Origin of the sequence: Marinifaba aquimaris, assembly GCF_013328345.1 — a bacterium.
Classification (GTDB): domain Bacteria; phylum Pseudomonadota; class Gammaproteobacteria; order Enterobacterales; family Alteromonadaceae; genus Marinifaba; species Marinifaba aquimaris.
This window is the reverse complement of sequence record NZ_JABULX010000020.1, coordinates 1-57,671: the sequence shown is the minus strand read 5'-3', so window position 1 is coordinate 57,671 and position 57,671 is coordinate 1. Positions and strand designations below refer to the sequence as shown.

Annotated in this window: 48 protein-coding genes and 4 tRNA genes (1 of these 52 running past the window's edge); 30 read left to right on the top strand and 22 right to left on the bottom strand. The window is 39.3% G+C overall.

What is annotated here, in order from left to right; translation table 11 throughout:
• Positions 1–34 carry the 5' end (the start) of a DUF2878 domain-containing protein gene (locus tag HR060_RS12900; protein ID WP_246283168.1) on the bottom strand. The gene continues 527 nt to the left of window position 1, outside the view, so 34 of the gene's 561 nt are visible here — the first part of the coding sequence; it begins with the start codon at positions 32–34; the stop codon falls past the left edge of the window.
• Between the two features lie 118 nt (positions 35–152).
• Here HR060_RS12900 and HR060_RS12895 point away from each other — a divergent pair, with 118 nt between their 5' ends.
• The 3 genes from HR060_RS12895 to HR060_RS12885 all read left to right on the top strand — a co-directional run bounded on the left by HR060_RS12895 (position 153) and on the right by HR060_RS12885 (position 5,776).
• A complete protein-coding gene (locus tag HR060_RS12895; RefSeq protein ID WP_174200707.1) occupies positions 153–794 on the top strand; it encodes a lytic transglycosylase domain-containing protein in 642 nt (213 codons plus the stop codon).
• A 444-nt stretch (positions 795–1,238) separates the two neighbouring features.
• The gene (locus HR060_RS12890; protein WP_174200706.1) at positions 1,239–3,323 is read left to right on the top strand and encodes a S8 family serine peptidase; all 2,085 of its coding nucleotides are present in this window, start codon (positions 1,239–1,241) and stop codon (positions 3,321–3,323) included.
• Between the two features lie 125 nt (positions 3,324–3,448).
• Positions 3,449–5,776 carry an extracellular solute-binding protein gene (locus HR060_RS12885; RefSeq protein WP_174200705.1) on the top strand — a complete coding sequence of 776 codons (2,328 nt, stop codon included), beginning with the start codon at positions 3,449–3,451 and terminating at the stop codon, positions 5,774–5,776.
• 18 nt (positions 5,777–5,794) lie between these two features.
• Here HR060_RS12885 and HR060_RS12880 read toward each other — a convergent pair whose 3' ends face one another.
• Together HR060_RS12880 and HR060_RS12875 are read right to left on the bottom strand one after the other, a co-directional pair.
• Entirely contained in the window at positions 5,795–6,100 is a 306-nt protein-coding gene (locus HR060_RS12880; RefSeq protein WP_217434928.1) for a DUF3301 domain-containing protein, read from the bottom strand.
• Positions 6,087–7,175 (bottom strand): DUF3549 family protein, encoded by a 1,089-nt coding sequence (locus tag HR060_RS12875; RefSeq protein WP_174200704.1) that lies wholly within the window; start codon positions 7,173–7,175, stop codon positions 6,087–6,089. The genes HR060_RS12880 and HR060_RS12875 overlap by 14 nt, the downstream gene beginning before the upstream one ends.
• Before the next feature lie 98 nt (positions 7,176–7,273).
• Here HR060_RS12875 and HR060_RS12870 point away from each other — a divergent pair, with 98 nt between their 5' ends.
• From HR060_RS12870 to prsT, 4 genes are all read left to right on the top strand, one after another.
• Positions 7,274–7,615 carry a YqcC family protein gene (locus HR060_RS12870; RefSeq protein WP_174200703.1) on the top strand — a complete coding sequence of 114 codons (342 nt, stop codon included), beginning with the start codon at positions 7,274–7,276 and terminating at the stop codon, positions 7,613–7,615.
• A gap of 2 nt (positions 7,616–7,617) precedes the next feature.
• Positions 7,618–8,361 carry a tRNA pseudouridine(65) synthase TruC gene (truC, locus tag HR060_RS12865; RefSeq protein ID WP_174200702.1) on the top strand — a complete coding sequence of 248 codons (744 nt, stop codon included), beginning with the start codon at positions 7,618–7,620 and terminating at the stop codon, positions 8,359–8,361.
• Positions 8,362–8,370: 9 nt separating this feature from the next.
• Entirely contained in the window at positions 8,371–8,820 is a 450-nt protein-coding gene (locus HR060_RS12860) for a flavodoxin (protein ID WP_174200701.1), read from the top strand.
• A 76-nt stretch (positions 8,821–8,896) separates the two neighbouring features.
• Positions 8,897–11,635: an XrtA/PEP-CTERM system TPR-repeat protein PrsT gene (prsT, locus tag HR060_RS12855; protein WP_174200700.1), complete on the top strand. Its 2,739-nt coding sequence runs from the start codon at positions 8,897–8,899 to the stop codon at positions 11,633–11,635.
• A gap of 376 nt (positions 11,636–12,011) precedes the next feature.
• On the opposite strand, the gene HR060_RS19785 is transcribed toward prsT, so the two are convergent.
• From HR060_RS19785 to HR060_RS12820, 7 genes are all read right to left on the bottom strand, one after another.
• Positions 12,012–12,878, bottom strand: a complete 867-nt coding sequence (locus HR060_RS19785; RefSeq protein WP_174200699.1) for a PEP-CTERM sorting domain-containing protein — start codon at positions 12,876–12,878, stop codon at positions 12,012–12,014.
• A 267-nt stretch (positions 12,879–13,145) separates the two neighbouring features.
• Entirely contained in the window at positions 13,146–14,012 is an 867-nt protein-coding gene (locus HR060_RS12845; protein WP_174200698.1) for a PEP-CTERM sorting domain-containing protein, read from the bottom strand.
• A gap of 498 nt (positions 14,013–14,510) precedes the next feature.
• Complete coding sequence (locus tag HR060_RS12840; RefSeq protein WP_174200696.1) at positions 14,511–15,380, bottom strand: PEP-CTERM sorting domain-containing protein; 870 nt, start codon at positions 15,378–15,380, stop codon at positions 14,511–14,513.
• Between the two features lie 226 nt (positions 15,381–15,606).
• Positions 15,607–16,506 carry a ThiF family adenylyltransferase gene (locus tag HR060_RS12835; RefSeq protein WP_174200695.1) on the bottom strand — a complete coding sequence of 300 codons (900 nt, stop codon included), beginning with the start codon at positions 16,504–16,506 and terminating at the stop codon, positions 15,607–15,609.
• A gap of 12 nt (positions 16,507–16,518) precedes the next feature.
• Positions 16,519–17,298: an ElyC/SanA/YdcF family protein gene (locus HR060_RS12830; protein WP_174200693.1), complete on the bottom strand. Its 780-nt coding sequence runs from the start codon at positions 17,296–17,298 to the stop codon at positions 16,519–16,521.
• Positions 17,299–17,304: 6 nt separating this feature from the next.
• Positions 17,305–18,201, bottom strand: a complete 897-nt coding sequence (locus HR060_RS12825; protein WP_246283163.1) for a PEP-CTERM/exosortase system-associated acyltransferase — start codon at positions 18,199–18,201, stop codon at positions 17,305–17,307.
• Positions 18,202–18,224: 23 nt separating this feature from the next.
• A complete protein-coding gene (locus tag HR060_RS12820) occupies positions 18,225–19,091 on the bottom strand; it encodes a patatin-like phospholipase family protein (protein ID WP_217434927.1) in 867 nt (288 codons plus the stop codon).
• 427 nt (positions 19,092–19,518) lie between these two features.
• On the opposite strand from HR060_RS12820, the gene HR060_RS12815 reads away from it, so the two are divergent.
• The 4 genes from HR060_RS12815 to HR060_RS12800 all read left to right on the top strand — a co-directional run bounded on the left by HR060_RS12815 (position 19,519) and on the right by HR060_RS12800 (position 19,885).
• Positions 19,519–19,595 (top strand) — tRNA-Asp (locus HR060_RS12815).
• Positions 19,596–19,612: 17 nt separating this feature from the next.
• Positions 19,613–19,689, top strand: a tRNA-Asp gene (locus HR060_RS12810).
• Positions 19,690–19,710: 21 nt separating this feature from the next.
• Positions 19,711–19,787, top strand: a tRNA-Asp gene (locus HR060_RS12805).
• Positions 19,788–19,808: 21 nt separating this feature from the next.
• A tRNA-Asp gene (locus HR060_RS12800) sits at positions 19,809–19,885 on the top strand.
• 60 nt (positions 19,886–19,945) lie between these two features.
• Here the strand turns inward: HR060_RS12800 and HR060_RS12795 are convergent.
• Positions 19,946–21,193 carry a hypothetical protein gene (locus HR060_RS12795; RefSeq protein WP_174200692.1) on the bottom strand — a complete coding sequence of 416 codons (1,248 nt, stop codon included), beginning with the start codon at positions 21,191–21,193 and terminating at the stop codon, positions 19,946–19,948.
• Complete coding sequence (locus tag HR060_RS12790) at positions 21,168–21,344, bottom strand: hypothetical protein (RefSeq protein ID WP_174200691.1); 177 nt, start codon at positions 21,342–21,344, stop codon at positions 21,168–21,170. The genes HR060_RS12795 and HR060_RS12790 overlap by 26 nt, the downstream gene beginning before the upstream one ends.
• 189 nt (positions 21,345–21,533) lie before the next feature.
• Here HR060_RS12790 and HR060_RS12785 point away from each other — a divergent pair, with 189 nt between their 5' ends.
• On the top strand, positions 21,534–21,941 hold the full coding sequence (locus tag HR060_RS12785; protein ID WP_174200689.1) for a hypothetical protein: 408 nt from the start codon (positions 21,534–21,536) through the stop codon (positions 21,939–21,941).
• Between the two features lie 44 nt (positions 21,942–21,985).
• On the opposite strand, the gene HR060_RS12780 is transcribed toward HR060_RS12785, so the two are convergent.
• The 3 genes from HR060_RS12780 to HR060_RS12770 form a co-directional block, all read right to left on the bottom strand.
• Positions 21,986–22,774 carry an ion transporter gene (locus HR060_RS12780; protein WP_174200688.1) on the bottom strand — a complete coding sequence of 263 codons (789 nt, stop codon included), beginning with the start codon at positions 22,772–22,774 and terminating at the stop codon, positions 21,986–21,988.
• Positions 22,775–22,928: 154 nt separating this feature from the next.
• Positions 22,929–23,237, bottom strand: coding sequence for a hypothetical protein (locus HR060_RS12775; protein WP_174200687.1), 309 nt, complete (start codon positions 23,235–23,237; stop codon positions 22,929–22,931).
• 45 nt (positions 23,238–23,282) lie between these two features.
• On the bottom strand, positions 23,283–23,522 hold the full coding sequence (locus HR060_RS12770; protein WP_174200686.1) for a hypothetical protein: 240 nt from the start codon (positions 23,520–23,522) through the stop codon (positions 23,283–23,285).
• A gap of 543 nt (positions 23,523–24,065) precedes the next feature.
• On the opposite strand from HR060_RS12770, the gene HR060_RS12765 reads away from it, so the two are divergent.
• The gene (locus HR060_RS12765) at positions 24,066–24,962 is read left to right on the top strand and encodes a hypothetical protein (protein ID WP_174200685.1); all 897 of its coding nucleotides are present in this window, start codon (positions 24,066–24,068) and stop codon (positions 24,960–24,962) included.
• A gap of 82 nt (positions 24,963–25,044) precedes the next feature.
• Positions 25,045–25,344 (top strand): DUF1244 domain-containing protein, encoded by a 300-nt coding sequence (locus tag HR060_RS12760; RefSeq protein ID WP_174200684.1) that lies wholly within the window; start codon positions 25,045–25,047, stop codon positions 25,342–25,344.
• Between the two features lie 36 nt (positions 25,345–25,380).
• On the opposite strand, the gene HR060_RS12755 is transcribed toward HR060_RS12760, so the two are convergent.
• The 3 genes from HR060_RS12755 to HR060_RS12745 form a co-directional block, all read right to left on the bottom strand.
• Entirely contained in the window at positions 25,381–27,159 is a 1,779-nt protein-coding gene (locus tag HR060_RS12755) for a putative bifunctional diguanylate cyclase/phosphodiesterase (RefSeq protein ID WP_174200683.1), read from the bottom strand.
• Between the two features lie 206 nt (positions 27,160–27,365).
• Positions 27,366–27,977 (bottom strand): trimeric intracellular cation channel family protein, encoded by a 612-nt coding sequence (locus HR060_RS12750; RefSeq protein ID WP_174200682.1) that lies wholly within the window; start codon positions 27,975–27,977, stop codon positions 27,366–27,368.
• Between the two features lie 123 nt (positions 27,978–28,100).
• On the bottom strand, positions 28,101–29,714 hold the full coding sequence (locus HR060_RS12745; RefSeq protein WP_174200681.1) for a lytic polysaccharide monooxygenase: 1,614 nt from the start codon (positions 29,712–29,714) through the stop codon (positions 28,101–28,103).
• A 302-nt stretch (positions 29,715–30,016) separates the two neighbouring features.
• Between HR060_RS12745 and HR060_RS12740 the strand changes: the two genes are divergently transcribed.
• From HR060_RS12740 to HR060_RS12710, 7 genes are all read left to right on the top strand, one after another.
• Entirely contained in the window at positions 30,017–31,108 is a 1,092-nt protein-coding gene (locus HR060_RS12740) for an AI-2E family transporter (protein ID WP_174200680.1), read from the top strand.
• Between the two features lie 196 nt (positions 31,109–31,304).
• Positions 31,305–32,390 (top strand): efflux RND transporter periplasmic adaptor subunit, encoded by a 1,086-nt coding sequence (locus tag HR060_RS12735; protein ID WP_174200679.1) that lies wholly within the window; start codon positions 31,305–31,307, stop codon positions 32,388–32,390.
• A 2-nt stretch (positions 32,391–32,392) separates the two neighbouring features.
• Positions 32,393–35,479, top strand: coding sequence for an efflux RND transporter permease subunit (locus HR060_RS12730; protein WP_174200678.1), 3,087 nt, complete (start codon positions 32,393–32,395; stop codon positions 35,477–35,479).
• Positions 35,480–35,541: 62 nt separating this feature from the next.
• Entirely contained in the window at positions 35,542–36,135 is a 594-nt protein-coding gene (locus HR060_RS12725) for a LemA family protein (RefSeq protein ID WP_174200677.1), read from the top strand.
• A 7-nt stretch (positions 36,136–36,142) separates the two neighbouring features.
• Positions 36,143–36,568 (top strand): hypothetical protein, encoded by a 426-nt coding sequence (locus HR060_RS12720; RefSeq protein WP_174200676.1) that lies wholly within the window; start codon positions 36,143–36,145, stop codon positions 36,566–36,568.
• 6 nt (positions 36,569–36,574) lie between these two features.
• On the top strand, positions 36,575–38,041 hold the full coding sequence (locus HR060_RS12715) for a M48 family metalloprotease (RefSeq protein ID WP_174200732.1): 1,467 nt from the start codon (positions 36,575–36,577) through the stop codon (positions 38,039–38,041).
• Positions 38,041–38,568, top strand: coding sequence for a DUF6942 family protein (locus tag HR060_RS12710; protein WP_174200675.1), 528 nt, complete (start codon positions 38,041–38,043; stop codon positions 38,566–38,568). Before HR060_RS12715 ends, HR060_RS12710 begins: the two co-directional genes overlap by 1 nt.
• 18 nt (positions 38,569–38,586) lie before the next feature.
• Here HR060_RS12710 and radD read toward each other — a convergent pair whose 3' ends face one another.
• Positions 38,587–40,380, bottom strand: a complete 1,794-nt coding sequence (gene radD, locus HR060_RS12705; protein WP_174200674.1) for a DNA repair helicase RadD — start codon at positions 40,378–40,380, stop codon at positions 38,587–38,589.
• Between the two features lie 151 nt (positions 40,381–40,531).
• On the opposite strand from radD, the gene HR060_RS12700 reads away from it, so the two are divergent.
• Entirely contained in the window at positions 40,532–42,424 is a 1,893-nt protein-coding gene (locus tag HR060_RS12700) for a hypothetical protein (RefSeq protein ID WP_174200673.1), read from the top strand.
• Between the two features lie 66 nt (positions 42,425–42,490).
• Here HR060_RS12700 and HR060_RS12695 read toward each other — a convergent pair whose 3' ends face one another.
• A complete protein-coding gene (locus HR060_RS12695) occupies positions 42,491–43,015 on the bottom strand; it encodes a DUF2062 domain-containing protein (RefSeq protein ID WP_174200672.1) in 525 nt (174 codons plus the stop codon).
• Here HR060_RS12695 and HR060_RS12690 point away from each other — a divergent pair.
• From HR060_RS12690 to HR060_RS12660, 7 genes are all read left to right on the top strand, one after another.
• Positions 42,926–45,472, top strand: coding sequence for a DNA internalization-related competence protein ComEC/Rec2 (locus HR060_RS12690; protein WP_281362615.1), 2,547 nt, complete (start codon positions 42,926–42,928; stop codon positions 45,470–45,472). The genes HR060_RS12695 and HR060_RS12690 overlap by 90 nt on opposite strands.
• Positions 45,473–45,547: 75 nt before the next feature.
• The gene (msbA, locus tag HR060_RS12685) at positions 45,548–47,344 is read left to right on the top strand and encodes a lipid A export permease/ATP-binding protein MsbA (protein ID WP_174200670.1); all 1,797 of its coding nucleotides are present in this window, start codon (positions 45,548–45,550) and stop codon (positions 47,342–47,344) included.
• Positions 47,345–47,362: 18 nt separating this feature from the next.
• Entirely contained in the window at positions 47,363–48,343 is a 981-nt protein-coding gene (lpxK, locus tag HR060_RS12680; protein ID WP_174200669.1) for a tetraacyldisaccharide 4'-kinase, read from the top strand.
• Entirely contained in the window at positions 48,333–48,521 is a 189-nt protein-coding gene (locus tag HR060_RS12675) for a Trm112 family protein (protein WP_174200668.1), read from the top strand. Before lpxK ends, HR060_RS12675 begins: the two co-directional genes overlap by 11 nt.
• A 6-nt stretch (positions 48,522–48,527) precedes the next feature.
• Positions 48,528–49,280 (top strand): 3-deoxy-manno-octulosonate cytidylyltransferase, encoded by a 753-nt coding sequence (gene kdsB / locus HR060_RS12670; protein ID WP_174200667.1) that lies wholly within the window; start codon positions 48,528–48,530, stop codon positions 49,278–49,280.
• A 167-nt stretch (positions 49,281–49,447) separates the two neighbouring features.
• On the top strand, positions 49,448–50,755 hold the full coding sequence (locus HR060_RS12665) for a carbohydrate porin (protein ID WP_174200666.1): 1,308 nt from the start codon (positions 49,448–49,450) through the stop codon (positions 50,753–50,755).
• A 153-nt stretch (positions 50,756–50,908) separates the two neighbouring features.
• Positions 50,909–51,466 (top strand): hypothetical protein, encoded by a 558-nt coding sequence (locus HR060_RS12660; protein ID WP_217434926.1) that lies wholly within the window; start codon positions 50,909–50,911, stop codon positions 51,464–51,466.
• A 243-nt stretch (positions 51,467–51,709) separates the two neighbouring features.
• Here the strand turns inward: HR060_RS12660 and HR060_RS12655 are convergent, their stop codons facing one another.
• Together HR060_RS12655 and HR060_RS12650 are read right to left on the bottom strand one after the other, a co-directional pair.
• Positions 51,710–52,120 carry a phosphate ABC transporter substrate-binding protein gene (locus tag HR060_RS12655; protein WP_174200665.1) on the bottom strand — a complete coding sequence of 137 codons (411 nt, stop codon included), beginning with the start codon at positions 52,118–52,120 and terminating at the stop codon, positions 51,710–51,712.
• Between the two features lie 14 nt (positions 52,121–52,134).
• Positions 52,135–53,334, bottom strand: coding sequence for a hypothetical protein (locus HR060_RS12650; protein ID WP_174200664.1), 1,200 nt, complete (start codon positions 53,332–53,334; stop codon positions 52,135–52,137).
• Between the two features lie 257 nt (positions 53,335–53,591).
• Between HR060_RS12650 and HR060_RS12645 the strand changes: the two genes are divergently transcribed.
• Positions 53,592–57,671 (top strand): FimV/HubP family polar landmark protein (locus HR060_RS12645; protein WP_281362614.1); only part of this gene is annotated, 4,080 nt, incomplete at its 3' end.

Below are 57,671 nucleotides of genomic sequence, written 5' to 3'. Positions count from 1 at the left end.
AGGGATTATTGTAGAAGGATATTAGCTTGAGCATTTTATAGCAGATCATTTTATTGCAACTGATTACTATTACGTTGTGCTTGGCGCTTTAGATTACAAAATCGCAGAAACTCAATTAAGATAAATAAGGTGTGTTTTGTTAGGTATTCGATATGAAAGTTAAATTGAATAGTCTTGGCTATGCTTTGAGGGCTATTTACTTAACGGTTTTATTACCAGCCTTAAATTGTGATGCGAGCAATTATAAGGTTTATCAATTTACCGAAAAAAACGGTGTCGTGTCTTTTAGCGACCGAGCACCAGAAGCCCGTCAATACACTGTGCTTCGTTTTGATTGTTATGCTTGCATCCCTGAATCTCAGATCAACTGGTACAAGATCCCACTTTTTCCCGATAAATATAACGAATACATTTTATCAGCCAGCAGAACTCACAGAGTAGAACCTGCTCTTATCAGGGCGGTCATCCATGCTGAATCTGCGTTTAGGCCAGGGGCTACGTCTAAAAAAGGTGCTGCTGGGCTAATGCAACTTATGCCGAAAACGGCAGACTCTCTAGGCGTTGATGACCCATACCATGTTGCAGAAAACATTAATGCGGGTACTGCTTATTTAGCTAAGTTATTGAAAAGGTTTAATAATAACACGGCTCTTGCAACTGCCGCTTACAATGCAGGGCCGACAGCTGTGAGCCGTTATGATGGTATTCCACCTTACAAAGAAACTAAAGCATATGTACGACGCGTCAATATTTTATTGAAACGTTATCGCAGACATGAGCTTATTCAGATATAAGACGATCTTATTGAATCTATAACAGATCTGACCAGTTGACTTTTTAGTAACTTGTTTCAATTGTTAATAATAAATTAACATAAGAAACATAGTTTAAAAAAAGCATCTTAGGCCTAGTTTTTTACCTACTGTTTATGATCGTAATAAATCTATTTTATTAAATTTATATTACTGTTTTTATTGGTAAATCTTATTAATATCCGATCTATTTTATGTGTGTAACATTTGGTTTACATAGACTTTTTTTTGAGCGATAAACCCCGCATTCATTACGTAGTTTCGTTTTTTTACATGGTTGATTTTAACCCTGACAAAGGTCTAAATTTCGACTGCTTGCTGTTGAGGTCCGTTAATTAAAAGCAACTTTGTTTAATTGAACTATGAACCCGTTGTAGCAATTTTGGACAAGCACTAAAAAAATAAAATGGCTAGAGGAACACACGAATGTCTACAATCACTAAATCAAAAATTGCCAAGCTGAATATTTTAGCATTGGCTATTGCTGGCATCACAAATAGCGCATGGGCTCAAGAGGAGACAACGCGTTATATTGTTAAAATGAAAGATTCAAACGTTTCACAATTTCAATTACAACAAGATGGCATGAACTTACTTGAAGCAAAATCGTTTATGCTTCAACAAACGGCTGATGCAGCAAACTTAGAAGTGGCAAGAGCACTACCACAAGTTAATGCAATGGCAGTAGAACTAACGCCAGCTCAACACGCAGAATTAAGTCAAAACGAAAACGTAGAATACATTGAAGTGGATCCAAAGCGTTATTTATACGCTGAATCGACGCCTTACGGGATCAACATGGTACAAGCGCTTCAGGTGCCTGATGCAGGTAGTGCAAATCGCAAAGTTTGTATTGTTGACTCGGGTTATAAACTAGACCACCCAGATTTATATTCATCAGGCGTAACGGGTTACGCAATGGCTGGTGCGGGTAATTGGTACGAAGATGGTAACAGTCACGGTACGCACGTAGCAGGTACCATTGCTGCAATCGGTGGTAATGGCCAAGGTGTTGTTGGTGTTAACCGCTCTGGTAACTTAGGCCTACACATTGTAAAAGTATTCAATGACCAAGGTACTTGGGCTTATGGTTCAGATTTAGCAGATGCGGTTAACCGCTGTGTTCAAGCTGGCAGTAACGTTATCAGTATGAGTTTAGGTGGTGGTGGTTCATCAACAACTGAACGCAACGCTTTCCAAAATGCACATAATGCTGGTGTTTTATCAATCGCTGCTGCGGGTAACGACGGTAACTCAAGTATTTCTTACCCTGCATCTTATGACATCGTTATGTCGGTAGCGGCAGTTGATTCAAGTGAAAATAAAGCGAGCTTCTCACAGTATAACCAGTACGTTGAAATTGCAGCACCAGGTGTAGGTGTTAACTCAACTTGGAATAACAATGGTTATAAATCAATTTCAGGTACGTCAATGGCAACACCACATGTTTCAGGTGTTGCGGCATTAGTTTGGGGTAACTTTCCAGAATGTTCTAACCAACAAATTCGTGATGCACTAAACAGCACTGCTAAAGATAAAGGCACGCCTGGTCGCGATAATTCATACGGCTACGGTATCGTACAAGCAAAAGCTGCGTACGATTATTTAGAAAACAGCAGCTGTGGTACAACGGGTAACATAGCACCTGTAGCTAAATTCAGCTATCAAGTGAATGGTAAGTCAGTATCGTTCAGTGACAGTTCAACTGATGATAAAGGTGTAGCAAGTCATGCATGGTCGTTTGGTGATGGTGCTTCATCTTCTAGTGCAAACCCAAGCCACACTTATTCGCAAGACGGTACTTACACAGTTAGCTTAACGGTTAAAGATGCTGAAGGTTTAGCGAACACATCTAGCCAGCAAGTTGTGATTTCAACAGATGTAATTGAACCGCCTAAAGGCTGTGACGGTTTAGAGCCTTGGTCTGTATCTACTTCTTACGGTTTTGGTGATCTAGTATCTTACAAAAACTACAAGTTTGAGGCGATTTGGTGGTCAACAGGCGCACAACCTGATGTATTCTCAAATGTTTGGAAACGCGTTTCTGAATGCACAGGCGGTGACAACGGTGGTGGTGACACTAACCAGGCACCTGTTTCTGATTTCAGCTACACAGCAAGTGATTTAACAGTTAGCTTCAACCAAAATGCGTCAGATGACAAAGGTGTAGTCGCTTACAGCTGGAACTTCGGTGACGGTGCAAGCTCAATTTCTGCTAACCCTTCACACACTTATGCTGCTGATGGTAGCTACAACGTGACACTAGTTGTTGAAGATGCTGAAGGTCTAACATCAAGTAAATCAATGCAAGTAACGGTATCTGCTGGTAACACTGGTGGCGGTGATTGCGGTGCTGTTGCGGCATGGTCTGCAAGCAGTACATACCTAAAAGGTGACCAAGCTCAGCAAAACGGTAAAGTTTATGAGGCAAACTGGTGGACACGTAACCAAAGCCCTGCTGAAAACTCAGGTCGTTGGTCAGTATGGACAGAAGTAAAAACTTGTCAGTAATATTTTTATAATACTGTTGTAGTGAAAGCCCTGATAAATCAATTTATCAGGGCTTTTTTATTTGTATAGCAAAGGTTTTTTGCCTATCTTATATCTCTATATGTGATAAAAATAACAGGCGGTATATGTCATCTAATCAAACGTCCTCACCAGCAGTACCTACCATGTTTATTCAATTAGCGTTGGGTAGTTTTGTAATTTCATTTATTTTCTTTTTAATCATTTATTTATCTACAGATATGATCACCAGTGGCTGGTATTTCTTTTTCTTTTCTGTGATAGCCTCTTTAGCCACAGCTTCAACATTTTTTATTATTCAAAAGCTGACTCAACCAGGTGTCAGTACATCTGCAGTATCTTCTGAAAATCAAATCGACTTGTATACTCGTTTGCCGAATGATTCATCTTTTTCCAGTGGCTTTAATAAGCTGATGGATAATGTTTTAGGCTCTTTGCGCAGAGTACAGCGAGAAATAGAATCTCAATGTAATGAAGAAAAAGAACTGGAGCAAATGACAGCCCAGTTAATCAGAGATGCTGATGAGCAAAATAAGCATACCTCGAACACGGTACGCTCTATAAAAGAGATCACTACTCAAATTCATCAGGTTGCAGAAGATGCCGCGAACGTAAATCAGCAGGTGGAAGAAGCGCATCAGATATCGATATCAAGTGCGGATGTGGTGCAAAAAGCTTCACAAGAAATTAATACCACGGCTGAAAATATGTCTGAGTTGGCAGCAACTATGTCCGGGTTAGAAAAAACAACCGAAAAAATTGCACATATTGCCACTGAGGTTAAGTCGATTGCCGATCAAACTAATTTACTCGCACTAAATGCTGCAATTGAGGCTGCCCGTGCAGGTGAGCAAGGCCGTGGCTTTTCAGTGGTTGCAGATGAGGTGAGAAGTTTGGCATCTCGTACAACGGATGCCACATTAGAAATTAGTGAACTGATTAATTTAGTTACCACACAAACGCATAAGGCGGTTTCATCGCTTGACCAAACCCATCACGAAGTCGTATCTGGTGCTGAACAAGCCCAGTTAGCGCGGGAAAAAATGCTTGCTGTTGGCGAGAAGATGCACACAGTTGTTGGTTTAGTTTCAGCTATTGCCGATGCAACAAGCCATCAAATGCAAGCCAGTGAAGGGATTGCTAAGTCTTCTGAGAAGCTAGATGTGATGAGTCTTGCGAATCGCAAAGCGCTTGAATTAAACATTCGTGAAATTCAAACCGTTCAGGTAAGAACGGCTCGGTTAAAAGAAATTACTCAAGACTTACCGTTATCTGATATTAATGTACTTCACGGTTGGACCTCTGGTGGTGATGCGAGGGCAATTGCTGAAATCAAAGCTAAGCTCATTGCCAAGGGGCATCATTGGTATGATGCTAAAGCCTGCAATGACATTATTGCTGAGACGAATAGGGCAATTAGAGCAAAGCAAGCACCCACTGCAGCGGCTATTGCTGGTATTAAAGTGAGAAACTGGGCAGGTAAAAATGTACTGGCAGATTTATCTCAATTAGCACAAAAGCAAGCTTGGAAAAAAGCACTACCTAAGCAACTTGCTGAAATGGCCACGGTTGATGGAAAGTTAAGCGCAGCGATTGTCAGTGTGGCACGATGCAATATTTGTTGGATAAATGCCGATCTAGTTAAATTAGTAGGCTTTAATGCTGCACCTAATACATGGGACGATTTCTTTAAATTATGTGATGCCTTAATGGATAGAGGCATCACACCTATCGCTCATAGTGAAGAGCCTTGGCAGATTGCCACTGTATTTGAATCAGTAGCATTAGCTGTTGGCGGAGCAACATGGTATCAAAAAGCCTTTAGTCAGCTCGATAGAAGTGCTTTGACTAGCAGTGAAATGATTAAAGTACTGAAGATTTTCAAACGGTTAAAAGACTATTGCTCTGTTGATACAGTTGGCCGTGATTTTACGCTTGTCAGTGCCGATATTGTTAATCGCAAAGCGGCGATTCAGATTATGGGGGACTGGGCTAAAGGTGAATTGGATGCTGGTGGTATGCAAATCGATAAAGATTACTATTACTGGCCACTACCTAACCAAAATAACGAATTTAGTTATGCTGCGGATACTTTCTTGATGTTTAAACAGCAAGAAGGTGATCGTATCAAAGCTCAATCAGCCCTCGCTGAAATACTCATGAGTAAAGATGGGCAAGCTGCTTATAACAAGCAAAAGGGCAGTTTACCTTCACGCTTGGATTGTGATGTTAGTCAATTTGATGGCTATGGTAAATCAACGCACAAAGCATTTAGCGAGGCTGCTAATAAATCAACTCTTGTGCCGTCTTGGGTTCATAACATGGCACTTGAAGATAAGCAGAAGAATGCCTTCATCGACGCTGTGTTTGCCATTTGGCAGAGTAATGAAGCACCAGAATCAGTGGTTAACCGCTTTGCTAAACATTTAGTTTAACTTTTATCAGAGGCTTACCTAGATTCGGTAAGCCTCTGCTTCAATTGAAATGACTCGGCTGTTTTCTAACACCAACTCGCCTTTGACTTTATCCTCTCCATTACCACTGAATTCAAATAGGTAAGTACTTTGCCAATAAAGTAAGCTCTTTCCGAAGAACTTAAGTTGGGTTTTGATTCGCGCACATGCGATGTATTGAACTTGGTTTTGTTTACAATAGTGTTTAGCTGAAGCTACTGCAATTTCAGCTTGCTGCCTTAAACGCCAAAATTGTGCTACTACAGCTAATACAATTGCAAACGTTAGAATATCAGTGAGTTGCATGATCAGCCTGTACCATTTTTGTTAATGCGATACGGGTTTTAGGCAACTTGTTCGCATCTCTTAGTAATGGGAAAACACGTGTTCTTAAACAAGGTATTGCGACAATATCCGCAAATAAAGCATTAAACACATAATGTTGTGGATGGCTAGCAATATGCTCTAACAATAAAAGCAACATATCTTCATCATCAAAGGCTAACCACAAGCGTGCTGTTAAGACTGAAAGCACATCAGGTGATAAGCCAAATTCATGCTTAAATAACGCGCTGATAAAATCTCTTACTTCACTGTCTGCTGCGCAGCTAGAAAGTGTTCGAAGGCAAGTAATAAGTTCTGTTGATTGTCTGTTAAAAGCATCGACATCATCAATGTCTCTAGGTGTTGCTAAAATAGTTGCCGCTTTTTTTACTAATCTACGCATTAATGCGCGTGAAATGGAGTTGTGTTCGATAATAGCTGCCAGTTCTGATTGTAATTGATGAGGCAAATCGAAATAACAAGCTTCGAGCTTTTGTCTGTTAGATGGGTTATCGAGCTGGGCACAAAAATCAGCTAAGCCTTGCACTGTCAATTGGCGCCAATCTTGGTCGTTAGGTTGTTCGAAAAATTGCACACAATCTTGATACGCTTTACTCATCGGCTGAACAAAGAAGCGTTTTAGCTTAGCGTTTAAAATCGCCAGTTTTTTCTCATCTGGTGCTTTGATATACGGATTGTCAGGCAAGCTTTGTTGCTCACCATTTTCATCAACTTGAGCAAATTGCTGGCCTAATGCTTCGGTGATAATTGATAAAAAGTGATTACGAGTGCCTAAATTTAATAAGCCCTCTTCATCCAGCGCAAGATTTAAAAACCAAATAAATGGGTTGTGTTTGTTCTCTTTAGTCCAATAAATTAATGCAAAGCGGGCACTCTGTTGGATAGGATAAGGGTAAGCCAGTTGTGCTTGTTCAAACTGTTCAAAACTCTGGTTGTCAATTTCCTGTACTCGGCGACCAATATCAAATACTTTGTATTCGCAGTCGCTGATAGCCAACATTTCATAAATAGTATTAATGTGTTCTGGTTGAGACATCTTTAAGTTTAATTCTTGCTTCGAGTTAAGCGTGATTATATCTATAAATCAGGTATAGTGGGGCAGTTATTTTGTAGAACAATAAGAAGAAATCCGTTATGCAGAAACTTTCACCAGAAATACTTGCTAAATTGCTCGATAAACTTGAACAAGTCATGAAAGAAATTGGCTTATGGCAAGATAGCCCACCTGAACCCAAAGCGTTTATGAGTGAAGCACCATTTTGTGTTGATACGATGAGCTACGAGCAGTGGCTTCAATGGATTTTTATCGCCAAACTTCGTTTTTGTATTGAAGAAAACGTCGAATTACCGGTAGAGATGAGTATAGTCCCAATGGCTGAGGAAGCGTATAAAGGCAGCTTAGAAGAAAAAGCACCTTTATTGGAAGTACTTGACGATTTAGACAAGCTATTTGTCAATGTGGATAAAGCTAATTAGTCGTGTCTGAACCTTTAGAAATTATTTACCAAGACGAAGATTTAGTCGCGGTAAATAAACCTTCTGGCCTTTTAGTGCACAGGTCGATGATTGATAGGCATGAAACCGAATTTGCACTGCAAAAAGTCAGAGACCAAATTGGTCAATACGTCTATCCAATTCACAGGTTGGATAGGCCCACTTCAGGTGTACTTGTTATGGGGTTATCGAGCGAAAACGCTCGTACCATGTCTCAGGCGATTGCAGAGCACAAAGTACAAAAGCACTATATTGCCCTTTGCCGCGGATTTATGCCGCAATCTGGGGTGATTGATTACCCGTTAACTGAACAGCTCGATAAAATTGCAGATAAAGATGCTAGCAAAGTACCTGAACCCAAAGATGCGGTGACGGCGTTTGAGCGAATAGCAACTGCAACAATCGACGTTGAGATTAACCGCTATCCAGAGTCTCGGTTTAGTTTGGTCCACCTAGAACCTAAGCATGGCCGCAAGCATCAAATTAGAAGACACTTAGCTCACTTACGTCATCCAATTATGTACGATGTTAACTATGGTGATAATAAGTACAATCGTTATTTCAAAAATACTGACGACACCTGCAGGTTGGCTTTACACGCCCTGAAAATGGAAATTCCTCACCCGAGAACGGGGGCGTTGCTATCATTTAAAGCTAACTTTGATAAAAGCTATAAAACCATGTTAGAAATAGCGGGTTTTAATCCTGAAATATTAAATAATTTATAAGAGACACTCATGAGTAAAATTGCCGTGTTGGTAGGCTCTGTCTACGGAGCAGCTGAAGAATTAGCTGAACATGCTATCAGTGAATTATCGAATAAAGGCCTTGAATGCGAGCTTTTCAATGACGCGGGGTTAGCGTCTGTCAAGGATTTTAACGCAGATGCTTGGCTTATAATTACATCAACTACTGGTCAAGGAGATGTTCCACCTAACTTAGTGGATACGTACCAAGCGTTGAAGGATGAGTTTCCAAATTTAAGCCAGTTGAAGTATGGTATTATCGCAATGGGCGATTCGAGTTATCATGATAGCTTTTGTGGGGCTGGTAAGCAGTTTGATGCGCTGATGAAAGAACTGATGGCAACGTCATTACAAGAGAAGCTTGAAATTGATGCCTGTGAAACGATGGAACCGGTTGAGTATTCAGCTAACTGGTTAAACGATTTTATTGCAGATTGCTAATTTAATAACAACTATATAAGCACTATTTGTAGCGAATGTTTTACTGATATTCGCTCAGTTTTAAAGGGAATGAAAAATGAACAAATACGGTAAATCTCTGATTGCAGCTACTTTGCTGAGTAGTATTTTAGCTTGCGGAGAAAAAAGTTTCGAAGAGCATTTATCAGCCGCTAAAAATCATTTAGCGGGGAATGAAATTAAAGCTGCTGAAATTGAACTCAAAAATGCGATCAGAAAAAACAATCGCGACTTTGAAGCTAGAACTTTACTGGCCAAGCTATATTATGAGCAAGGCTTTATGGCAAGAGCCGAAAAAGAGTTTAAAGCTGCTTATAACCTTTCACCAAACGATCAAACCGTTATCGATTATTTAGTTCGTTCTCACTATTTAGCGCAAAATTACAGTGCATTAATTCAGTTACAAGAAATTCATCCTGAAAATCGTCTTGCTCAGTATTATTCTGCAGTGATTGATTTAAAAGAGTTTCGTCTACAAGAGGCTATTGACCGCTTTACTAAGTTATCTGAAACGATGCCAGATGAATACTCTTTGCTTTCACAAGCTTACCTAGCAATTGAAAAAACAGAGTTCGCTGAAGCTGAAAAACGTGTGTTAACCGTGTTGTCTGATAACCCTAATAATATCGACGCTTTATTACTTAAAGGTCAGTTAGGTGTTCTACCAGAAAAGCAATCATTAGCCATTGAGGCATATACCGTTCTTAGAGATAGCTATCCAAAGTATGTGCCCTTTACAATGTACTTAGCTTCAAGTTTGGTTAAAGACCAAGACTTTTCTCAAGCTGAGCCCCTTATCGATAGTTTAGTGAAGACAAACCCCAATAATGCTTTGGTTAATCAGTTATACGCACAGGTGTTATTTAGAAAATCTGAGTTTGAAGATGCAAAACGCTTCTCAGAAAAAGCAATTCACAGCGGCTTAGACTCTCACTTAAACCGAATTACAGCGGGTATTAGTAGTTACAAAGTCAGTAACTTTGAACAAGCGTATAAACACTTAATGAATGTACATACGGTTATCAAACCGGATCATGTTATCAATAATATCTTAATCGATTTACAAATGCGCCTAGGCTATGAAGATGAGGCCATGGTGAGTATTAATCGCTTGAGTGAAGCCGGTCAACTTGATTCATCTTTCCTACTTGATGCTAGTAATCAGATGTTAGCTTCAGGTGAGACTGACAAAGCAAAGGCACTATTTGATAGTGCACAGTTACTTTCTCAAAACAGTAGTGCTGACTTATTTAAGCAAGCCGTTATTCAACTAAAAATGAATGAGGGTGAAGCGGGCATCGCTTCGCTAGAGAAACTACTCGAGCAAGATGCAGACTTTAGTGCCGCGGAAGAAATTCTTGCTGCAAGTTACCTAGCTAAATCTGATTTTAATGCTGCTCTAGGTATTGCTAATAAATGGCAAAGCGGAGATAAATTGGTTAAAGGCCTTTTACTCGAAGCTTCTATCATGATGCGTCAGGATAAGTTAGAAAAAGCTAAAGAGTTGAGTGCTAAAGTATTAGAGTCTGAGCCTGATAATTTATCAGCAAAATTAAAAATTGCCCTGGTCGAATTTAAAAAGTCTAATTTTGATGCAGCTTTTAAACTATTCACTGAAGCGTTAAAAATAAGTCCTGCTCAAAAGACTGCTCTTAGCCATGTTGTAGATATATCAGCTCAAGATAAGCGCTATAAAGACCAAGTATTTGCTATTTTAACTGAAGAAAAATTTAGTAACTCAGTTCCTCATCAACAAGCATTGAGTACTTTTTATCTTGCTCATGGAGAAAAAGCTAAAGCTATTTCGGTAATGGAAAAGCTAAGTCAGGCGGACAATGCACCTGATCACATCCAATACAGCTTGTCTGCACTTTACTATCGCAATGGAGATTATCAAAAAGCGATAGATTTACTTGAAACGTATCTGACTAAATACAGTAGAAACTTAGCTGCCACTAAAGATCTATTAGTCCTTTATCAACTAACAGGCCAATTTAATGAGGCGTTAGCGCAAGTTAATCGCACCTTGAGAACGTTCCCGCAAAATGTAGGTTTGAGACTTCATCGCACTTATTTCCAGGCAATGATAGGTGAGGAGGCTTTTAAAGATGACGTTGCATTCTTGAACAAGCAATCTGCTTTATTAAACAGTGATTTATATCACAGAACGATGGGGATGATTCATTCAAATGATGATAACCCAACATCTGCCATGCTTTCGTTCTCTAAGGCATATGAAATTGCGCCAACAAAAGTAAATACCATCAACTATGCCAAACTCTCTATTCGTCAAGGAATCGAGCTACAAGCGATAGAAGTACTAGATACTTATTATCAAAAAGATCAGAGCTCGGTTCAGATTAATTCGCTTCTAGCTGATGCAAATTACAGACAAGGCAACACTGATGTTGCTAAAAAGCTCTATCAAGAATTAATTAAAATGAGCTCTCGTCACTTTGTCGCTTACAATAATTTAGCTTCAATTAACCTAGAAGATGGCGACGCTAAGCAAGCTTTAGATTATGCCGTCAAGGCAACTGAGTTGAATGCAAAAAATCCATACCTACTGGATACATATGCTAAAGCACTGTTGGCTAATGGCAAAGTAGAGCAAGGCTTGAAAGCTTATGATAAAGCATTGGCGATTGCGCCTAATAATTTTTCAATTAGTGTTAATAAAGTAAAATCTCTATTAGAACTTAATCGAAAAAATGAAGCGGTTGCTGTAGTTGAAGCTTTTGATAAGCCTACTAATGAGCAAAAAGCTGAATTTGATAAGCTATTAAAGCAGATTTAAGCTTTTAACTTGATTGAGGCTGACTTTGTTGTTGGCCTTAATCTTTTATTTTTACCATTAACCTAAAAATAGTTTTAAACACTGTTTCATTTAAAGTTCCTCACCAATAGCTTTACTTCATATTGTCTAAATAGCTAAAAGTCTTAGTCTTCTATAAATTAGGTTTTAAGCCCATAAATCAAGCTTGCGCGCTATCTGTGACTTATTTTTAATAAAGTCGCGTATTAATGGGATGTAAATAGTAAACAGTAATCGCTGGTATTTATAGGTAGTCTTGAGCTATAGGTCGGCTCAGTACTAACAAAAAAGCTTTAATCTAGATAAAAAAATACCCGCGTAAAGCGGGTATTTTTCAAAGTCTTTTAATTAAATTTTATTAAGCATTTTTACGACGTGCTGCTCCAGCTAAGCCTAATAAACCTAAGCCTAAGATAGCCATACTAGTTGGTTCAGGAACACTGAACTCTAAAGAACCATCGTGGTCTGCAGATGCTTCGATAGTGGTTTTACCACCTTTAAGACCTAGACCGCCAAACTCCGCGTTTGATCCATTAAAGTCTAAGATACCGTAAATTGCTATATCTAAACCTGAGTTAATGTAATCTTCAAATGAACCAAATTCAGTATTGAATACATCACCTGCGTCAACGCCGTTGATTTGGTCAGTACCAAAGCTGGAAACACGAGTGTTAACTAATGAACCTGTTAAATCTTGACCGCCACCAATAACATCTAATGTAAGTACTTCGATGAAATCTGTAGTTGCAGTCATTGTACTTTCCCAGTAGTACACATCAATTGAACCTGAGTTGTAAGCTATAGTATCTTCGTCAACGAATGAACCAATTAAATTGTTTAATTGGAAAGTTAAACCCCAGGCTTTTGTTCCAAGACCGTTATCACTTGGACCACCAAATACCGAGTCAGGAATAAAGCTTGTTATGCCGTTACTTGCAACAGAGCTTAAATCACCATCGATAAAACCACCTGTTGTTGTGATTGTATCGCCTGCAGAAATGAAAGTTGTAGGGTCGATTGCGTCGAAACTACCATCTTCGTCTACAATTACAGAATTAGAAACGTATTGGAATTGAATTTCATCAATCCAGCCTGTCGTATTGTCACCGGCAGCAGTGTTTGAATTACCACCAAAGTCAGCACCAACATCTAAGTATACTTGGCTAGCGTTAGCTGAAGCTGAAAATAAACCTACTAATGCTAGAGATAATAATGTCTTTTTCACCTTTAAACTCCTAAATTTCAATGTATTTAATTAAAGCAATCCATTATAAATGGTCTATCAATAGTAGGTATGTATTGTGCTAGTTCTTATCTTACTGATTTTTATAGTTTTTTTTGGTATTCATTATGAGGTGTAAAAAAAGCTAACGTTGTTTTGGGGTGTTATTCAGGCGGTAGATTGGTTCAGTATTAACAAAAAAGCTTTAATCTAGATAAAAAAATACCCGCTTAAAGCGGGTATCTCTCAAAGTTTTTTACTTAAAGTTTATTAAGCATTTTTACGACGTGCTGCGCCAGCTAAACCTAATAAGCCTAAGCCTAAGATAGCCATGCTAGTTGGTTCAGGAACACTGAACTCTAAAGAACCATCGTGGTCTGCAGATGCTTCGATAGTGGTTTTACCGCCTTGAACACCGAAATCACCGAACTGAGCATTTGAACCATTGAAGTCTAAGATACCGTAAATTACTAGGTCTAAACCTGAGTTGATATAATCTTCAAAAGAACCAAATTCAGTATTGAATACATCACCTGCGTCAACGCCGTTGATTTGGTCAGTACCAAAGCTAGAAACACGAGTGTTAACTAATGAACCTGTTAAGTCTTGACCGCCACCGATAACATCTAATGTAAGCACTTCGATGAAATCTGTAGTTGCAGTCATTGTGCTTTCCCAGTAGTACACATCAATTGAACCTGAGTTATAAGCAATAGTATCTTCGTCAACGAATGAACCAATTAAATTGTTTAATTGGAAAGTTAAACCCCAAGCTTTTGTACCAAGACCGTTATCACTTGGACCACCAAATACCGAGTCAGGAATAAAGCTTGTTATTCCGTTACTTGCAACAGAGCTTAAATCACCATCGATAAAACCACCTGTTGTTGTTATTGTATCGCCTGCAGAAATGAAAGTTGCAGGGTCGATTGCGTCGAAACTACCATCTTCGTCTACAATTACAGAATTAGAAACGTATTGGAATTGAATTTCATCAATCCAGCCTGTCGTATTGTCACCGGCAGCAGTGTTTGAATTACCACCAAAGTCTGCACCAATATCTAAGTATACTTGACTAGCGTTAGCTGAAGCTGAGAATAAACCTACTAATGCTAGAGATAATAATGTCTTTTTCATCTTTAAACTCCTAAATTCAATGTATTTAATTAAAGCAATTCATTATTAATGGTCTATCTATAGTAAGCATGTAGTGTGCCAGTTTTTATCTGTATGATTTATATGGTTTTTTTTGATGTTTTATTTTGAGGTGTAAAAAAAGCTAACGATAGTTTTAGTAAAACTGTTGAAATATAAACAAAGCGTTATTGGTATGAATACTTGCTAGTAGGGTTTTATATTATTGAGATAACGGGGCACTTAGAGTTCTAATGATTTTATTCATCTTGACTTGTAGCTAATAAGCAAAGGTTCAAATACAAAAGCTGAAATAGATAATGTGGCAAAACTTAGCACACTATGCCCAGGTACTAACTATTTTGAATAGTTAATTAAGCTTTAGCTTTATTATTTACATTAAACTATTTAACTTAAGTGGGATGTTTTGCGGGACTTTATTTTGAGCAAAAAAATACCCGCAAAAAGCGGGTATTTTATTATATAAGACTTAAATTTAGATTAAGCGTTTTTACGACGAGCAGCGCCAGCTAAACCTAATAAACCTAAACCTAAGATAGCCATGCTAGTTGGCTCTGGAACACTGAACTCTAAAGAACCATCATGTTTTGCAGATGCTTCGATAGTTAATTTACCGTCTTGGTTAACACCTGGGTTACCGAAAGTTGGGTTAGAACCGTTGAAGTCTAAGATACCGTAGATAGCAATGTCTAAACCAGAGTTGATGTAGTCTTCGAAAGAACCGTATGCAGTGTTGAACACATCACCTACATCAACGCCGTTAATTTGACCTGTACCAAAGCTATCAACGCGAGTGTTAACTAAAGAACCGGTTAAGTCTGGACCACCACCGATAACTTCTAAGCTCATAACATCAACAAATTCAGATGTCATTGTCATAGTGTTGTCCCAGTAGAAAATGTCAATCGTACCAGAAGTATATGCTAACGTGTCGTTGTCAATGAACGTACCAGTTAAGTCAGTTAATTGGAAAGTTAAGCCCCAAGCTTTAGTACCTAAACCGTTGTCACTTGGACCACCGAATACTGCATCAGGGATGAAGCTAGAAATACCATTGCTAGCAACTGAAGCTGGGTTGCCGTCAATGAAACCACCGTTTGTAGTGATAGTGTCACCAGCTGAGATAACTGATGCTGGATCTAAACCGTCGAAGCTACCGTCTTCATCAACGATTACTGAGTTTGAGATGTATTGGAATTGTATCTCATCAACCCAACCTGTAGTTGTAGCGCCGTTAGCTTTGTTAGCGTTACCACCGAAATCTGAACCTACATCTAAGTATACTTGGCTAGCGTTAGCTGATGCTGAGAATAAACCTACTAAAGCTAGAGATAATAATGTCTTTTTCATCGTTAAATTCCTAAATTTCTATGTTTTCCATATTTTGAATTAAAGCGTTGCGCCTTTAATTACTGATCAATATAAAGCATATACTGTGCCAGTTTTTAAGCTTTTGTTTTTGTTGGTTTTTTATTTAATTGGCTTTGTTTGTGTAAAAAAAACTGACTGTAGTTTGAAGGGAAGTTTCACAGTCAGTTTTTATTGTTAACTAGTGCAGATATTGATTAGTGGTTACTTAGCTTTGCTCAGACGCTTTTTTTAACGCATCTTTTACGTACCAGAACATAAATAACTGTAATGGGTTTTTATTACCGAAGGGGCGCCAAGTCTTTTTCAGGCAGTTTCGATAAGCATCAAAGTGCATGCCTCTTGGGGCATGGATAACATTCCCTCTTTTTAACAATAGCTTGAGTACATTGGTGCAAAGTACACCTGCTGCTAGTGAGATCCCCATACAAGTTGAAGGCACTTTTTTCTCAAAGAAATTAATTGAGCCTCTATCCACTAAATAATGTCTTTGCTGAACAGAGGGAGATACACCACAAACAAATCTAATGATGTTGTCATTAAACAAGTTGGCTTTCTCACTATCAGACATACCTGGTTTTTCATCTACCATGGCAAAGTATTCATCAAATGTCATTTGGCCTGGTTTAAACACTAGCATAGATGTGCCCATTCCCATTGGTGCTGCGGTAATCGTTGGAATACCTTTTTCATAGCAGCGTCTAAATACTTTACGTCTAATTTCCAATGCAAAGATATCTAGGCTATCGATATAAATATCGACGCCATCGAGAAATTCTTCTAAATTCTCTTCATTAATGCCTTCTTTGAAATTTTTAATGTTGGCTTCTGGGTTGATGCCTCTTAAGGTATCTTCCATTACATCGGCTTTTGGTTTGCCAATCGTATCCATGCAAGCACCAGCTTGGCGGTTGAAGTTAGCGACATCGTAATCATCAAGATCTGAGATGTTAAAGTTCGCAATACCTAACCTAGCGCAAACAGTCGCATGGTCACCACCAACGCCACCTAAACCACCTATGGCTACTTTTGAATTTCTTAACTTTTGTTGCTCTTCTTTTGTTACCCAGCCAATGTTTCTTGAGAATGCTTCCTCGTAGTTAAACATAATGGATCCTTATTATTGAAAAATGGTTTTTAGCTTTATCCAAGTATTGCCCAAAATTTCGTAAATGCCCCTTTCACTTTGGTAAAGAGCATTTGCTTTAGGTATGAGTAGTTGATAACTGAAGTCTCCATGCCCTGATACATATTCAGCAGGAGAGGGGTGCGGAAATATACCTTGCTGATTAAATAGTTTTATCGCTCTGGGTATATGGCTCGCAGATGTAATTAATATTGCTTGTTTATCTTTCACAATGTGCTTTATCGCATTTGCTTCATCTTCAGTATCTGCATGACCTGAAGTTAAGATAATATTTTCAATTGGCAATCCTAAGCTTATTGCAACATCAGCATTAACTTGTGGGTGCGACTTTCTATTTTCTTTTCCTTCCCACCCTGAAAAGATCACTTTGCTATTGGGGAATTGATACCAAAATTGCACTGCTTGTACCGTTCTTACCAAAGAGCATTGATGTAATTTTGCAGCAAGTGGCAAAAGAGGATCACTACTATGCCAACAACCCAGTACGATGATAAAGCTGGGGGGAGAACTATTGAGTTTAGTCGTATCGAGTTTGGGGTAACTAAATTCAAACGGCCTAACGATATGTGTACTTATAATAGGCAGGGAAGTCAGCGTTAAGATAAAAATACCAATTGTACTGAAAATGATCCCTTTAACTTTTTTCAGTCGCCATAAAAAAAAGGTACCAAGAATGATAAATACTAAAGATATAGGCAGGGGAGTGACGAGCACTCCGATTAACTTTTTTAGCTGAAAAAGTATATCACCCATTTTAAGCTATGAGGCTAGTGTCAAGTTGGTTTTATCTAATGGCTTGTTATCGGATGTTGAACTTTTTTCATTCTCAAGGGCTTCTCTGGCTGCAAACTGTCGATCAATGTTTCCGCTAATGTTATTCATTAATCTGATAAAGCCCGCTGGTAATGAGTCGATAAGCATTTGGCGAGAAATATAGTAGGGAGCGCGTTTGCCGTGGTATTCAACAGTCGGACCAATTTTCTTAAATTGTATGCCTACAAAGGCTAAACTTCTCGCAAGTCTCGGCTCCATCATAACAAATACATGTTCAATCTTTTCATGAAAGGCAATGTTAGCCACCGACATATAAAGACCAACAGCAATGAAAGGGAAGCAACGCAATTCATCTTCTGAATAAGTTTGTTCGTTGATAGCACCTGTACTGGCACCGTCAAATTTATCGGCATTACGTTTTCTAAATTCTAATGGGACAGCCAAACGTGATATTTCTGCAACGGTTTCTTTTGGAAAATCGTTTGGATGAACTTCATCATCCGATATTGCATTTAAACAGTACTTTTCAATTGGCAGTACTTCTTCTTCTTTTTTAGGCGTGATCAAGCGGATCGTACCTGCGTACTTTTTTGAAGACTTGTGCTGAATTAAACAGTGAATGGAGTAATCATCAAATAGATCTTTTTCTTGTTGATCAGGACGCTCTTCTTCAAAGCCTAGCTCAGTGCAATAAACATTGTGTCTGATTTTAAATACTTCTGATTTATCGTTTGGCTCAAATGCAACAATAGGCTCTAGGAATATAGCAAAGTGCTCGGCGATTTTTTTAGCTTTACTATTTGCAACATGACGTGCAACAGAGCCTGCAACGTGTTTTAAAACGGGAACTTTACGTATTTTGGCCATTAACTTTTTCATCATGTTCTCCGAGTACGACTTTTAAACTAACCAAATATTGGCTGAATCAGTTTTTTAGGTAAATAGGATAATACCGTTAGGTATCCTGCTCTATATAATTCTTCTTTTTCTTCTGCTGAAATATCAAAATCGACAGAAGAGGCAGTTCCAGTATCGATAACTATTGTATTGTGCCAGTGATTAGCATGTACATATTCTCTTGATAAGGCATTCATGAAGGTTCTAATCAACATGAAAATGTAATGCTTAAGAGGAAACCAGCTGCTTCTTAATTCTTTATTGGGTTTTTGCTCGCTTTTCAATCTAAAGCAAACTGCTGGTGTACCATCACCCGCCCAATCTTTGAATAGTGTATCTTCTGCGAGTATAGCACCATCGACAAGCAAATGATCCTCATAAGGTTTGAAACTGAATATTAATGGTATAGACATAGAAAATCTAACTGCAGTTGAAACCTTTAGATCAGGTGTGTTTTTTTTATTAAAAACAACAGGGCCACCACCAGAAACATCGGTCGCGACAATGTGTAAGCTATGTTTGAGGTCTTTAAATGTTACACCTTTAAGGTGGCTGTCTAACCAAGCTTCGAACTTATCGCCTGAACACAGGCCACCGTCTTTTAAAAGTCGGTAGATAGAGTAGGTTCTTAACTTTCGAAAGTCAGTATTGATAGCGAGTTCTTTGATTTCTTCCAGTGACATCCCTGAACAATATAATGAAGAAACAATCGAGCCTCCTGAAACACCGACAATGTGCTCAAAGCCGATTTTCAACTCTTTCAAGGCTGCTAATATACCAATATGCGTAGTGAGACGGGTTCCCCCTCCTGAAAGAATAGGTACAATCTTTACCGATTGTATGTCACCTTCATCCAGGTTTATTTGACTATTCAATTTTCCATACCTGAGTTCAAATTAATATTGGTGGCGCATCCTGATAACTATCATCGTGGTAATTGTTTTTGGAATATTAAACTCCAAAAACAATATTCAATTATAGTTAGACATTGTGATTATGTGCATTTGCGGTCGAAAATATAACGCAGTTTATATTCCTTTTCTAGCTGAACTTAAGGAGCTATAACTTCTAGCTATATCTATTCCCCTTATTAATTAAAATCACCAATTTTGTCCATCAAGCTAATTGCGCCTTCTTATTTGAATTTTTTATGTACAAACTTGGTTTTTAATCTGGCCAAAGTAAAAGAAATATCATTTTTTTGAAAAAAAACAGTATTTTTTTATTGACTCATATACCACTAGTCATTAACATTGCCGCCGCTTCTGCAGGAGACCTCCGCAGAAGTTTATTAGCATAGTTGGAGTGGTAGTTCAGTTGGTTAGAATACCGGCCTGTCACGCCGGGGGTCGCGGGTTCGAGTCCCGTCCACTCCGCCAATCAACCAATTCTGTGCGGAGTGGTAGTTCAGTTGGTTAGAATACCGGCCTGTCACGCCGGGGGTCGCGGGTTCGAGTCCCGTCCACTCCGCCATTCATCTTGATTCCCCTGTGCGGAGTGGTAGTTCAGTTGGTTAGAATACCGGCCTGTCACGCCGGGGGTCGCGGGTTCGAGTCCCGTCCACTCCGCCATTTAAATACATTCCCCTGTGCGGAGTGGTAGTTCAGTTGGTTAGAATACCGGCCTGTCACGCCGGGGGTCGCGGGTTCGAGTCCCGTCCACTCCGCCATACTTATTATTTCTCAGTATATTAATGTAAAAGCTGCAACCATTGTCACAGCTTATCCTATTATTTTTCTTCTAAATCTATACTCGCTGAATCGATTATTACTTGCGTTAATCCTTCAAAACCTGAATCAAATGCAAAATAAAACCATGCTTGACCCGTTTCGTCAGTAGTAAATTCAAAGTTACTTGCTTGCTGGTTGACTAATGCAAACTCATGATGGCTTGGATCGCAAAAATCAAATTCATCCGAGCCAATTTTACCTAAGTTGATTGCATCTGGACCTTCTGATGCTTGGTTACCCATATCGATATTGAGTCGGTAATGATTTAAGTCATCAAGACTTTTACTCGGTTTACTTCTGGATAAACCAGCTTTGACTGTTACAGCATTTGGTGCTCCACCGATACCAAAACACTCCTTGCCAATATTGGTGGCAAAAGACAAATCAAAATTACTGTTATAAGTGGTATTTGATTTGAGACCGAGAAGCTGAGTCATCGCTAACATGCCTGTATCATCAGAGTGGTTAATAAAAGAAAGCGTCAAACCATTACGCCATTCTTGTGTTGTTAACAGGTAAGGAGAATTAGCTTGGGAGTAGATCTGCCAATCAGATTCAACATCATCTGGATGATCGAATGAAATAGTTGAAAAATAAGTATTCTTATCGCTGAAGTCATAACTCACTGCATATTGACTTTGTGGTTCTACTTCCTCAAATGTTAATGTTGTATTTGTGAAATAAACTCGACTAAAGCCCTCATAACCCGAATCTGTGCCAAAACTTACCCAAGCATTTCCCATATAATCGGTTTGTACATAAAAGTTGTTGTCAGTCGAATTAAACGATTTAGTGGCATAAATTTCAGACCCAGAATCACAGCTTTCTAATTCACTTATACCTATATCACCGAGTAAGATAGCATCTTGACCACGATTGTTTTGTTGCCCCATATCCAGGTTCATATAGTAATAATCTTGCGAGCCATTTAAGTTATCAATATTGCTTAATGGTTCGTTAGTACTTGCTGAAAATTTGACATAGAGTGAGGAAGGGCTTCCACCTATACCTGAGCAGCCAAACTCAGCTATGTTACTCGCTAATTCAAGATCATAATTTACTTGATACCAAGTGTTGGGCTTTAAATTGGATACTTGGCCTTTGATGAACATTTTGATGTCATCACTGCCATTTATAGCTTGTAATTTGAATCCGGTTTGGGTTGTACCATCGACATGTTGTAAGTCTTGATAGGGCGTTCCTTCAATTAGCCATTCTTCTTCAACCCCGACGGGGGTAGTCAGCAAAAATAGCCTGCCAATCATTCTGTTCGGCAAAATTGATATTAAGTTCTATTTTTTTCTCAGGTTCTAGTACTAGCTCTGATTTTTCATCGTTGCAGGCGATTAGACCTAGGCAAGACAGGGAAATGCATGATGAAATGATGGTTTTATTCATTATTAGCGTCCTTTTGTTTAAAGGAGCTAACTTAATCTTTCATTCGATTGTCGGAAATTAACTTAACCTTTATTTACGTTGCGTTACCAATTTTGACAAATACCTTAATCTGGTAATTTAGTCGCTATATTTCAACGAGATAAGGGTTACAATACTGAGCTAGAAAATAAGAAGACGAAGGACTAAACCATGGAAAATACCAAAGGACTAAATAACGAATGGCTGTTGCAGCAAAAGCAATTTGATGAATATGAAAAACTATCTTTAATTATTAAGTTAGTTGCAATCTGCTCTGTGATTGCCCTTTATGCTTCTTCTGCGTCGATTTTTTTATGTTGTGCTGTTTTGGCCATATTATGGGGACAGGATGCTATTTGGAAAACCTTCCAGGCAAGAATAGAGCAAAGGCTTTCTACTATTGAAGCGGCTATCAAAGCTGGTGATGATTCTGCACATGCTTTTCAGTTCAATACCCACTTTGCGGAAAATCGTGCATCCACAATTGGCTTGGTATTGGAATATGTTAAAAGTGCATTAAAGCCAACGGTCGCTTACCCTTATGCCCCTTTAATTATCATTAGCTTGCTTTTTATCTGATTTAAATAGGATGAAGGTTTACATTAACCTTCATCCTGTCATTGCTACCTATTTTGCTGCTTTAGTAATTGCTCTATTTTTTCTTCTAGCTGCTTAATATCCTCTTTTGTTGCAGCCGTTTGTTCCGGTTTGGCTTCTTCTTCATGCATGATTTGCATCGCATCGACAATAATACCGATAAAGAGGTTTAATACAGCGAAGCTAGTGATGATTATAAACGGTACAAAGAATATCCAAGATTCAGGAAAGAGTTCCATAGTGGGTCTAACAATACCCATTGACCAGCTTTCCAATGTCATCACTTGGAATAAAGTGTAAGCAGAGGCACCGATACTACCAAACCATTCTTGCATGTTCGGATCGGGGTGGGTACCAAAAAGTTTAGTCGCTAATACGGCACAAACATAGAAAATAACACCTAGTACACCGACAACGGATGCCATACCGGGCAGTGAGTGACCTAGTGCGCCGATGACTCGACGCATTTGTGGTACGACTGAAAATAGTCTTAACACCCTTAATATCCTGAATGCCCTCAGTACTGATAGTGCGCCGCTTGTTGGCGCCCAAGAAATAGTCACGATAATTAAATCAAACCAGTTCCAACCTGATTTGAAAAATTGGCTGCGGTAAACGTAGAGTTTAAGAAAAAGTTCAATTGTGAAGATCCACAAAATGATGGTATCGAGTACGTGCAACACACTGGCGTTATCTTTACCAAATTGCGTGGTTTCTAAGCCAAGAGTAATGGCATTAAAGAGAATGACACTGATTAAAAATCGTTGAAAGATTTGGCATTCAACAAAGTGTTTAAGGCGTTGATTAAATGACATATGGAGATTGAATATTTTTTACTTATCCTCGCTAAATGCGGGCAAGTAAGAGAATTTCAAGTCATATTATGTCTTTAATTTGAGTAAAAGGTATTAGAATATGCACCTTAAATAGCTTGTCCCCATTTAAGGTGCGGGCACTTATGTTAACTGCTTAAGCTTTATCGACTAGAGCTCCAACTTGGCTTGGATTCAAGCATGCGGCAAGTGGCTTGCGTTCAAATTTAGATTGTGACACTTGCTTTTGTTGAGATTCAACAGCGTTGCCGTTTGAGATCGCTTTAACTGAACACTTTACTTGTTTATTCGCAATCGTACTTTTTACCAGTACGGTATCGAACTTAGTAAATAATGCTGCGTAATTCGCATTTTTACTCTTTAGGTCGATAACGCGAGTAATTTGTTCTTCTGCGAAGGCTGTTGTCGATACCATTAAAGCGATAGCTGTGATTAAAGTTTTCATAGTGTACTCCTGGTTATATATGTAAATCGTTTAAATGTTTCTGTTTTAAGTCTTTTTGTGCTTACCATGCCGCGAAGCATTTTTTGTAAGCGGGCTGCCCAACTTTATTTCGCTTTGATAAGGCGGCTTTTGCTTAAATATTGGCTGTTTAACACGATGAAAAAGTTCAGCGTAAGATTGATTTTTCTTAACAAACTGTTGGAATGATTGATTGCTTATCTTTGCTTCCACACCTAAGGTGAGTGTTAATAAAAGCGTTACTAACCCACATGTAACCTTTTTCATCTTTCTACCTTGAGCACAAAACATGGAAGGCACTTTAGCTATCTGCAAGCGTATTTCTTGTCCAAACTTATGTGGTGTAATGTAAATTTATGTTCGGGTAAATTGGGCTTTATTACGCCAAATGTAGCTAATTTGTATCTTTGAAAATTGAAGCTAATTTCCTATCTGTGAATTTTTGGCGCTTTTAAAGCTGGTCTAAAAACTATTCTTTATCTGCGTTTATTGGTTCTTTTCACAAGTGTTTCTAAAATTAAGTTATGTGAATGTGCTCCTTAAAAGCTTTGTTACATTTACACTAGAAAAAACAGTTTGATGAGCAATATTGTTTTAGCTTTATTAGTTTTTAGTGTGTTTTTTATTCGGTAGGGCGATAATAATTACACTTTTATGAATAAATGATTTTGTTAGCTAATGACTAAATTTGCTTTTCGAACGTATTTTTAGCTAAGCTGTGCTGAGTCTTCATTTACCCTTTAAGCGAGGTTGAGTTGGCCAGCAGGCTTAAACGACCTTTTAATAGGTAAGCTTACCAACTGGACTGTTATGCGCACTATCATCACATTTGTAGTTTTTTTGTGTTTTGTATGGCCTACCGCTGCGTCAAGTAAAACCTTACCTGAAATTCCTTTTTCTATTTACAAACACGAACAAAAAGCTTATGTAAAGTTTATCGCTGGGCGCGATGTTTACGATATTGATTTTTATGGTGGCCAATACGCAAGGCGCGATATTGTTGAACGAGTGCTTATTCAGCAGGCAATTTGGTTTGGCGGATACGAACATACCGTTAAATGGTTTCCTGTTCAAAACTACAGCCACGGCTTGCAAAAGTTAGCATCGGGTAGAGTTGCTTTAATGGGGACACCCTCATGGTTGTCAGATTTGAATAAAGACAAAAGCAGCTACTTGATCACAGATCCTATTATCAATAAAAATGATTTTTTAGTCGGTATTTATACTAGTCCTTATAATCGTGATGCGCTCAAAGCAAAAACCTTGGATGAGATCTTAGCGCTTTCTATTACCAGTACTCGGTATTGGTTTGTCGACTGGCGAACAGTTAAGGTGCTCGGCTTTAATCGAGTTGTCGAGTCGAGGAGCTGGGTTGATATTGTTGGGAAAGTGTCAAAGATGCAAGCGGATATTACACTGGCACCTTTTGAAGCCAGCCCTGATATGAAAATTGACTTCTTTGGTCAAACACTCGTACCCATTAGAGATATTCGTGTTGCTCTTCATGATTCAAGGCACTATGCCGTTAGTAAAGCATTTCCAGATAGTGAAAATATTCACAAAGCTATTCAAAAAGGTTTTCGATTAATGAGGGCGCAAGGGCGTATTAAACGTGCCTATGTTGAATGCGGCTTTTATCACCCAGATACTCAAAGCTGGCCTGTGCTTAATGATATGGTGAGAGCGAGAGCTCAGCTTGCCCAATAAACCTGCTTTTTCGTTTTCCTTCTGATTTTTTATCGTTAATATGTTCGCAAAATTTAAATCTAATTAATTTACTCAGGGCATTATGGATAAACAAACGCAAACAGATATCGAAGCGGCTGCTTTTAGACGCTTATTACAACACTTAGACGAAAAAAAATCTGTGCAAAATATCGAACTGATGAACATCGCGGATTTTTGTCGCAATTGTTTAGCAAAGTGGTATATGAAGGCTGCTGAAGATAGGGGAGAGGAATTAGATTATGATCAAGCTAGGGAAGCTATCTATGGCATGCCTTATTCAGAATGGAAAGATAAACATCAGTTGCCAGCTACAGCAGAACAATTAGCCGTTTTTGAAGCAAAGCAGCAAGCAAAGAAATAGCGCGTACTTTCAGGCCGTATTTTCAATCAATATGGCCTAGTTACCTTGTTTTTCCAAAAGCTCTGAAAAATCTTTTGCAGGAATTGGTTTAGAGAAGTAGTAACCTTGGTATTCGTCACAACCTTCTTTTCGAAGTAACTTTAACTGATCTTCTGATTCAACACCTTCAGCAATTGTTTTCATGCCTAAATTACTGGCCAACTGAATAATTGTTCTGACCACCATGTGATCTTTATTATTAGTTACACAGTGATCGATAAAGCTTTTATCAATTTTAAGTACGTTTATTGGTAGTTTTGATACGTGCGCTAAAGAAGAGTAGGCAGTACCAAAGTCATCCAGAGATAAGGTAAAGCCCAGTTCTTTTAATTTGTTTAAAGCACGGATATTTTCTTGTCTATTAGCCATCATGCCCGATTCAGTTTGTTCTATTTCAATCCACTCCGCAGGGCAATTTAACTTATTTAGTAAATCGATAGCACGTTGTGGAAAGTGTTTGTCTGCTAATTGCAAAGACGAAACATTTACAGCCACATTGTTGATGTGGAACTGTTGTTTCCATTTGCAAATGTCTTTGGCGGCCGTTTCCAAAGCCCAATCACCTAATTCGTTTATTAGCTGGTTTTGTTCAGCAATAGCAATAAACTCCATCGGGCTCACAAAACCGTATTTGGGATGTTGCCAACGCAGTAATGCTTCAGCAGATAATATTTGTCCTGTTTTTAAACATACCTTGGGTTGATAGTGCAAGCTAAGCTGGTTTTTAGCGATGGCTAATTTAAGGTCGTCTTCAAGGTCGTGTGTTCTTAACGTCTTAGCGGTCAGTTCGGGATCGTACAGGGCGTAGGTATTTTTACCCGCCATTTTGGCTTTGTACATGGCTAAATCAGCATAAGTACAGAGCGTTTCTATTTCATTTGCATCATTGGGATAAAAGGCAATACCTACACTGGCCGATAGCGTAAATGTCTTGCCTTCCATGATGTAAGGCTCTTCACTGACTTTGATTATATTCTTTGCTAGTTGTTCGGCTTTTTCTTCAATGTTGTGTTGTTTGTGGAGGATAAAAGTGAACTCATCACCGCCTAAGCGGTACAAAGTGCAATTATCTGAAGCCAAGGTTTCAAAGCGTTTGGCGACGCGTTTTAACGCTATATCTCCTAGCAAGTGACCGAGTTGGTCGTTCACTTTTTTAAAACCATCTAAATCAATAACCAATAATGCAAATGCGCCATTTCCTTGTAAATTTTTAAAGAGATCGTGTTCGGCATTAATGAGCTCTAAAAACTTTTTTCTATTGCCCAGACCCGTTAAATAATCGGTGTAGCTCTCTTGCCTAAACATGCGCATTTGGTTTTGAGTTTTTTGTTGGAAGTAGACCATAACTGTGGCAAATGTGTTGATAACAACTAGCTCTAAACCATCTTCCATGACCTCTAAAAAACCAGATGTTGATAGCGAGGATACATAAGCAGAAAGCAAGCCTACAGCAGCTAAAATAGGCCAGAATGAGCCAGGAAAGATCATAATAAATAGCATAGGTATAAAAACGTAAATCTCTTCAATTGTTTCTATATCTAAATGGTATTCAATGCCGATAAATAGCAATAAAAGATAGGCAATAATGGCGACGAGCTTTTTAGTTGTTATATCGTCGACAAAGTAGCTACACGTTAAAAGGCATGCAAAAGATACATAGGAGAATTGAACTTCAAATGCTTGGTCAAACGACAGTAAGATGCCCGTGATAGCACTTAACGTTGTGAAAAATAAAATGGTCAGCAGATATGGTTGGAAAAATTTTAATGCTGGCATTTTGACAATGTACGACCTTTTGTTGTTGATAACTATAGTATTAATTATCTCTTAAGCCAGTTGGGTTAAGAAAAGTAAAATGTAAGCAAACATAGTAAAACTACGTCAATTGAACAAAACTTTACAACTACTTGTACTTAGAAACTATTTCCTTACCTGTAAGTGTAATTTTACTGACTATTTACAGGGACTTAGCAATGTCATGACTAGCGATATTTAAATACTTGCAAGCCCCAATGCCATTTCAACGCTGCTAAGCGCATCGATAAAACGGTGATAAAACCTAATATTAAGCTCAACTGTTGGCTAAGTGCTAAGTTGATGCAAAAAGTATAAATACATGCGCCTAAGATGCAGCAGATCGCATAAAGCTCTTTTTTGAGGATCATAGGTACTTGTCTAGCCAATACATCTCTTAGCATGCCGCCAAAACAACCTGTTATTGTTCCCATGATGATAGCTGTGGTGTCTGGTACACCCAAAGATAATGCTTTTTTTGTGCCCATCACCACAAATAAGGCTAAACCTAATGCGTCTGCAATTTCTAAAGCCAATTTAGGAAACTGCCTGTGGGTATTAAGCCAAATAATTGTCATGATGGCGGCTAGTAAAATAGCCCAAATGTAAGCTGAATCGTGTAACCAAAACACGGGTACATCTAATAACAGATCACGGATTGTTCCTCCGCCTATAGCGGTAACAGAGGCGAGTACAATCACGCCAAAACCATCCATTTTTCTTTGATAAGCCATTAGGGTGCCAGATATAGCAAATACTGCGATACCTATTAAATCAAACCAATATAAGGCGTATTGCAAAAGTTACCTTCACTGCTTAAGAGGGAAAACGGTTAACTTTTATTATGTCTCAAGGGCTAAAAAAAACAAACCCGGCACGAAGGCCGGGTTTGAACTTTCAAAGGAAAAAGTGTTTATCTGCGGTTACGCACCACAAACAGTCTTCCATGCGTTGTTAGAAGCAGATGGCTCTGAGTTAGTCCACCATTTAGCTTCAAAAACACCACCGTTATGGCTTAGACGGTCACCTTTTAGCGCATGGCTAGGGTCTCCTTTCCAGTCATTACGTGGGAAGTTAGGGTAAGCTGGGTAAGCTGAAGTATCACAACCTGTGTCTGTATCTGTTGCAGTATCTGTTTCAGTTACTGTGTCCGTTTCAGTCATTGTTTCTGTTTCAGTTGCCGTCTCAGTTGCTGTTTCTGTAGCCGTATCTGTCTCAGTTGCAGTACCACAGCTAGAAGCAGAAGCTAATTCCCAAGCTGACTGCCAGTGCATACCTTCACCTGGAGCGTATGCCCAAGATGCATCAGAAGAACACCAGCCCGAGATCTTACAAGTGTACTCGTTGCCTAAATTAGATACTGTTGCACCTGTAGCATAACTATTACCTGCAACATATTGTGCAGATGTACAAGTGTCTGTATCTGTTGATGTATCTGTCTCAGTAACGGTTTCAGTCATTGTGTCCGTTTCTGTCGCTGTATCTGTTGCAGTCGCAGTATCAGTGTCAGTATCCGTTACAACTGGTGTTTTAACGTCTAAACGGAAAGTTGTATCAGCGAATTTGCTGTACACTTTGTTTGCAGCTAAGTCGGTGCTATCAAATACGATAGAACCGTCTTGTTGTTTGATACCTACTTGAACTTTGCTAGATAAGTTAACTTTGTCAGCAAGCTCAATTGGCCATACAACTTCAGATTCGTTATCTACTGTGATTGTTAATGTTTCAAAAACAATCTCTGTACCCATTGCGTCGAATAGACGGAACCAAGCTTCATCACCTGCCATTGCTTCAACGCCTTGTGCGAAGTAGAAGCCATTATCGTTCCAAGTTGGAGGTGTGATATCGCCTGAGTTTAATACGATGTCAGAACAGTTGTAGAAACCTTCACCTGCTACATCGTTACGTTGCCAGCGTGTATATAAAATAGCGCGGCCAGAACGATCTTGCGGTAAAGATACTTTAAATTTGTAGTAAGGCTTCTCGTTGATACGCACGATAGGTGCATTACCTCGTTCATCAACTAAAACAAGATCTTCCCATGTTAATACGTCAACACTTGGGTCGAATGTTTCTTTTGTTAGGTAGAATTCCCAGAAGCTTGGGTTATGAGGTGTTGCAGCGTCGAACAAGAATTCGAATTGACCATTCGCATCTAAGTTTAACTCTGTTACTTGCCAATCAGGGTGGGGTAAATCCATACCGCGCTTAGAGTTGTCACCTGCAGCACATAAAGTACCGTTTGGAACACTCTTTTTAACTGCTTCAATGTTGTTGTAATCAGCAGTTAATGCAGCAAATTCAATGTTTTGAACAAACTGGTAAGTACCTGATTCTAAAAATGCGGCACGACATGCTAAATTTGGGATGGCTGAACCATCATCTGGCCACCAATAACCTTTATCCAGTTCACAGAACTGTTGTCTAGCCATTGGGTATTCAACTAAACCGTGAGCTGAAGCCAGTTGAGGAACTAAGCTTAAAAAGCCCGCTGCTGCACATGATGCTGCAAGTATATTCTTCTTTATCGCTTTCATAGAAAACTCTTCTTTTTATTGAGCAGAATTACTACGCTCTGCCTTCAGCCATCCGGGCTGAATTGTTGAACTCAAACAATGGCGAATGCCATTGCCGATGTTGATATTAGCACAAAAGTTACAAATGTTAACATTAAGTAAACAAATTATGTTGTTTTATGTCGCAGTTCAGGCTTTTTGTTTGTAATTTTTTACTGACAAATTTGCGGTGTTTCTTAAATTTTTAGCTTACGGACACTAGGCATTCACAATCAAAGGGGTACACTGTGAAAAATAGCGAATACTTAAAAATTAAGGACAATATGCAACTTCAACTTCAAAGTTCACCGGCACTTCGATTATTGGTGACCTGTGCATGTATCATTATTATCCTTGCTGGCGTTAAATGGTCGGCAGTTATTTTAGAGCCATTCTTATTATCTGTCTTTGTCGCGATTATCTGTCAGCCCGTTATTACTTTTTTGGCTAATTACAGAGTACCCAAATGGCTATCGGTAATTTGTGTTATTGCAACGGTAGTCGTAATTGGAATGAGTCTAGCCAGCGTTGTCGCTCAGTCCATTAACCAGTTCAGCCAAGATATACCTGTCTATAAAACGCAATTGAGGCAAGACTTTAATTGGTTAGCTGATCATCTCGTTACTTTTAATATTGAATTGAATCGCGAGATGATTGTGAAGTATTTCGACCCTGCCGCAGCGATGTCTCTAGCGACAAATATGGTCTCCGGAGCTGGTAATGTTCTCGCTAATTTCTTACTGATTCTACTAATTTCAGTGTTTATGTTATTTGAAGCTAATTCGTTAACGCAGAAATTACACTTGGCATTGGATGACCCTCAGCACTCAATATCTAAAATTGAGGGTTTTCTCGATTCGGTAAAAAACTACCTAGCCATTAAAACCGCAGTGAGTTTGGCAACTGGTTTAGCCGCTGGCTTATTGTGTTGGATTGTGGGCGTAGATTACTTTGTGCTGTGGGGGATTATCGCATTTTTGTTCAATTACATACCCACCATTGGTTCTATCATCGCTGCAGTGCCTGTTATTTTATTGGCGTTATTACAGGTTGGCGTGGCTGGTGCAGGTCAAATCGGCATTGGTTATTTATTAATTAACTTAATTATGGGTAATGTGATTGAACCCAAATTTATGGGCAAAGGATTGGGGATATCGACACTCGTTGTATTTTTATCTTTAATTTTTTGGGGCTGGTTATTGGGTACGATCGGCATGTTTTTAAGTGTACCTTTAACCATGGTATTAAAAGTAGCGTTAGAAGCGTCCGATGAATACCGTTGGTTGGCGACCTTTTTAGCCAGTGAAGAAGAAGTACAGCAAGAGCTTGATGAAGTCGAAGCTGCAGAGGAGAAAAATCCAGTCAACCAAGCTTAAACCCTGTTATATTTCCACTTAACCTGCTCTTTAGAGCAGGTTAAGTCGGCGTTAACACATTTCCTTAATAAAAATATGCTTATTTAACAAATTTCTACGACCAGATTCAGTGAATACTAACCTTGAATTAAGTTAAGCTTTGCACCCTCAATAGCACTGTGCTCAACACTGAAAAACAATAATCATAGGATTGATAATGCACCTGAATCTAAACCGATTCCTCAATTTTAGTATTGCTACTTACCTCGTGATTTTTAGCTCATTTAGCTTTGCTAATGCACCTAAGCCAATCGTTAATGTTGCTGCTGCAACAGAGGTGACTCAAAGTCCTAGTGTCTGGCGCAGTGGATTAGTGGTTAGTCGCAATGATGCTTTGGTTGCCGCGCGTACTTCAGGGCAATTAACTTGGTTGTTAGAGGAAGGTGATTCAGTTAAAAAAGGGGCACCGTTACTAGCAATTGATGATGCGCAATTACAGCTAGATTTAAAACAAAACGAAGCCAACATAAAACAGCAGCAGGCTCAATTGAGCTTTTTACAAAGTGAAGTGAAGCGTCTACAAAAATTGGCTGCTAAAAACAATGCTGCCAAAAACCTCCTTGAACAGACCATTTCTGAAAAGTTAGTTGCTCAGGCATTACTCGATGCCGCAAATACAAGTCATTCAAAAATTGCTCAAGATATTGAATACGCCAATTTGGCTGCGCCTTTTGATGGAATTGTCACAGAACGTATTGCCCAAGTAGGGGAAGTCGTTGCCCCAGGTGATGCAGTTCTTCGTGTGGTTGATATTGAAAACCTTGATGTTCAAGTGATGGTGCCACTGACGTCATGGCAGTTTGTTAAACCAGGTATGGCATTACAAGTTAAATCTGCATTAGGGCAATTTGAATTAAAAGTGAGAAAGGCCGTGCCAGTAGGGGATTCTAAATCTCGTCTAATGGAAGTGTTATTAGATGCCAATACGATTGACTGGCCCGTTGGTCTAGATGTCCAAATTGCTGTACCTATGCCTAATACCATTGAGGCAAATGTCATGGTGCCAAGAGATGCACTTGTACTGCGTCATGGGGAGTCATCAGTATTTGTTGTTGCAGAAGATAAAACGGTAAAAAAAGTTGCGGTTAAAGCCGGCTTAGGTGTTGGCGCTAATATCAGTTTGCAGGGTGATATCAAACCAGGTGAGCAGGTGGTTATTCGCGGTGCTGAGCGTTTGAGAGCGGGAATGGCCGTTAATGTGATCCCTGCGGCGAAAACGCTTGTTAGTGTTCAAGGAGTTTAGTTGTGAATTTAACGCGTCAAGCTCTTGCTAACCCAACGGCGGTTATTGTTGGCATCTTAATGGTGGTGATGTTTGGCATCATCAGCTTGATGAGGCTGCCTGTTCAAATGACCCCTAATGTTGAAAGACCACAAATAACGGTACAAACAAATTGGCGCTCTGCGTCACCTGAAGAGGTTGAAGCCGAAATTGTTGAGCAACAAGAAGATGCTCTCAAAAATGTGCCAGGCTTAGTCAAATTAGAAAGTTCTTCATCGCAAGGCCAAGGCCAAGTGACGATGCAATTTGATGTTGAAATGGATTTACAAAGAGCGTTGGTTGAAACCATGAATCAGCTCAATCAAGTTCCTCGATATCCCACAGATGCCGAGGAGCCTGTGCTGTATGTTGGTGCAGGAGAGTTTGATGGGGCCATCGCTTGGTTTGCGATCCAAACGATTGAAGGTAATAAAAAAGATATACGCTCTTATCGTGATTATGTTGAAGATGTCATTCAAACTCGGATCGAACGCATCTCTGGTGTTTCTAAAACTAATGCTTATGGTGGTTTAGAACGAGAGCTACAAATCATTTTTGATCCTAACAAACTTGCAGCTGTTGGGATCGGTATCGATCAGTTGGCAGGCCGATTAAATGGCGTTGAAGATACTTCAGGTGGTTTTAGTGACGTTGGTCGAAGAAAGTACACATTGCGCTTTAAAGGAAAGTACGAGGTAGAAGATTTCGCGTCTATGGTGCTGACCACTTATGAAGGTCGTCCTGTTATGTTATCGGATGTTGCTGAGGTGGGTTACCAATTACAGGATGAATTTGGTGTGCTTTACCAAATCGGCTCTAAAGGGATTGCGATGAATGTCATCCCTGAAAACGGTGTCAATGTGCTCGAAATCATGGATGAAATCAAAGCAGAGGTTGCTGAGCTCAATAGAGAGATACTACCAAAAGCTGGGTTAACACTGACCCAAGTCTATGATGAAACCACTTACGTAACCGATGCGGTTGATCTGGTCACGACTAACTTAATTCTGGGTATTTTATTAGCCGTCGGCGTGCTTTGGTGGTTTTTAAGAAAATTCAGGGCAACCATTATGGTTGCGGTGGCTATTCCTTTAGCGCTGACGACGACGTTTGTTATTTTCGATATGTTTGGTCGTACGCTCAACATCATTTCTTTAGCCGGTTTGGCTTTTGCTGTAGGCATGGTATTGGATGCTGCCATTGTCGTACTTGAAAACATTGTTCGATTGCGTGAAAACGGTATGTCAAAGTCAGAAGCGGCTTTAAAAGGCGCTTCGCAGGTTTGGGGGGCGTTACTCTCTTCAACCGCAACAACAATCGCTATTTTTATTCCTATCTTATTTTTGAAAGACGTATCAGGGCAATTATTTGGCGACTTAGCACTTGCAATCACCGTTGCCGTTATCAGTTCGTTATTGGTCGCAGTGCTCATTTTGCCGACAGGCAGCGCCACCATATTGGCTAAAGTACAAGACAAAGACCCACACGAGCACTGGTGGGATGGCATCGCTGATCGCATTATGAAAATAACCTCAAGTCCAACTAAGCGTTGGGGATGGATTGTTGGTTTAATGTTCACGTCTGTCAGTATTACGTTGACTTTATTTCCAACGGCTGACTATTTACCAAAAGGTAATCAAAACCTCATTTTTGGCTTTGTTTTGCCACCACCTGGTCAGTCTGTTCAGGCTGCAAAAGCCGAAATTGGTGATGTGTTATCTGAGCGAATGAATGAACTATATGAAGGCAATCAAGAACCCAAAGTTAGCAACTACTTCTTAGGGTTATTTGGTAGCTTTGGTTTTGTCGGTGCCGTTGCCGAAGATCCGAAAGATTTACCGCAACTCGTTGGAAAGATGAATGGCGAAATTTTACAAGGCTTCCCTGATACCATTGCTTTTGCTAGTCAAGCTGAGATATTCGGTCGCTTAGATGGCGGTCGCTCCATTGATATGGATATACAAGCCAGTGAAATTGGTACGGCGTTACTCGCAGCTAAAATGGGATTTGCGAAAGTTATGGAAGTGATGCCAACCGCTCAAGCGCAGCCTGTACCTGGGTTAGAACTTGCTGAACCAGAATTAAGGCTTCACCCCAATGAACGAAGAATCATAGAGTCAGGCTTGAGCCGAGGTGATATCGCCCAAGTGACTAATGCTCTTGGTGATGGTTTATTCTTAGGTGAGTACTTTGATGGTCAAAATCGCACGCGCATGATGCTGCGAGCTCCTGAGTGGACAACGCCAGAGCAATTAGCTGCAACGCCAATTTATACGCCAAATAGCGGTGCTTTACCGTTATCTGAACTCGTGACACTTGAGAGAACCGCAGGGCCAAATCAAATAAGACGTGTAGATAGAAGACGCACCATTACTTTATCTATTACACCACCGGATCAAATGAGTCTTGAGCAAGCGATTGAACTTCTGAAAAAAGAAGTCGAGCCTGTGATCATGTCACAACTTCCGTCTGATGGTTCAGTAACCTATCGCGGAAGTGCTAAAGCTCTCGATAGCACCTTAAAAGAGATGTCTGGTAGTTTTGCACTGGCTTTAGCGATTCTGTTTTTATTGATGGCCGCTTTATTTAGGTCATTTAAAGATAGTTTGCTAGTTGTCTTGGCTTTACCTTTAGCCACGTTTGGTGGGGTAGCCATGCTGCAAATTACTAACTTATTCATCTTCCAACCTATGGACTTATTAACCATGATTGGCTTTGTAATTTTACTTGGCTTAGTGGTCAATAACGCCATATTACTGGTGCATCAAACCCGCCAATCAGAGCGTGAAGGTATACACCGAAAAGATGCCGTGCGCCTTGCAGTTAGATTAAGGTTGCGTCCTATCTTAATGAGTACATTAACCAGTTTATTTGGTATGTTGCCGTTATTACTCGTACCGGGTGCCGGTGCCGAGTTATATAGAGGCATTGCTGCGGTTATTGTTGGCGGTATGTTAGTAAGTACGCTATTTACGCTTATTTTCTTACCTAGCTTGCTGCGTTTGGGAGAAGAAAGCTTTGAAGTCAAAAAGGTTCAAAGCGTACTGGACGATGAATTGAATCCTGCATAATTTGCATATGAGTGAGCCCATTTGTTATAAATGGGCTTTATCATTTAAAAGACGGATTTGATATGTCAACAGGATGGATACTCGGTATCTTACTAATTTTATTAATTTTTATAGCAATAAGTGTTTATAACAAATTAGTGAGGTTAAAAAATCTTTACTTGAATGCTTTCTCGCAAATAGAAGTTCAGCTTGAAAGACGTTACGACCTTATCCCTAATCTAGTTGAATCGAGTAAAGCTTACTTAAAACATGAAAGTGACGTACTCGAAAGGGTTATTCAAGCAAGAAATAATGCCCACTCATCCTTAGTTAATTGTAAAAATAACTTATCAACAAAGCACGTGCTTGATAACTTAAACCAAGCTGAAGCAAGTTTATCCCATGCTTTTCGGCAATTCAGTATGCTTGTTGAAAGTTACCCTGAACTGAAAGCAAACGAGACAATTCAGAGCTTGATAGAAGAATTAAGTAATACCGAAAATAGAGTCTCTTTTGCAAGGCAAGCATTTAATGACTCTGCGATGTTTTACAATAGTTTTAGGCAGTCTTTCCCCGCTGTAATATTGGCGGCTAGTTTTGGGCACTCTCAAAATGTAGAGTATTTTCAAACAGAAAATAAAGCAGAGAAATTAAAAGCGCCTAAAGTCTCGTTTTAAAAACAAGATGCTTTTTTTTCATACACAAAGAGTAGCAAAGCGTAAAACTGCTCTACTACTCATCTTATTTATCTTCACCTTTTTATGTTTGGTTTGGTTGGCTCACCAAGTTATTTTTTTCTTTATACCAAATGATGAGACCTTTAACTTCGTTAACTGGCTTTATCATGGCGATACAGGTGCAGACACTCAACAAATTACCAGCTTATCAGTTGGCCTGACTGTAACTTGTGTGTTTTCAACATTATTGGCAATTGCTTACAAGTTTATCCAGCTATCAAAAGATGGCTGTGCAATTGCTTCTGATCTTGGTGGGAAGCGCATCTTACCAAATTCTACTCACCCTCAAGAGAAGGTGCTAATAAATGTCGTCGAAGAAATGGCAATTGCGGCCAGTATTCCTGTTCCTCAAATTTTTATTCTCCCCGGTTAAGGTAGTATTAATGCACTTGCCACGGGCTATTATGATCACAGCGCTGCTATTTGTATAACAAGGGGGGCTATCGAAAAATTAGAAAGGGATGAATTACAAGCAATAGTCAGTCATGAACTCGGGCATATTATCAATGGTGACAATCGGCTAAATGTTCTGATGGCTTCTGTATTATATGGTATTTCTTTTCCCGGAATTTGGGCTGAATACATTCTCAATAGTGCAGTATTTAGTCGAAACAAAAGTTACTCTTTTATTTTTTCTAGTCAGGTTTTATCTGTATTTGCCTTTTTTATAGGTATTTTTTTAATTCTTTTTTGCTGGATAGGTACTGTATTTGCAGATCTTATAAAAAGTGCGGTTTGCAGACAAAGAGAGTTTTTAGCTGATGCGTGCAGTGTTCAATATACTCGCAACTCTGAATCTTTGATTAGAGTGTTTAGGCTTATTGCTGGACAACAGACTAAAACGTTTTCTAATACAACTAGTGCTCATTTTTATAGCCATTTCTTTTTCGACCGAGCAGTTAACCCTTGGTTAAATATATTTCCTACTCATCCAAGTTTAATTAAGCGTGCAAAAAAAGTTGATCCTTATTTTGTAGGAAAATTAATAGAATTGGAGCGAAGTGTTGGACAATCTTATTTGGCAACATCTTATATGGTTAACAGGCAAGTCGTCAGAAATGTACATAGGCCTGTTTTTGATCAAGTAAGAACGCAGACAAACTCAACGATGAGTTTTGAAAGAGTTGTTGAAGGAATTAGCTCTGAATTAGTCCACATAGCCCATGAGCCTCATGATGCAAGAATTTTAATTTACTGTTTATTATTAAATGAAAATTGTGATGTAAGGTTAAACCAGCTTAAGCAACTAAAGCTGTGTTTGAGCAAAGACGAATTTATCCAGCTTGATCGAATTGAAAGTCAGGTATCAGGGCTTAAGGTCAAGCAGCAGTTCAACTTAATTGAAATGGTAATTCCGGTTCTTCACACAACATCGAGTAGGCAGCAAAAAAATATCAGCGATACTTTGGGTGCTTTAATTAAAGTAGATAGTAATGAGCCTGAATTTAATAATCTCTTGCATTGGGCAATCTTTGAGCTGTTATATCAGCATTTAAACCTTGAATATAAATTAAATTTAAAACTAAGTAGAGCTGATGCCATTCAGTTGTTATTGAATACTCTATCTTCGGTTGGCCACTCTGACGAAATTAGTGCGGAAATAGCTTTTGAAAATGCATGTCAGATATTAAAAGAAGAGGCGTTAAGCTATCAATTTACAAAATTAGATTTTAGAGAGCTATCATCTGCTTTAGCAGCTGTTTCTAATCTACCTAAAAGGCGGAAATTTTTACTCTTGAAAGCGTTTAAAACCTGTATTGAGCAAGATAACTCAGTAACGGAAAATGAAAAAAATCTACTACTTGTTTTTAAACTGAGGCTCGACTTACCAGAGGTGCCTTTTTAATGATCGGCCTTGGTGTAACTAATGCAAAAATAGAAGTTTATATTGCGAATCGTCCCCCTTTAATGCCATATGGAGCGTTAGATGACTGTCACCTTTTAGAGGATGGTGAAATTAAATTTATTGCGGATAAAACGGGAAATCATTGGCGCAAAGTGTTTAATGTATTTGCAAAGTTTAGATACGCACTCAAAAATGATTGGTTTGACGATCAAACTAAGCATTTTAATACCTGGCAAAACTACCGAGATGAGCGGCTTTTACAGATTAATTCTGATACGAACTTGAGATTTGATGCCATCGATGCATTATCGACACAAAGTAACACTATCAGGTTGATCGCGGGAAAACAGTATGCCGAGCAATTATTAATATCTGCTGATTTATCCGTGATTTGGCTAAATGAGAGTTTTGCTATTAACCCTCAGCAAAGAATTATCGTCTGTCCATACTTTGATTATCGCCAGCTATCTAATATTAAAATTGCGTTTTTGATTGAATTGATTAACCAATATTTTACTGAGCAGTAACGACTCATTCTAATCTTCTCAATAAAGCTGATTGGCTTTTCTGAACTTACCTTCATAATCAAAAATGTAGTCTTTGACTAGCCAGGGGGCTTTTTCTTTGTTTTTGGCTTTCTTATCTTTGTAGGCAATAACAAAGTCAGGTGCAACGAATAAATCTTGGCTTTTTATTACCTCATCGGCACTACTAAACTGTCTTGGTGTCTGGGCGTTGTTAAAACGACTACCAAAGTGTTGGTTGAAGTGTTGGGCACGTTTTTTGTGAATAAATTCAACACTTTCACTAATTGTAAGTCCGTCTTCATCGTGATAACTAATTTTCAGTTTGCTGGTGCTCAGAGCTTCAAATGTCACACCTGAACAACGCATGACTAAAGCGCCTTTTAAATTTAAAGCCTCACGCAATTGCTCGTCTGGATCGATTATCGCACCTCCACAACTATGGCATTTTCGAGCGGCGATATCGTTTTCCACATTACAATGCGGGCATTGTTTGAATTTAAATCGGTACTGGCAATCAAAGCGTTCAACGGTGCCGTTATCGTGCTCGAACTCTTCATAACCCCAGCAACGTCTGCCATAGTGCTCAATTACATTATTATCTTTATCAACTTTACCCCAAAAGGTGTTAGCAAAATCGCAAAGTGGGCATTTAACCATGACAGGTTGGCTATCTGAATTTGGTTTTTTTTCACCTACTTCAGGTAGAAAAATGTCATAGCCATTACCCGCATAATCAATCACTAAGCAATCTTTTTTATTTGGAGCAAGCCTTAAGCCTCGGCCGACAATTTGTTGAAATAAGCCAATAGACTGAGTGGGTCTAAGCAGAGCGATATAATCGACATGCGGAGCATCAAAGCCTGTTGTCAAAACAGATACATTAACCAAAAACTTGAGTTGTTTGGCCTTAAATGCATTGATTATTTCATCGCGTTCTTCGAGTTTGGTATTGCCTGTTACCAATGCTGTTTGTTCTTTTGGTAGGTAAGATACAATTTCTTGTGCGTGTTCGACGGATGCTGCAAATATCATCACGCCTTGCCTTTCTTTTGCTAACTCAAGTATGTGCTGGCAGATACCCTGAGTAACCCTAGGATGCTTTAGCACTATTTTATTAACTTCAGCAAAATTAAACTCACCTTGGTTATTTGTCTTTAATTCAGAAAAGTCATATTCCTCTACTGCTGCATTTATTTGAATAGGCGGTGTTAAATAGCCTTTTTTAATTAAATGAGATAGGGGGAACTCGAATATGCATTTAACAAAAGGGGTGGGGTGTTCACTGCGCTTGATACCGAAGTAATGATATTGATAAATCCAGCCCATCCCCATCCTATAAGGCGTGGCGGTTAACCCCAAAATTTTGAGCTTGGGGTTCTGCTGTTTTAAATGACTAAATACGACTTGATATTGGGTTTCACTTTCGTTTTTATCTTTGTTGGCATATTTTATTCGATGACATTCATCGACAATGACCAATGAATAGGCCTCAGTAAATTCGGCTAAGTTGGGACCGACCGATTGAATACTGGCAAATGTGACTTGATGTTGGGTTTGCTTTAGTTTTAATCCAGCTGAGTAAAGCCCTGCTGTTAATCCATAGTTTTGATATTTTTGATGGTTTTGTTCAACCAGCTCTTTAACATGCGTCAGAACAAGAATGCGGCCTTTTGCCAGTCTGGCTAGTTCTGCTATTACCAAGCTTTTACCTGAACCGGTTGGCAATACAATGACTGCCGATTCGTTGCTTTGTTTGAAGTGATTGATAGTAGCGTCAACAGCTTGCTGCTGATAATCACGAAGTTGAACCATAGTTGATACGTTTAGCGTTTTTTCGTTATTTTACTGATTTGAATTGATGGTGTCAGCGTCAAAGTTTTATATCGGCAAAATGTTGATATCGCGTTTAATCTTGATACAGTTTGCTGATAATAATCGCCAATAAATAAAAAGAGGGAACACCATGGCATATGATTATGGTTCGACTGGGTTAGGAATAAAGAATCCTTACAAAGTCGAAGGGGTGATCAGACTTAGCGCAGGTATTTTAGTTAGCTTATTGGGCTTGTATAGCTTGTTATCAGTCCCTAGCTTGGTCGAACAAGACATGGTTACTGGATGGATCTATGCCTTATTTGGTTTAGGCCTTTTGGTAATGGGTTTAAAACGTTGTGCATTTGGTGCATTCCAATTATTTAAGTTTTTTGTCGGACGTTCTGTACCGACTTCCTTAGCCTATAACTACACTCGCTCAGAAAAAGACAATGCCAATGCTGAAAAGCCCTATGTGGCTTACGATAGCGATGATCTGGAAGGCATGTTAATGGGGCGCAAAAACTCAACCTTTACTGAACCTGAGGGCTGGCTTTCTCGTCTTATCCACAGTCTGTTGCCTAAGCTGGTTTTTTTGCCATATCCGGTTAGAAATATTACTCAAGATATCATCAGTGTTTTAGTAACCACTTTAGTCGCTTTTATTGCCTTTGGTTTGGCGTCGTTTGTTTCCGCTTCTGGCTTAGCTGGCGAAGCAGGGCATATTATAACGCCTATTTTTTCTATCCTACTTTTGGTTTATTTAGTATTTGCTTGGCGCAGTGTTGCAGAAGAAATTCACCTTGGCCGTGTGACACGAATGCACGCAAAAGGCGCGACGAGTTTGGCAAGAGTGCTCGCCTTTTCAATTTTATTTCCTGTCTTTATAGGCATTATTTACCATTATGCGAAACAAGCACTACCACAAATGTCCTCACAAGACGTGGCTTGGAGTCAAGACATTGCTGATAGTATTGAGATTTTCTCTGCTTGGGGCAGTTTAGCCTTATTACTATTGTTGGCAGCTTTTGCCTGTGGTTTGGTACTGAGCTTAGTGTTCGCTAGAACTAAATTGGTACAGCCGCAAACAGAAGTCAGTGAATATCGAGAAAACTTACAAGAATCCGTTCATCCCAATGAAGTTTTTATCAATATAGAAAATATCGTGTTGGCGAATCGCCGCTATCGCGAAATACCTAACCGTACCTATCGTGATTTTGATCCTATCTTGAATGAACAAAGCCAAGGAAAAGGGGCTTTTTCTGGTGAGTTGCTGATAGAAACGCAGCCGGAGTACGCCCCCATTAAATTTCCTAAACAAGTGGAACTCACCCGTCTGGCAACAAGTATCTGCGGACAATTATTTTTAGTCATTGCTGCATTTATATTTTACTCATTAGCTGCTGATGTGACACAGCTGGTTTCTTTGGTTAAAGAAACCGCCAATTTAAACAATCCATCTGATAACACGGTATTAGATTATATTGAACAGGGCTCTGTGCTTATCGTGGGGGTATTAACAACCGTTTTTGCGTGGCAAATTTTTACGTGTATTGGGCGGATACTAACAAATTCAGCACATGTGTTTTGGAGTGAAATGCAATTTGAATCTTTACTGATGTATATGAAAACTGAAGGCACGTTTACAGAGTCTAAGATAAGTACGGGGATGGCAATTCATGATTCTACTCGTTCTGAAAACGTGGTGGTCAGAAGCTCAATCACGCCGTGGATTGTTAGCTCGCGTATTGTATCGAGTACTTTTGCTACCAGTGGCAGTGCAAACTTAGAACTGCCTAGGTATATCATGTCACTTAGGAAGAACGACCAAGAATTAGATGGAATTGTAGGAGAAATTAAAGGCTTCTTGCAGGGTAGAGAAACTATAGCTGGTTTTAAAAATACCGCCGACTTACAAAATGCGGATAATATTTTGCAAGTCAATCAAGCTAGCCGACAAGCAAATGAACCTATGACGCTTTCTGAAGCAGAAAAAGCGGCAGGCGCTTTAAGAGATAATCAAGTAGAAAAAAACGATAAATAAAAAACAAGCCCTTATTAATGATTGTTAATAAGGGCTTAGCTATTTTTGTTTAAAAGCGGACTTGATTTAATTAGCTTGGGCGCGCTTTTCTTGCCTTTGGCGCCAGTGTTTTCTGACTGATTGTCGCCAAATAACTTGTATTCCAAAGTAGCCAATAATACTGGCGGTCGATGCACAAACCAAACAGCCCACCAAGAACGTCGGACCTATTGTTGATAAGCTTTCGACCAACCATTGCCAACTCAACTCAAAAGCAAAATCTTGACCTGTGGGGCCCATCACCAATTCGCCCACTAAATATGCCGCGTAGAAAATAGGTGGCATGGTCAAAGGGTTGGTGATCCAGACTAGCGCAATTGACAGGGGTAAATTAACCTTAAAAGCAATGGCACCAAATGCTGATAACCACATTTGAAACGGAACTGGAATAAACGCATTAAACAAACCAAGTGCAAATGCGCCAGCAACTGACCGTCTGTTTAAACACCACAAATTAGGGTTATGGAGAAGAGAACCAAAAATTTTCAGAGATTTTTGCTTTTTAATCGTATCGTGATCGGGAATAAATTTTTTTATCGTTTTTTTCGGCATAAATATACTCAAGCGCCTGTGCGTCAATTTAAAGCGACCACCTATTTTAGCTGCTTTGTTTTTTCAGCTATTGCTGGTTGCTTCTGGCCTTGGCGGGTTAGCTTTTATGAAATTTCAATTTTGCTAATGATAACGGCTTTATCTGTTTTGATTAAGCGTTTTTCGTTAAGCTTTTGTTGTATTGGGTTTAGTTTCATCTTTTTCTGTCAGATTAACTATCTCTCTGGTCAGTTATTGCCTAGTGATATCAAAAATGACTGGTGGGTGACAGGAAAAGTGGCCGCGCTTGAACGCAAACAGCATAAAGTAAAATTTAACCTCCATGTTACTTCGGTTTCATCTGCCCAAACGTCTGATATTAAAATCAATTCAAATTTAGCAGCGATAAAAAAAGTCAGATTGACTTGGCATCAAACGGAACACCTTGTTAACGAAGGTGATGTCATTCGCGCTAAAGTGAAGTTAAAGCCTGCCTTTGGTACATATAATCAAGCGGGGTTTAACTATCACCAATGGCTGGTAAGCCAATATATTCAAGCAACGGGTTATGTGAAAACACTTGATGTATTAACAAGATATGAAAACTCCCTCGCTAATTGGCGAGCACAACATCATTTGTTCGTAACAGAGCTGACTTCAAAGCTTGAGCAGCAAGGCTATTTGCTGGCACTCAATTCAGGCCAAAGAGATAAATTGAGCAGTACCGATTGGTCCTTGCTTCAACAAACGGGGACTGCTCACTTAATGGCGGTGTCTGGTTTTCATGTTGGTCTTGTTTACCTATGGGCTTATCTGATTGTGTTAACCATAATCAAAGTAAAAAGGGCAGTACAGTATCAATTTCAGCCAACATTCCATTTTGCATGTAAACCACAAAAAATAGCGGCTTTTACTGGGCTTAGTATTGCATGGCTTTTTGGTTTTTATACTGGTTTAGCCCTGCCAGCTTTAAGAGCTTGTGTGATGTTAAGCGTATTTATTAGTTTCTATCTGTCAGCACGACATACCAGCGTGTGTTATCGACTCGTGCTAAGTGCCAGTATTATTTTATTAATTGATCCGTTTGCACCTTTATCCATCTCTTTTTGGTTATCTTTTATTGCCGTTGGTATTTTAATAATCAGCTATCGAATTTTTACCTCCCACCTAGCCCAGACACAAAGCCAAGATTTCTCGAAATCGTCTTCCACTGATTGGTTTAGAAGTGTATTTCATCGTTTGGGTATAAAAATAATGGGTCTTGTTGCAATACAAGTCTTACTCTTCTTGCTGTTTATTCCTGCTCACTGGTTACTTCTTGGGCAGGTTCAAACAATTAGTATTGTGGCTAATTTATTGTCGCTACCTTATTTGAGCTTAACCGTTATTCCTTTGAGTATTTTGGCTGTTCCATTGAGTATTGTTAGCCAAGCACTCTCTTTTGATTTGTTAGTGTTAGCTAATGCGTTGATGGAATTGAATATCAAATTATTATCGCGTTTACAGGCTTCAGATTTAAATGTTCAGCTTATCTTAAATCCATTTGATTTTGTCTCTAGTGTCGTTGCTATGTTACTGGTATTAATTTGCTTACTTGTGTTTACTTCGCGTTTTAAATTGATTGCGCTGTGTTTACTGGGCTTGCTGTTTATTCCTCACTCTCAGCAAGGACTAAAAATACATATGTTGGATGTGGGGCAGGGAACGGCTATCGTAATTGAAAATAATGCCGAGGCGGTGCTTTATGACACTGGCGCAAGTTTTCAATCGGGGTTTAACTTTGCACAAAGCACCATTGCTCCTTTTTTAAAGCAACGCAGACTGTCACTTAAAGCGGTTATTGTTAGTCATACCGACAATGATCATTCTGGCGGAGTTGCTTATTTAAATAAACACTTTGCTGATATTGACTGGCTGTACAGTAAAGCGCCTAAGCAATTGAGTTTGACTGGGCAATCTCAAGGCCATATATGCACTGAAGGACAAAGGTTTAATTGGCTAAATCTAAATTGGCAAATTATTGCGCCAAAATCGAGCTGGCTGAATGACAATAAAATAAACGATAATAACTTATCTTGTGTGGTCAAAGTAACAGATGACACTTTGACATTATTACTAACAGGCGATATTGAAAGCTGGGCAGAAAAGCAGTTAATTAAACACCATCAATCTAAACTCAATGCTGATATTGCACTCGTACCTCATCATGGCAGTAAAACATCGTCATCAAGCGTTTTTGTCCAAAGCATTCAGGCCCAGCACTGGTTGGTGAGCCGCGGGCGTTTCAATCGTTTTGGCCATCCGGCAGATGATGTTGTACAAAGGTTACAGCAAGTTGGCGGTCATATTTGGGATACAGGGCACAGCGGTCAAGTCACTTTTAACTTCAGCAATGGTCAGCCAACTAAAATAAGCGTTCAGTCTTATTTGGAAAAATGGCCAACAAAATGGTGGCAAAACTCACTGACTAGCAATTGAGTAGATTAACTGGCACTCGCAATTTTTATCACTTGGTATAGAATACGCATCACTTGTTATTAATTAAGCTAATTCATGTCGGCTATAGAACCATCTGAACGCCATCAAACTCAAGCCGATGGTGCGCAATTACAGCAACCTCGTCATTTTCGTCGCCTTTTCTCTTATGTTGCTGAATACAAATTTATATTTTTTATCGCTATTTTAGGTATGTTGGGTTATGCCGCTATCGATGTGTTTTTCCTATCTAACATTGAAAAATTCATCGATGACGGTTTGACAGCAAAAAATAGTGATCTGCTATTTAAAATGGGTTTAGCCATCCCTGCTATTTTTTTAGTGCGCGGTATCTCTAACTTCGTTAGTACTTATGCACTTGCTTGGGTGGGTAATCAAGTGGTTGCTAAAATTCGTCAGCAAACCTTTAATCACTTAATGCATTTACCGGTGAGCTTTCACGATCAACATTCAACTGGCGAACTCATTTCTAAAATTACTTACGATACCGAGCAACTAAACAACACCTCTTCCAAGGCGCTTACTATCATGATACGTGAAGGGGCGTTTGTCATAGGTCTGTTAGCTTGGGTGTTCTATTTGAGCTGGCAGCTCTCCTTGGTTTTTCTAATTTTGGGACCTGTTGTGGCCATCATTGTAAAAACCGTCAGCAAGCGCTTTCGTCAAGTCAGCCGAACCATTCAAAATGCAATGGGTGGCGTAACATCGACATCAGAGCAAATGCTCAATAGCCACAAAGTGGTGTTAACGCATGCAGGGCAAGAAATTGAAGCGAACAAATTTGCCAAAATAAACAATGTAAATCGTCAGCAACAACTGAAACTGGTATCGACGCGTGTGATGAGTGTGGCGGTGATTCAGATTATTGCCTCTTTTGCCCTTGCCACTGTACTGATTATCGCGAGTAAGCCCGAATTTTTACAGTCATTGAGTACAGGTACATTCGCCACCGTCTTAACCTGTATGATGATGATGTTAAGACCTTTAAAACAGCTGACAACCGTTAATAGTGAGTTTCAAAAAGGACTCGCCGCTTGTGCAAGTGTTTTTGCCGTGCTTGATCAAGAAGCAGAAAAAGATCAAGGTTCAAAAGAACTAGAGCGTGTAAAAGGCAATATTGAGATCAAGGCGCTAACTTTTACTTACCCTAACGCAAAAGAACCTGCCCTCAAAAATGTTAATTTGAGTATCCCCGCAGGCCATACACTCGCACTCGTTGGTAAATCAGGAAGTGGTAAATCGACCTTATCTAACTTAGTCACTCGTTTTTATGACATTGAACAAGGTCAAATTTTAATTGATGGCAATGAAGTCAAAAGTGCCACGCTTGCCTCTTTAAGGAAGCAATTTGCTATTGTGTCGCAAAGCGTAACGCTATTTAATGACACAATTGCTAATAACATCGCTTATGGCCTAGGTGATAATGTTTCTTCTGAGCAAATTATTGCAGCAGCACAAGCTGCCCACGTGCTTGAGTTCACCGATAAAATGCCTGATAAGCTCGATACCATTGTTGGTGAGAACGGCGTGATGTTATCTGGTGGCCAAAGGCAGAGAATTGCAATTGCACGCGCTATTTTACGTGATGCACCTATTTTAATTTTAGATGAAGCGACCTCTGCGCTGGACACTGAATCAGAAAGGCATATCCAACAGGCTATTGATGAGCTGAGACAAAATAGAACCGCAATTGTGATTGCTCATCGTTTATCGACAATTGAAAATGCAGATACCATTGCAGTTGTCGATCATGGTCAAATTGTTGAAAAAGGCTCACATCAAGCCTTACTTGATAAAGGCGGTTATTATTCTGCTTTGTATCAATTGCAGTTTGGCAGTAATGAAAACAATTGATAAAGCCAAGTTAACACCATGATCTGGATAGAAAAAGCTTGGTATAAAAAGCACTTTAGCTTTTATTTGTTATTGCCATTTGTACCCTTGTTTTGGCTGCTTTCCAGTCTCCGCCGCTTGTGTTTTAAATTAGGCTTGAAAAAAGCGGATAAACCCAATATTCCCGTTCTTGTCGTGGGTAATATTACCGTTGGTGGTACAGGTAAAACACCTATGGTGCTGACTTTAATTGAACTTGCTCAAAAACAGGGTTTTGTTCCAGGTGTGATCTCTCGCGGTTATAAAGCTCAATGCCAACACTTTCCTCATCTTATTAAAGATACTGATACAGCCAATTTTGTCGGGGATGAACCTAAGCTTATTGCGGTTCGTGCCAATGTACCTGTTGTTATAGGTGCAGACCGTGTTGCTTCTGCTCAATTATTAGCAGATATTGGCTGTAATTTAGTGATATGCGACGACGGTCTTCAGCATTACCGATTAGCGCGGGACCTTGAGCTTATTTTATTAGACGGTAACCGATTATTGGGTAATGGGTGTTTATTGCCAGCTGGACCATTACGAGAAGGAAAATGGCGTCTAAAAACAACTGAGTTTGTTATTTATAACCATTTAGCAAGTCAGCCTCTTCACTTTAACGTTATACCAGATGAACCTAGGCCCTTATCGAAAAATACGGCATCGGTTGATATCAGTAAGGTACATTGGCAAGTTATATCAGGCATTGGTAACCCTGAGCGTTTCTACCAATCGATTAAAGAACTTGGCTTGACCATTGAAAGTAAAAAAAGCTTTATTGACCACCACCAATTTACAGAGCAGGATTTTACTGCTTATCGCGGTAAAACTGTGCTTATGACAGAAAAAGATGCCGTCAAGTGTCGAGATTATGATCACGGCAATCTATGGTATTTACCTATTTCAGCTAAACTTAGCCCAGAATTAATGGTTAAATTAACTGACCAGTTAGAGGAATTAAAACAACGTTATGGCCTTTGATAAAAAATTATTAGAAATCCTAGCGTGTCCAGTTTGCAAAGGTAAATTGGAATACGACCAAGACAAAAATGAGTTAGTAAGCCGAGCTGTTAAGCTCGCTTACCCAATTAAAAATGATATCCCTGTATTAATCGAAGCAGAGGCTAGAGCGCTTAGCTTAGATGAGTTGGAGTCTTAGTTTATTATGAGTTACACCATCGTCATTCCTGCCCGATTTGCTTCAACACGCTTCCCTGGCAAACCTCTGGTTGAAATTAACGGTAAGCCGATGATTCAGCATGTCTATGAAAGATGTGTGGCAACGAATGCAAGACAAGTTATTGTCGCTACAGATGATAAGCGCATTGAAAGTGTCGCAACAGCTTTTGGTGCAACCGTATGCATGACAAGCGATAAACATGAATCAGGCACAGAGCGCATTGCTGAAGTGATTGAAAAATTCGCGCTCGATAAAGATGAAGTGGTTGTTAATGTGCAAGGTGATGAGCCATTTATTCCCGAGTCCATCATTGCTCAAGTAGCTGAAAACCTAGTTAACCGCCCGCAAGTGAATATGGCGACCCTATCTGTGCCGATTGAGGATGTTGAAGAAGCCTTCAACCCAAATGCGGTTAAGGTGTTAACGGATACAAATGGTTTTGCCCTTTACTTTAGCCGTTCAACTATTCCGTATGATAGAAACCGCTTTTTGAAGGCCAAAGAGGTGACAGAAATTGGTGACTTTTATCAACGCCATATTGGTATATACGCCTATCGTGCTGGTTTTGTGAATCAATATATCAGTTGGCAGCCCAGTGCACTTGAGCAAATTGAATCTTTAGAGCAATTAAGAGTACTTTGGTATGGGGAAAAAATTCACGTTGAGCAAGCTAAAGAAACGCCTCCCCCTGGTATCGATACCCCTGAAGACCTAGAGCGTTTACTCACTGTAAATTAAGGTTTTGACAAAGTAGCTGATTAAAAAGTATTTTTTGGTCAGCTTTTAAGCTTTGTTTGTACTTTTTATATCAATTTTAATTGAGGATAAATCTATTTAAATCATAATTAATCTTAAAAATACATGTTGGCTGCTTTTTTGTACCAATCAGTTTTTATTAGGATTTTATGATGGAACGCGCTAAAAAATCTTTTCTGACCACTTCCTCACTGGTTTTTGCTCTTACAAGTTTTCACGCTTTTTCAAATGAGCAGAGCACTGCATACCAAGACGTTAATAGCTTTGGCGGCCCAGCTGAAACAGGCGCTATTTTAGAAGGTGATAATCAGCCCAAATATCCACACTTTAGAGTACCTAGCCTAGATGGCTCGATGAATAGCTGGCAAGCTTATAAAGATAAGATTGCTGAAGATACAGGTTTTAAATTTGGTTTAGACTTTACTTCCATTTCACATACTTTAAGTGACACACTTGATGGTACTGAAGATAGTGCACATTCATACGTAGCAAGATTTTATGGCAAGTGGGCACTGGTAAACAAAGACAATCAAAATACAGGTTCATTGACATTTAAAGTCGATCATCGCAATGCATGGGGCAATGAATTACCCGTTGCTTCATTAGGGGGAAATGCCGGTTACTACAGTCAAACAGCTTACCTATTTAGTGATAAAGGTAACTTGTTGGTTGATCTGAATTGGCAACAAAAGCTCAATGATGGCAAGACGGGTTTTATTGTTGGAAAGTTTGATCCCAATGACTTTTTCGACGTGTTGGGCTACGCCACTCCTTGGACCGCATTTAATAATCTAGACACCTCACTCAATATGTCGATTGCACTGCCTGATAATAGTTATGGTTTTGGTGCAGGGCACTGGTTATCAGATAACTGGTATTTACTCGGTGCTGTTAATGATGCCAATGGTACTGTGGATACTAATGACCCATTTGAAGAGGGGTTTGACGAGCTATATAAAACCGTTGAACTTGGTTGGTCTCCTTCTGCTGATGAGCGGTACTTTAAAAACTTTCATGTAACTTTGTGGCAAATGGACGATCACACCGCTTATGGCGAGTCTAATACTCAGCGAGATGGTTCTGAGGGTATCGTTTTTGGAGCTAACTGGACTTGGGATCTTGAGTGGATGCTTTTTACTAAATTTGGCTTATCAGATTACAACAGCGAGTCGGTGAATAACCCTCAGCTTTACGAAAAAGATGTTAAGTTAGGTTTTTTAAAATATTTTAAGCAGCGTTCCGATTTGCTTGGCGCGTCCGTTTCGCATGGCATTTTACCCGATGAATTTGTCGATGCGCTTGGTACCCATGACAGCCAAACAACTTTAGATATTTTTTATCGCATTCAGCTTGCTCAACGAGTTGCCATTACACCCAATTTACAGTTTTTAAAAGTCGCTGATAAATCAGTCGATGACACAAAAGTTTTTGGCATTAAATTTCGTATCACTTTGTAGTGGTTAACGTGAATATTAATTAGGAAAAATGATGAGTTTAAAACACAAGTTTGGATTAGTTTTGGGCCTATTGATTTCAAGTCAGCCGGTTTTTTCAGAAGCTTTAGATGCCGATAAAGCAGCTAAAGAGTTAGCAAACCTGCACTCGCGAGTTTGAACTACAAAAATCAATACACCGAGTTTAATGATGATACGAACCAGCTTTCTACATTATTTCAACCCGTGCTGCCTTTTACACTTGAATCAGGTGCTAAGGTCATATTTAGACCTGCCATACCTGTTATTTGGGATAATGAAAGGAATGATGACGCGGGGCTTGAGAGTAATGGTATTGGCGATATCTCTTTTGACCTAGCTTATGCTGTGAAAACATCTGATCCTTCAGTTTTGTTGGCATACGGTATGATTGCATCTTTACCGACTGGTACCGATGATTTTGGTGGAGAGACCACGTCCGTTGGACCAGAGTTACTGTATGGCAAGTTAAGCAAAACATACATTTGGGGATTATTTCCTAACCACCAATGGGATGTCGCAGGAGATATTAAAGTTAATCGAACTTCTTCTCAGTTTTTTTCAATTTGGTTACCAGGTGGCGGTTGGGCATATGGCACGTCTCCCACGTTGAGCTATGATTGGGAAACAGACCAAGCAACGGTTCCTCTCAATTTAACTGTTTCAAAAACGGTGATGCTCGCAGGGCGGTCTTGAAAGGTCGGTGGTGAAATTAATTACTACATCGAATCGGATGATGAATTTGGGCAAGACTGGATGATAGGTTTTAACATTACTCCAGTTGTAGAAAACTCACTTATTCACTGATTTAAATAAAGCAAAAGGCATTTCAAATTGAAATGCTTTTTGAAGCACTTGGCCCAATTGATATGCTGGGGGCTGCAACATTAAGGCTAAAAGCCATGAAAAGTTTCTTAGATGCTTTTTAATCGTCATTCATTAAGGGAAACGAAAAACGACTCTAACGGCGTCATTGATATCTTTTTCACTGACATAACCGATATAAAAAGGATTAGACTCTACTTGTTTAACTATCTCATTAGAGCTGAGCTGTCTAGGCGGCTTAGCTTTACCTGAAAACAGCATTTTCGACCAGTAAGCTTTTACTTGAACAGATGAGCGACTAAGAAAATACTGATTAAACTGATCTTGCAATGCCATTGAATTGGGTTGTAAAACAATGGCCTTTTCGCCTGTAGTAAATGACTTAATACGGCCAATATACATCCTAGAAATACTGACCTTATCAAAGCTAGCTTCGTTATTGGCATTGACAATAACAACCATCTTTTCCTGAGCAAAGCACAGTGGGCTGAAAATCAAACAAACTATTAATAGTAATTTTTTCAAAACTGTTCCTGTACCTAGAATATTAAATCTATGCCAATAGTAAATAAGATGGCATCACTTTTATCTTCACCGTTATCTTGGTGGTACTCTGAGTTAGAAAATTCAAAATTAGCCAAACTACTAGTCAGTGCTGCCTGCGGGTGAAAGTCATATCTAAAGTGTAGTGACGTTGCCTCAAACTCAGTAATTTCTGAAACTAAGTCATTAATCAGCATTAGCTTAGCTTGGGTAATTGGGTTTTCTACTTTGTAGAAACTTGTTGAATCGTTAATTTGTCTATTTTGCTCTTGTGAAAGCGCAATTTGATATTCACCAAATTTTCTACCCAGTGTCATTTGCCAGGCTTCATTTTTTTGGTCGATAGAATTAAAAGCGATTAAACTAGTAATTTCTGAATTGGCAAACCAAGGTCCTTTTTCGTAATAAATACCGGCCATTAAATAGCGAACACTTGTTTCTGTATCAGACAGGTAAATTCTCTTGAAATCATAATCTTGGGCGACAAGTTCATCGTATACACCTACTTGTCTGAGTAGACCATCAATAAGCTTGTGATCATATTCTTCACTTTCAAAAGTGGTATGTGTCATGCCAGCAAAAAGTGTTAAGCCATCATTTTCTACTTCGATTGAAAGTTGTAGAACAGAATCAATATCGGTTTGCACATTACCGGCAGCTTGGGTCACTATATCTCCATCCCAGCTACCAAAACTAGACACAATTTGGTAGTGCCATTGGTCGTAGTAATTCTGATAATTAAATCTGATACCCTCAATAATAGAGATATCTAGTGGTAGGTAAACCGCTGGAGACAGCCTAGATAAATTGTGCACGTAGCCGATATCTACTGTATCTGAATTGCGGAAAATAGGGATGTTAAATCTACCTGCCAAAATTTGGCTGTGATCATCAAATTGATATTTGATATATGCCCACTGCGCTTCAACATCAAAATCATTGTCACCTTTTGCCATTAACTGAACTGCTGCAGATAAATTGTTACCTAAATCTGTATCCGCTTGGATTGCAAATAAGCTTTCTTTTTTCAGCGTGAAGTCTTTATCTTGGTATCGGTTAAAGTAGATAGGGGTGTTTAAATCGTCACTTAAAAAACCACCACGGATACTAGCAAACCCTGACCATTCTATTGTTTGATTAGCAATAGCGGTAGAACTAAATAAAACGGAGAGTAGGAAGGCAATTTTCGCTTTCAATGTATGTTCCTTTCCAATAAAAAGCACTTAGTTTACTTTGCTTGAATAAACTAATTATGATTGTAGTCGATAGGCTGACTATATGACAAAATTATAGTCGCCAAGTTATGTATTCTGTAGTTATTTCAATTGTCGCATACAATCATGAACTAATATATAGTAAGAATATGGAACAGTGTTTGCTTAGACCATTAAGAGTTAATCAATATTGAGCAAATATTGGCAATTTTTTGACGCCAGTTTTATCGGGAATGACAATGCGCTTACAAAGACGAATGACTTTAGTATTATTTTCTGTTTTGCTACTGAGTTCGCAGCTTCTTTTACCTAATGTTTCTTTTCTTCCTGAAGCTTATGCGCAAGGCATGATGATAAGAGGAGCAAAAGAGACTGATAATGGTTTATCTGGTAAGACTTATGGTCCTGTAACACCTTCCGATACGCTGTGGCGCATTGCTGAAAAAGTAAGACCGAGCAAAGAACTCTCTACATACCAAATTATGGTGGCGCTGTACCAAGCAAACCCGCATGCATTCCAAGAAAATAATCTAAATCACATTCGTTACGGCTCCACTTTAGATATTCCTACCGTGGCTGCAATGCGCAAAGTAAGCAAGTTAGCCGCGAGACAAAAATCTGACTTGGATGATGAACTTTGGGCCAATAAACAACGGAAACTTGCTGCCGCTAAAGCTGACCCTGAAGAAAGTAAGCGGCAAACAAATGCCAAACAGGCTGATGTTGAGCAAGCTAAAATACAACTTGAAGATAAAATAACGATCCTTCAAAACGAGCAAGTTGAATCCTACAAAATCATGAAGGAGCAATTTGCAACTTCACTTGAAAGCATTCAAATTTTGCTAGAGGAAAACAACCGACTTAAAAACCGCCTTGCTTCAGTTAATGAAGAAGTCGTTTCTTTAAAAGAGCAAGTTGGTCAAGATAGTGAGTTACAAAAGCAAGTTGAACTGATACTTCAACAACAAACCGAAGAAATTGAAGCACAAAAGGTAAAAGAACAAGAAAGCTCAGACAATGTGTTTGCAAGTATCATTACTGCCATAAGTAATAATCTTATCTATCAAATACTTGCCGGTATTATCCCTGCATTGTTGCTAAGTGCTGGTTTGTTTTTTTGGTTAAAGCGTAAAAAAGAGGATAGTGCCGCTCCTGAGCTAGAATCACAAAAAACAGCAGAAACGTCGCTAGACGACGAATTAGATTTTAATCTCGATGATGGTTTAGATACCAATGAACTCGTTGCTGATGAGCTTGATGAAGCCGTTGATGATCTTCTCGTCCCTGATGATGACTCAATTCAATTGGATGATGACTTACTTTCTGATTCACTAGATGAAATGACTGATGATTTATCAGATGATTTACTGCTTGATGACGATGTACAGCCACCGCCTGTTGAGGAATCTGCAGATAGCCTTGTCTATGAAGAAGATGATGATGACTTACTCGCCGTTCCGGATGACGCCATCGATGATGACGAAGAAGATATCAGTGGCATGCTCAATCAAGATGACCTTGATGATTTACTTTCTGGTGCGATGGGCGATGATACATTAGCGGATGTTGCTGAAGGTGATATCGATGCTTTACTCGACTCGGCTACAGATGATGAAGAAGGTACAGAGGAATTATCACAAGACGAACTTGATGCATTACTAAGTGGTGATGGATCTGATGACAGTGATGTTGCTGAACTTGATGATATCGATGCGCTATTAGAGAGCAACGAGCCTGATTCGGAATTACAAGCTGACGTCGGCGATGATGACGATATGCTTGATGCTTTATTGGATGAAGATATTGGTGATCTTGGTGCTGAAATTGATGAAGATAATATTAGCGATGAGATTGGTGTTGGTGAGCTACTCGATGAAGATGTGGAAATTGAAAAGCCAGTTAAATCAGACACAGTACAAGCTCAGCAAGATCTAGAAGGTGAAGTAGCAGGGCTAGATGATATCGATGCCTTATTAGCTGAAAATAGTGCAGATGAAGCGGGCACTGATGATGTAGATGATATTGATGCGTTATTAGCTGAAAATAGTGCAGATGAAGCGGGCACTGATGATGTAGATGATATTGATGCGTTATTAGCTGAAAATAGTGCAGATGAAGCGGGCACTGATGATGTAGATGATATCGATGAGTTATTAGCTGAAAATAGTGCAGATGAAGCGGGCACTGATGATGTAGATGATATCGATGCGTTATTAGCTGAAAATAGTGCAGATGAAGCAAGCACTGATGATGTAGATGATATCGATGAGTTATTAGCTGAAAATAGTGCAGATGAAGCGGGCACTGATGATGTAGATGATATCGATGCGTTATTAGCTGAAAATAGTGCAGATGAAGCAGGCACTGATGATGTAGATGATATTGATGCGTTATTAGCTGAAAATAGTGCAGATGAAGCGGGCACTGATGATGTAGATGATATCGATGCGTTATTAGCTGAAAATAGTGCAGATGAAGCAAGCACTGATGATGTAGATGATATCGATGAGTTATTAGCTGAAAATAGTGCAGATGAAGCGGGCACTGATGATGTAGATGATATCGATGCGTTATTAGCTGAAAATAGTGCAGATGAAGCGGATTCTGATGATGTAGATGATATCGATGCGTTATTAGCTGCAAATAGTGCAGATGAAGTGGACTCTGATGATGTCGATGATATTGATACGTTATTAGCTGAAATTAATAAAGAAGCGGATTCTGATGATCTAGATGATATCGATTCGTTACTTGAACAAAGTACAGAAGCTGACAGCGCAAAAGAGATAGAAGACGCTTTTTTTGAACAGGAGAGCTCTGATTTAGATGGTGAGCTAACAGATGATCTCGATTTTGATGCCTTATTAAATGAAGTAGGCGATGACTCAAGTAGTGACGATGTAGATACTCAATCTGTCGATGAGATGCTTGCATCATTAGATGAAGATGCTGCTACCAATGATACGGAACACTTGGATTCAGATGATGATTCCATATTAGATCCTTCAGGTGAATTTGAGCAAGCTACCAGCTCTATTGATGAGCTTGAAGTTGCAACAGATGACTTGCTTCAGTCTGAATCAGACGAAAATATTGAAGCGCTTACTCAAGGGGATGACGATACGTTACCGGAAAATGAACAGGATTCACTTTCGGTTGATGTCAGCGAAGTTGAAGAAAACGCTATTGAAGAGCTTGACACTTTCGAGCATACAGAACCAGAAATTGCTGACGAATATGAAGAGTTTTCAAAGCCAGTCAGTGAAGAGCTAGTAAGTGAAGAAACTGATTTACCAGATGAGTTATCACTTGAAGCTGAGCTCGAACAGGCACCAATGCCAGTCGATGAATGGTCAACCGAATCAGAAAGTACTGATGAAAGTTTAGTTGCAGAGGAAAACCTATCTGGACCATTAGCAACTGAAGATAATCTCGAGCTTGCTGAATCCATGGAAATGGATGAGCTACTTGAGGAGCAGCCAAGTCCTGAATTTGACGAGGCTTTTGCTGAACCCGAAACTGTTGATGAGCTCGCTGATACATTAGTTTCAGAAGATGAGAGTCCTGCTAGCGAGTCTGTTGATACGATTGACATTGATGATGACTTTACAAATACCGAACAAATCCCCGCTGATGAAGATGCTATTTTGGCTGATGATTCGGAACACGCTGGAGCAGGTTCAATCGAGCCGTCTGCTGAAGATTTAACCATATCAGCAGATGTGCCTGAAAACAGCACTCTTGATACTGAAGACGGTTTGGCAGAACAATCCTTAGATACTTTAACAGAAACCGAAACAGATGACTTATCGCTAGACATTACCGGTGAATCGTTTGATGAAGTAGATGATGTTCCTAGCTCGGGTGAAGAATCGCCACAAATTGATGACCTTGATATTGAACTTGACGATTTACTGGATGAAAGTGAGGAACTGACAGGTTCTACAGTTGCTGAACTTGAATCATTAATAGATTCAGACACAGATAATTTAGACATCGCAGAAGAAAACTCAGTTTTAGATACACCAGTTGAAAATTTAGCATCCGAGCTTGACGTAAATGAAGAGCGCGAGCTTGAACTACCCGTCGAGAGTGATTCAAATGCCTTTCAAATAGACGACGTAGCAGATTTAAATTCTGAATTAGAGCCGGGTTTAGCGGCAGTTGAAAGTGAAACGCTAAATGATGAGGTTGAAGTTGAAAAAGAGCTTGCATCTGGACAGGCCGACATAGAAGCTTTTGCAGAGCCAGAGCCAGAGCCAGAGCCAGAGCCAGAGCCAGAGCCAGAGCCAGAGCCAGAGCCAGAGCCAGAGCCAGAG

Excerpts from the sequence above, each read along its gene's own strand:
- HR060_RS12720 (WP_174200676.1), top strand. The coding sequence starts at position 36,143 with ATGCTTTTTTTTCATACACAAAGAGTAGCAAAGCGTAAAACTGCTCTA.
- HR060_RS12885 (WP_174200705.1), top strand. The coding sequence starts at position 3,449 with ATGTCATCTAATCAAACGTCCTCACCAGCAGTACCTACCATGTTTATT.
- HR060_RS12825 (WP_246283163.1), bottom strand. The coding sequence starts at position 18,201 with ATGATGAAAAAGTTAATGGCCAAAATACGTAAAGTTCCCGTTTTAAAA.
- HR060_RS12880 (WP_217434928.1), bottom strand. The coding sequence starts at position 6,100 with ATGCAACTCACTGATATTCTAACGTTTGCAATTGTATTAGCTGTAGTA.
- prsT (WP_174200700.1), top strand. The coding sequence starts at position 8,897 with ATGAACAAATACGGTAAATCTCTGATTGCAGCTACTTTGCTGAGTAGT.
- HR060_RS12780 (WP_174200688.1), bottom strand. The coding sequence starts at position 22,774 with ATGTCATTTAATCAACGCCTTAAACACTTTGTTGAATGCCAAATCTTT.
- HR060_RS12875 (WP_174200704.1), bottom strand. The coding sequence starts at position 7,175 with ATGTCTCAACCAGAACACATTAATACTATTTATGAAATGTTGGCTATC.
- HR060_RS12695 (WP_174200672.1), bottom strand. The coding sequence starts at position 43,015 with ATGCCGAAAAAAACGATAAAAAAATTTATTCCCGATCACGATACGATT.
- HR060_RS12700 (WP_174200673.1), top strand. The coding sequence starts at position 40,532 with ATGGCATATGATTATGGTTCGACTGGGTTAGGAATAAAGAATCCTTAC.
- msbA (WP_174200670.1), top strand. The coding sequence starts at position 45,548 with ATGTCGGCTATAGAACCATCTGAACGCCATCAAACTCAAGCCGATGGT.
- HR060_RS12770 (WP_174200686.1), bottom strand. The coding sequence starts at position 23,522 with ATGAAAAAGGTTACATGTGGGTTAGTAACGCTTTTATTAACACTCACC.
- kdsB (WP_174200667.1), top strand. The coding sequence starts at position 48,528 with ATGAGTTACACCATCGTCATTCCTGCCCGATTTGCTTCAACACGCTTC.
- radD (WP_174200674.1), bottom strand. The coding sequence starts at position 40,380 with ATGGTTCAACTTCGTGATTATCAGCAGCAAGCTGTTGACGCTACTATC.
- HR060_RS12890 (WP_174200706.1), top strand. The coding sequence starts at position 1,239 with ATGTCTACAATCACTAAATCAAAAATTGCCAAGCTGAATATTTTAGCA.
- HR060_RS12845 (WP_174200698.1), bottom strand. The coding sequence starts at position 14,012 with ATGAAAAAGACATTATTATCTCTAGCATTAGTAGGTTTATTCTCAGCT.
- HR060_RS12835 (WP_174200695.1), bottom strand. The coding sequence starts at position 16,506 with ATGTTTAACTACGAGGAAGCATTCTCAAGAAACATTGGCTGGGTAACA.
- HR060_RS12675 (WP_174200668.1), top strand. The coding sequence starts at position 48,333 with ATGGCCTTTGATAAAAAATTATTAGAAATCCTAGCGTGTCCAGTTTGC.
- HR060_RS12690 (WP_281362615.1), top strand. The coding sequence starts at position 42,926 with ATGGAGAAGAGAACCAAAAATTTTCAGAGATTTTTGCTTTTTAATCGT.
- lpxK (WP_174200669.1), top strand. The coding sequence starts at position 47,363 with ATGATCTGGATAGAAAAAGCTTGGTATAAAAAGCACTTTAGCTTTTAT.
- HR060_RS12745 (WP_174200681.1), bottom strand. The coding sequence starts at position 29,714 with ATGAAAGCGATAAAGAAGAATATACTTGCAGCATCATGTGCAGCAGCG.
- HR060_RS12755 (WP_174200683.1), bottom strand. The coding sequence starts at position 27,159 with ATGCCAGCATTAAAATTTTTCCAACCATATCTGCTGACCATTTTATTT.
- HR060_RS12840 (WP_174200696.1), bottom strand. The coding sequence starts at position 15,380 with ATGAAAAAGACATTATTATCTCTAGCTTTAGTAGGTTTATTCTCAGCA.
- HR060_RS12725 (WP_174200677.1), top strand. The coding sequence starts at position 35,542 with ATGTCAACAGGATGGATACTCGGTATCTTACTAATTTTATTAATTTTT.
- HR060_RS12860 (WP_174200701.1), top strand. The coding sequence starts at position 8,371 with ATGAGTAAAATTGCCGTGTTGGTAGGCTCTGTCTACGGAGCAGCTGAA.
- HR060_RS12790 (WP_174200691.1), bottom strand. The coding sequence starts at position 21,344 with ATGAATAAAACCATCATTTCATCATGCATTTCCCTGTCTTGCCTAGGT.
- HR060_RS12740 (WP_174200680.1), top strand. The coding sequence starts at position 30,017 with ATGCAACTTCAACTTCAAAGTTCACCGGCACTTCGATTATTGGTGACC.
- HR060_RS12760 (WP_174200684.1), top strand. The coding sequence starts at position 25,045 with ATGGATAAACAAACGCAAACAGATATCGAAGCGGCTGCTTTTAGACGC.
- HR060_RS12785 (WP_174200689.1), top strand. The coding sequence starts at position 21,534 with ATGGAAAATACCAAAGGACTAAATAACGAATGGCTGTTGCAGCAAAAG.
- HR060_RS12830 (WP_174200693.1), bottom strand. The coding sequence starts at position 17,298 with ATGGGTGATATACTTTTTCAGCTAAAAAAGTTAATCGGAGTGCTCGTC.
- HR060_RS12895 (WP_174200707.1), top strand. The coding sequence starts at position 153 with ATGAAAGTTAAATTGAATAGTCTTGGCTATGCTTTGAGGGCTATTTAC.
- HR060_RS12665 (WP_174200666.1), top strand. The coding sequence starts at position 49,448 with ATGATGGAACGCGCTAAAAAATCTTTTCTGACCACTTCCTCACTGGTT.
- HR060_RS12765 (WP_174200685.1), top strand. The coding sequence starts at position 24,066 with ATGCGCACTATCATCACATTTGTAGTTTTTTTGTGTTTTGTATGGCCT.
- HR060_RS12735 (WP_174200679.1), top strand. The coding sequence starts at position 31,305 with ATGCACCTGAATCTAAACCGATTCCTCAATTTTAGTATTGCTACTTAC.
- HR060_RS12775 (WP_174200687.1), bottom strand. The coding sequence starts at position 23,237 with ATGAAAACTTTAATCACAGCTATCGCTTTAATGGTATCGACAACAGCC.
- HR060_RS12870 (WP_174200703.1), top strand. The coding sequence starts at position 7,274 with ATGCAGAAACTTTCACCAGAAATACTTGCTAAATTGCTCGATAAACTT.
- HR060_RS12710 (WP_174200675.1), top strand. The coding sequence starts at position 38,041 with ATGATCGGCCTTGGTGTAACTAATGCAAAAATAGAAGTTTATATTGCG.